The sequence below is a fragment of the Christiangramia fulva genome, assembly GCF_003024155.1.
Classification (GTDB): domain Bacteria; phylum Bacteroidota; class Bacteroidia; order Flavobacteriales; family Flavobacteriaceae; genus Christiangramia; species Christiangramia fulva.
In genome coordinates this window covers 1,844,138-1,901,808 of sequence record NZ_CP028136.1, presented here as the reverse complement: position 1 = coordinate 1,901,808, position 57,671 = coordinate 1,844,138, and the positions used below count along the sequence as shown (strand labels likewise).

Sequence of the window (57,671 nt, the reverse complement as noted above, 5' to 3'; positions counted from 1 at the left end):
CTATTTTCGCGCAGATCATGTATGGCTTAAAAATGGCCGTAATAATAACCTCTTCAACGAGGGAACAAACTGGGATTTTGCTATCCCGATGGTAATGGGTTACAAAGAAGCCTTCACCGAGAATATTATTGGAGCTCTGGAAATTGGAGCACGCTATACTTTCACCGATAACCTTGACGGAAGCTGGCCTGAAGAATATCTTGGAAGAAGGGAGCCGGCCCTGGAATTTGGAAACAGAAACACCAATGACTGGTACGTTTTTACCGGTATTACTTTAACCTTTACCTTTGGCCGTAAACCCTGTTATTGCTTTTAGATGGATTACAAAGAAAAAATTGATCTCAAAAAATTACCTGCACACATAGCGATTATTATGGATGGTAATGGCAGATGGGCAAAGCAGAAAGGGTTTCTAAGAGTTTCCGGGCATGAGGAAGGAACAAAAGCTGTTCGGGATGTTGTGGAAGGAGCCGCTGAAATTGGCATTCAAAATCTAACACTTTATGCTTTTTCCACTGAAAACTGGAACCGCCCAAAATTTGAAGTGGATACCCTTATGAGACTTCTGGTTAATTCCCTTAAAAAAGAGATCAAAACCTTACAGGAAAATGATATCAGGCTTAGCTCCATAGGCAATATCTCCAGCCTTCCTTCAAAAGCAGAAAAAGAACTTCTGGATGTAATTAAAAAAACTTCCGAAAATAAACGAATGGTGCTAACCCTGGCGTTAAGCTATGGGAGCCGCGAAGAAATCACCAATTGTTTTAGAGAATTAGCAGGAAAAATTAAAAGTGGAGAATTATCTGAAGATGGGGTTGATGAATCACTTATAAATGAGCATCTTTACACCCGAAATTTGCCAGACGTGGATCTTTTGATCAGAACCAGTGGCGAACAGCGTATTAGCAACTTCCTTCTATGGCAGATTGCTTATGCCGAATTGTATTTTACTAAAATATTATGGCCAGATTTTAGAAGAAATGACCTATTTGAAGCCATTTACAACTATCAAAACAGAGAAAGAAGATTTGGAAAAACAAGTGAGCAACTCAGTTAGTGCATCCATGACAAAAAAGATATTTACCCTCTTTGCAATTTTGTTCATTTTCAGTTTCACTGCCAAAGCCCAGGGCTTACCGCTGGGAGATGCAAAAAAATATGTAATTGGAGATATAAAGGTTACCGGCACAACCACCTATAATGACCAGACTGTTATTGCCTTTACCGGATTAAAAAAAGGAGAGGAACTTTACATCCCGGGAGACAAATTAAGTTCGATCATCAAAAAGTTATGGAAACTTAATCTTTTTAGTGATATCAATGTGTATATCACCGATGTTCACGATGGAAATGTCGCCGATCTTGAGCTGGAAATAAAGGAAGTTCCCGTACTAAACCTTGTTAAGATCAACGGGGTTAAGAAATCGGAAAAAGAAAAGCTTATTAAAGAAAACGACCTTAAAAAAGGAGCCAAGGTCACCGAAAACCTTATTACCACCACCAAAAATTATATAGAAAACAAATACCGAAAAGAAGGTTTTTTCAATAGTGATGTCACTATTCAAACCAATGCGGTTCCCGATACTTCTGCTCAAAAGACCAATCAGGTGAACATGATCATTGATGTCAACAAGGGGGACCGGGTGAAAATTGCAGATATTGATATTATTGGCAACAAAAAGCTTTCAGACGCCAAACTTCGCAGAAGTTTAAAAAATACAAAGCAGAAAAACTTTTTCCGTTTCTGGAAACGCTCCAAATACGTGCCCAGCGATTATGAAGAAGATAAACAGGCTTTAATCAACAAATACAAAGAATATGGTTATCGGGATGCCCGAATTATTTCAGATACTCTTATAAAAAAAGATGAGAAAACTGTAGATCTGAACATAAAGGTTGAAGAAGGAGATCAATATTATATCGGAGATATAGATTTTCTGGGGAATGCTGCCTATTCAGATGAAATGCTGAACCGTGTGCTGGGAATTGATAAAGGTGATGTCTATAACGGGGTTTTACTCGATGAACGCATTACAGGAAGGGAACCTAACAAAAATTCCATCGCCAATCTTTATCAGAATAACGGATATCTTTTCTCGAATATCGACCTTGTTGAAACCAATGTTAAGAATGACACCATAGATTTCGAGGTTCGTATCGTTGAAGGAAAAGAAGCCTTTATAGACCAGGTTCGGGTTACGGGTAACGATAAAACCAAAGATCGCGTGATCTATAGGGAAATGCGTACCAAACCAGGACAAAAATACAGCCAGGAGGCGGTAGTGGCTACTGTTCGGGAACTTGGCCAGCTTGGCTTCTTCGATGCTGAACAATTGAAACCTGAATTTGTTGACCCTAATCCTAATGAAGGAACTTTAAGCCTCGAATACCAGGTAGTGGAAGCCGGTGCCAGCCAGATAGAATTGCAGGGTGGTTACGGTGGCGGAGGCTTTATAGGAACCCTGGGTCTTTCATTCAACAACTTTTCACTGCAGGGACTTTTTGACAAGGATGCTTATAAGCCAATCCCGATGGGAGACGGCCAAACACTTTCTTTGCGTGCACAGGCGAGCACCTTCTATCAAACCTATAGCCTTTCATTCAGAGAGCCCTGGTTAGGAGGAAAAAGACCTGTAAGTTTGTCGACTTCATTCAGCTATACGAGGCAGTTCCTATATGACTATATTAATAGAAAAGCCGATAAAAGCCGAAGTTTTGATATACTTGGTGTGAGCATAGGTCTGGCAAAACGACTTACCTCTCCAGACCAATATGTAACCATTTCTAATGTGATAGGTTTCCAGCGTTATGAATTGAACAATTATAACACAGGCCTGTTTACCTTTGGTAACGGCTTCTCTAACAACCTTTACTATCAGTTAGGAATTACGCGCGATAATACGGCCATTAACCCTATTTTCCCGACTTCGGGTTCTAAATTTTCTATTACCGCGAAACTTACTCCTCCATATTCTTTATGGAACGGGATTGATTACGGAGATCTGAAAAACCAGCCTGAATACCAGCTGCGGGATGATAATGGCAATCTAATAGATGAAAGAGGAAATCGCGTAACTGAAGATAATTCTGTGCCCGATACTGAAAAAGTAGATCAAAAGAAATATAACTGGCTGGAATTCTATAAGATAAAATTTGAAGGTACCTGGTATACCAACCTGGCTAGTTTTGGACCAAGCAGCAACCTGGTACTTCGTACTCATGCTGAATATGGCTTCCTGGGAGCGTACAACAGCGCCCGTGGTGTACCCCCTTTTGAACGTTTCTATCTTGGAGGTGACGGTCTTGGCGCCTACAGCCTGGATGGACGTGAAACAATTCAGTTGAGAGGTTACCCAAACCAATCGGTAGTACCAATTGACAGGCCTTCGACTGCCCGTGATGATGGAGCGACCATTTACAATAAATATTCGCTGGAACTCAGATATCCAATTACTTTGAAACCAGCCGCTTCTATTTATGCTTTGACCTTTTTGGAAGCAGGGGCTTCATATGATAATTTCAGGGATTACAACCCCTTCCAGTTGAATCGTTCGGCAGGTGTAGGTCTTAGGGTATTTATGCCTACTTTCGGATTATTGGGGATCGATTTTGGCTACGGATTTGATCCGGTTTTGGGAAAACCAGGGCCAAATGGCTGGGAAACTCATTTTATCATAGGTCAACAGTTTTAAATTGGCATGATATTTTCTATCTTCGGATAAATGAAAAGAAAACTATTTTCCATATTAAGCATCTTCATTTGCGTGATGGGTGTTACAGCACAAAAGACAATTCGTCTTGGGTATATCGATATGGAATATATTCTTGAAAATGTTCCGGAGTATCAGGAAGCTAAACAGCAGCTCGAAAATCGCGTGCAGGAATGGAAGAATGAAGCCGAAACAAAAATGCGTGCCGTACAGGAAATGAAAGATAAACTGGCCAATGAACGTCCTCTTCTTACCAAAGAACTAATTGAGGAAAGAGAAGATGAAATTAAATATTTAGAGCGCCAGGCTTTGGACTTTCAGCAAAAAAAATTCGGACCCGGTGGCGATTATTTAATGCAGAAGAAACAACTGGTGCGACCGGTTCAGGATCAGGTATTTACAGCAGTTCAGGAAATAGCTAAAAATCGTAATTTCGATTTTATTTTTGACAGGACCTCAGATATTGGAATGGTTTATGCAGATCAACAATATGATGTGAGTGATCTTGTTCTAAGAACGATAAAAAGAACAGCTAATCGCGAGCAACTGGAAGGAAAAAAAGAAATTTCTGAAATGGAACGTGCCGAGGAGAGAACGCCGGAGCAGGATAAAGCCATAGACGAAAGAGAACAGCTGGTTGAACAGCGAAAAAATGAAAGGGAAGCTCTTTTGGAACAACGCAGAAAAGAAAGAGATTCTATTAAAGAAGCGAGACAAAAAGAATTTGAAGAGCGCAGGGCAAAGATCCTTGCAGAACGTCAAAAACGTATTGACTCTATTCAAAACATAAGAGAAAAAAAGAAAGATACCATAAATTAAAATTAGAATTTTTTAAACCTTAATTAAACTTAACGAAGAACAATGAAACAATTCAGAACACTTTTTATAGCTTTAGCTTTAATGATTGGCGCTACTGCTTTTACCAATGCACAGTCGAAGATAGCGCATATCGCGACTCAGGAGCTTGTACAATCATTGCCTGAATATAAAAGTGCGCAGGACCAGCTTGATAAACTTGAAAAGACCTACGACGCTGAAATTAAAGATATGCTAAGTGAAGCTCAAACTACTATGCAGCGTTATGAGGCTGAGGCCAATACCAAGACCGACGAGGAAAATCAAAAAAGGGCTCAGGAACTTCAGGCAGCACAAAGAAGAATCCAGGAGCATAGCCAACAGGCAAGACAGGATCTTCAGAAAAAAGAACAGGATCTATTAAAGCCTATTCTTGAAAAAGTTCGCAACGCCATCCAGAAAGTAGCAAGACAAAAAGGTTTTGACTATGTTTTGGATTCAACTACCGGAACAGGCGTTCTGCTGGCTGATGGATATGATCTTATGCCAGATGTAAAAAAAGAACTGGGAGTAAAATAGTTTCCGCTAAAAAACTTTAATACAAACTGCGTGCGCTTCCCGTACGCAGTTTTTTTATTTTTGCGTGCATGACACATTCAAACGGCCCGATTGGTATATTTGATTCCGGTGTAGGAGGAACTTCTATATGGAAAGAGATCCACCATCTTCTGCCTTTGGAAAAAACTATCTATTTGTCGGATAGCCGAAACGCGCCTTATGGTGAAAAGACCCAGGATGAGATTATCAGGTTATCGATCAAAAATACGCAGAAACTACTTGCCCTGGATTGCAAAATTATTGTGGTTGCCTGCAATACCGCCACTACCAATGCGATTAAGGTTCTGAGGGAAAGCTTTGAGGTGCCATTCATTGGCATTGAGCCCGCGATTAAACCTGCGGCGCTGCAAAGCAAACATAAGGCCGTGGGCATTCTTGCAACACGCGGAACCCTTGCAAGTCAGCTTTTCAGTAAAACCTCTGAACTATATGCGGGTGATATTGATGTAATTGAAGTGGAAGGCCGGGGCCTGGTAGAACTCATCGAAAAAGGCCTGTATTTTTCAGAAGAAATTAGAGAACTTTTAAGGGAATTACTAGAACCCATGTTGAAGGCCAGGATCGATTACCTGGTTTTGGGTTGCAGTCATTATCCGTATCTCATTCCTGTTTTAAAAGAACTTCTTCCCGAAAATGTTACGATCATAGATTCCGGGGAAGCTGTTGCCCGGCAGACCAAAGCGGTACTTGAAAAAAATTCTTTGTTAAGGGAGGAAAATCCCAATCCCGAGCTGCCCGTTTTTTATTCAAATTCTGATCCCAGCGTATTATCTGAATTAATTGAAGCCGAAAAGTGGGGATACCAGGTCTCCTACCTGGATTTTTAGGCTTAGTTATTTACGGCAGGACAATGACAATCGTAATGCTGCCTGTTCTCCCCAAAATTATATCCGAGGGTAATCTGATGAAAGCCATTATTACTCAAAACTACTGAATTAAGCTGGTAACTGAAGGTATAACCAAAAATAAATCGTTTATAAGTGTATCCCACAAAAGGTGTCATATACCTAAGTTGCTGTTGTTTTACAGTCTCACCGTTGGTTGTATATTCAGCTCCTTCAAAACTATTCCGATAGGAAATACCTCCCCATAATTTGCCATTTTCCAGGTCATAATATGCTTTCAGATTTACATCTATAGCCATTTCATTGGTGGCGTCACGCATTTGGTAAAGAATTGAAGGCTCAAAGCTCCACGGATCATTGTAATTTAAATCAAAAACATACCCGGCAGATACCAGGTATTTACGCATATTGCTTGGAACAGCATCTGAATAGAACAGTTCCCTGCTTACTGAAAGTATATTCTTTGCGGCTAAGTGCAGGTAGAAATCCCTGTAAAAATAGGAAATTCCCACATCCACATTTGCAAAAATATCAGCCGGATTTTCACGATCAAGAAGCGGATCATAGTCCGTAAAACCCCGGGTGTCGAGACGATGCTGGATCACTCCCGCACTTATTCCGAAGGATAACTGATTTAGATCGGCATTACTTCTCGAGAACATAAGATGATAGGCAAAAGTTCCATAGGCTCCCAGTTTCGAAAAATTTCCATTTTCATCCCTGAAAAGAATACCTCCCACCCCTATTCGATCGGTCACCCTGGAATTCACCGCCAGCGTCTGTAAGTTAGGAGCATCCTTCACGTCAAACCACTGGGACCGGGCAGTGAGCCTGATCTGGTCATAATTTGAAGCACCAGCCATAGAAGGGTGTATCAGATACAAATTATCAGTAAGATAATCAGAATAAGTAGGTATAATTTCCTGAGCTGAGAGTCCTGTATTTTTAAAAAAGATTAAAAGTAGTAGAAAAACAAAGAGCTGAATTTTAGAAAAAAAATACCGTCTCCCCCCCGGGATCGTATTTAAAGAAAACTTACAGTTCATAAAGCCTATAAATATAGGTAATAGCTTGTTTTTCTTTAGTATTTTTGCCAAAAATTTCGAGATGAAAGAATATACCATAAATATAATTCCTACCAATAAACCTCAAATCGTAAAATTTGAGGCCAATAAATTTCTTACAAGACACGAAAACCATCAGTTTAATAACATTGATGAAGCTAAAAATTCTCCTTTAGCCCAGCAGCTTTTCTATCTCCCATTTGTGAAAACGGTGTATATAGCGCAAAATTTTATCGCCATAGAAAAGTATGATATCGTGGAATGGCCTGAAGTTGAAAATGAGGTTGCTGAACAGATCGAAAATTATCTGAACAAAGGAGGAGAAGTAGTAACAGAAGAAACAGCGCGTAAAGGAAATATTCCTGTCACTGTTTATGCTGAAATGACGCCGAATCCCGCTGTAATGAAATTCGTTTCCAACAAAAAGCTCGTGTTGCAGGCCTGCGAATTCAAGAATATTGATGAGGCTAAAAATTCGCCTCTGGCTCAAAGCCTTTTCCATTTTCCCTTTGTAAAAGAAATATTTATGGACGAAAATTACGTTTCTGTTCAAAAATATGATATTGCTGAATGGGACGATGTTACCATGGAATTAAGAGAATTCATAAAAAATCATCTGGAACAGGGCAAAGAGGTAGTTTCAGGTGAAACTGCCACGCCAAAAAAACAGTCGGCTGAAACTGATGCTTCTGCTCCTTCAAAGCCTAGCCAGGAAATTCATAAAATGGATGACATTTCCCAGGAAATTGTAGGAATTCTGGATGAATATATTAAGCCCGCGGTTGCCAGTGACGGTGGTAATATTCTTTTCGAAAGCTATGATTCTGCAAGCAAAACCGTAAAAGTGGTTTTACAGGGAGCCTGCAGCGGCTGTCCGTCTTCAACCATGACCCTTAAAAACGGTATTGAAACCATGCTTCGGGATATGATGAGAGACAAAGTGGAGTTTGTGGAAGCGATCAACGGTTAAAAATAAAAAAATCCCGAATCGGGATTTTTTTATTTAATAGGTGGTGGATCGTGCCTCATTATAGAATTCCTGGAATAACTGCAACAAGCTCATCGTAGAACTTATAAGGTCTTTTGTTTCAAGAAGAACCCCGAAATAGAGCTTTGTATTTTTGGGGCTTGTTTCTGAAGTTCGTATCCTGGTAATCTGTTTTTGTATAAGTTCACTTACATAATCCAACAGCTGTTGTTTCTCGCTGAGAATACCATCGATATTTCCGAACTCATTATTGTCAAAGGTATCTTCAATTTCATCAAAAAGGATCTGCATTTTTTCATCTACTTTTTTCAGATCTCTTATTTGATTAAATTTTAAATTTTTGTGGTTATTATGTACATGGTTATAGCTGTTTCGGGTAATGAAACTTATTGACTGCACCATATCCTGAAGATAATCTATGGTGAGTATGTAAAATTTACTGGCCTCAACCGAGTCCTCCTCCAGCGATTTGATGAAATAGAAAATATTTCCCTTTAACTCATCAACATCGGCTTCAAGTTTTTCAATTTTTTTATAGCTTTTCTTCAGTTTACTCAGATCATAATAGCCCAGATGATCAACCGTTTTGGTGTACATTTTATTGATGCCCCTTATCACGTTCGAGATATTTTCAGAAGTTTCTGAAGTTATTTCATTAATGGTGATAATATCACTTCGGTTAAATTTTTTCCTGTTTCGTTCTTCTTTGGCTCTCCTGGAATGCATAATTCCGCTTCTTACCACCACTACAAGGGCGAGAATTATTAGAACTGCCAGGGCAATACTGCCACCAAAATAGATGATCAATCCAAAGATGGCTGCAGCACTGAAAGCCACAATCGCAGTTACAAACCAGCCGCCGATGACATTTAAAACCCCTGCCACGCGATATACGGCACTTTCACGATCCCAGGCTCTGTCAGCCAGCGAAGATCCCATCGCGACCATAAAAGTCACATAGGTGGTTGAAAGAGGAAGTTTTAAGCTTGTTCCAAAGGAAATTAAAACACTGGCTACCACGAGGTTTACCGAAGCCCGGACCATGTCAAAAGCAGGTGCATCTATACGTTTACTTCTTAAATGATGAACCGGCTTATCAAATTTGGTCTCAATACGGTTCTTCATAGCTTCCGGTAAAACAGCGGTCACCGCGTTTCCAAAAAGAACAGAATATCTTACAATACCTCTGGAAAGAAAATTCGGGTCAAAGCGTTCCACACCTTCCCCCTGCCGGGCCAGGTTAATGCCCGTATCGACTACCGAGCGTGCTTTACTCGAGAACCACAAGGTTGCGACCATCACACCTCCGGCAAGGACCAGCAGTAATTCTGGGGTGGGCACTTTTCCAGAAAGTCCTTCCATAAGAAAATTGGAAGGTAAAGCTCCTGAAGTTTCATAAGCTGCTTGCCATAAGTTAAAAGACTGCCAGGCGGCAATGGGCACACCAATAAAATTAACCAGGTCATTTCCCGCAAATGCAAGGGCAAGAGCAAAGGTTCCTATCACTATGATGATTCGAAGGATATTAGCTTTAAAAACACTCATCAAAAGCTGGGAAATCGCCGTAAATAAAACAAATCCCAGGACAACTATTAAGAGCGTATGGGTATTTACATAATCATTAAAAGAATCAGAAATGAAAGGAATACTTTTCAGGCCTTTAATAAGGATGAAATAAAAGATCGCGGTAAGGGAAAAACCTCCGAAAAGAGAACCGACATACTTCATCTTTTTTTCATACTGAAATGAAAAAATAAGCCTTGAAACATATTGAACAAGGGTACCAATAACAAATGCAACAACAACAGCCAGCAGTATTCCTGCAATTATTTCAGTCGCTTTCGCGGTATTAATATAACCTCCAAGAAGGCCGAGATCTCCATTGGTTTGTGTGTAGATCTTTATTACAGCCATACTTACAGCGGCTCCCAATAGCTCAAAAACTATCGAAACGGTGGTAGACGTGGGCAAACCCAGTGAGTTAAAAAAATCCAGCAGTAATACGTCGGTGATCATCACGGCCATGAAAATGATCATGATCTCGTCAAAATAAAATTCGCCGGGCATGAATATGCCTTTCCGGGCAACTTCCATCAAACCACTGGAAAAAATAGCGCCCACAGCCACCCCCAAACTCGCAACGATCATTATGGTACGCATGGAAACCGCTTTGGAACCAATAGCAGAATTAAGAAAATTAACCGCATCATTACTTACTCCTACTACCAGGTCTGTAACCGCAAGAGCGAAAAGTGCGACCAGCATTATTACGTAAACATCTTCCATGGTCAGATTAATTATCCACGAGCAAAAATTAAATTTTTTTTGCACAAATGGTGGCCACTAAAGTTATTAAAAGATTAATTAATAAACAGATAATAAAAAAGGCTATAGAGATTCATTATCTTTAGAGGTCAGTTGAAAAACAGGGTTTCAAAAATCTCTCCTCGCTAAATACCAAAAACTGATCTATGAGCGAAAATCACGCCTACACGAATGACCTTATCACTGAAAGCAGCCCTTACCTCCTGCAGCATGCTCATAATCCGGTTAACTGGAAGGCCTGGAAAGATGAAATTCTTGAAAAGGCCAAAAAAGAAAATAAATTATTGCTGATAAGCATTGGTTATTCTTCCTGCCACTGGTGCCATGTGATGGAAAAAGAAAGTTTTGAAGATCAGGAAGTTGCCGATATCATGAACTCTAACTATATCTGCATCAAAGTTGATCGGGAGGAGAGGCCAGATGTTGACCAGGTTTATATGAATGCGGTGCAGATAATGACCGGTAGCGGCGGCTGGCCAATGAATGTGGTCGCCTTACCCGACGGGAGGCCGGTATGGGGAGGCACTTATTTCCAAAAGAAGCAGTGGATGGCTGCCCTTCAACAAATCGCCGCCCTCTATAAAAAAGAACCTCAGCAGCTAAACGACTACGCCTCCCGACTGGAAAAAGGCTTAAAGCAACTGGACCTGATTGAAACTCCGGGATCTCAGATGAAATTTCACCGGGAATATTTTATTCCCATTATTGAAAAATGGCAACGCAAGCTGGACACTACCTATGGCGGAAGAAAAGGCGCTCCAAAATTCATGATGCCTTCGAACCTCCACTTCCTATTAAGATATTCTCATCATACTTCCAATGATTTTCTGAAGAATTACTGCCTGCTCAGTCTGGAAAAAATGGCCTGGGGCGGATTATTTGACCATGTAGACGGCGGATTCTCCCGCTACTCGGTAGATGAAAAATGGCATATTCCCCATTTCGAGAAAATGCTTTACGATAATGCCCAGCTTATAAGTCTTTATTCGGAAGCCTATAAATTGACGGGAGAAAAATTATTCCGTGAGGTCATTGAAAAATCCCTGAATTTCATCAGCCGGGAAATGACCGGTGAAAATGCTGCTTTTTACTCTTCTTTTGATGCCGATAGTAAAAATGAGCACGGCGAGGCCGAGGAAGGCGCCTTTTATGCCTGGCAGAAAGAAGAGCTGCAAAAACTTTTAGGAGATGATTTCGAAATCTTCAGTGAATACTTTAATATTAATTCCTTCGGAAAATGGGAAGGAAATAAATACGTGCTTATCAGAAGTCAAAGCGATGCCGAAGCAGCAAAAAAAGCAGAAATTTCAGAAGATAAATTTTCAGAAAAGAAAGAAAAATGGCTGAAAACTCTCTTCGCTGAAAGGGAGAAAAGATCAAAACCCGGTCTCGACGATAAAATCATAACTTCCTGGAACGCGATGATGAGCAGTGGTTTTCTAGCAGCATCACAGGCTCTGGGCGATCCTAAATATTTGAAAATAGCGCAGAGAAACATCGATTTTATCCTAAGAGAACTGCAAAAACCTGATGGCCGTCTTTTCCACAGCTATCGAATTTCCAAAAGTAGCATCAACGGATACCTTGAAGACTATGCCTTCGTCATCAAAGCTCTCCTGGACCTTTACGAAACCTGTTTTGACGAAAAATACCTTTCCCATGCAAGTGAGTTTCTGAAAATCGTACAAAAAGATTTTTCGGTTCAAAATACTGAACTTTTCAGATTTAATTCTGCTGCTGACAGACCTTTGGTCTCCAATCCCATAGAAACCAATGACAATGTGATCCCGGCTTCAAATTCTGTGATGGCCAAAAATATTTTTAGAATGGGCAAAATCTTGGGAAAACCTGAACTTATAGAGAAAGCTCAAAAAATGTTGCACAGCCTTCAGGAAAGGATCCCCGATTATCCCGATTCTTATTCCAATTGGCTGGACCTAATGCTCTCGATCACTTATCCTTTCTATGAAGTGGCAATAACAGGACCCCGGGCTTTTTCCAAAGCTTCTTTTTTTCACAAAAAATACCTACCGCACATAATTTTGGCGGCTACGGAAAAAGAATCGGAGATTTCAATTTTTACAGGGCGATTTAAGAAAGAAGAAGATCTTATTTACGTGTGTGAAAACGGAAGCTGCAAACTGCCCGTTAAATCAGAATCGGCTGCAATCGCGCAATTAGAGGAAGTTTAACAAAAAATAAACATTAATTATATGCTATTTTTTTACAATTAAGGCTAAGTTAAAAATCAATAAAAAAATTCTATGGAAAAATTAAACGATGTTGGCGTGATCGCTACGGAATACGCCAGAAAATTTATTGATTACCTCCCCACACTTATAGGAGCAATTGTTCTTCTAATCGTTGGCCTTTGGATAATCAAACTCATTGTAAAATACCTTAAAAAATTCTTTGACAAAAAGGAGTATGACAAGACTCTGGAGATCTTTACGCTTAATGCAATTAGATGGGGACTTAAAATTTTGCTTTTTGTCCTGGTTATTACTCAACTTGGCATACAAAGCGCGTCACTGGTGGCCGCAATTGGTGCTGCAGGTCTTGCCATTGGCCTGGCATTGCAGGGTTCACTCTCCAACCTTGCCGGTGGAGTGCTGATCATCGTCCTTAAACCATTTAAAATTGGCGACTGGATAGAAGCTCAGGGAACTTCGGGGAGTGTGGTTGAAATTTCCCTTTTTTACACTAAACTCAATACTTTCGGAAACCAGCGTGTGGTAATTCCAAACGGCGAACTTAGCAACAACAATATTACCAATTACAGCTTCAATGAAACGCGCCGTGAAAATCTTTCTTTCGGAATATCTTATGATGACGACCTTAAGAAAGCTAAAGAAGTTCTTACCAATCTTGTAAAAGAACAAAAAGACATCGTGGAAGATCCGGCTCCGCAAGTTATAGTTTCAGAACTTGGCGACAATTCTGTTAACTTCCTTGTGAGGTATTTTGCGCCAAACAGCGTCTTCTGGGACCTTCACTGGTATATGATCGAAGAAGGAAAAATAAGATTGGAAGAAGCCGGAATGACCATTCCTTATCCACAAAGGGATGTATATCTTTACGATCAGACCAAAATGAACGGGACGAAGTTAAAAGCTAAATCAGAATAAAACTGATTGGTTTAACCTGCAATAAAATTCTTTAAATAATAGGGTTCAAAGTAAGCGACATCTTCGGTGTCGCTTTTTTGATATTTTTCCTCGGCCATTTTGCCCATTTCCGTTACGGAAGGAAACTGTGACTTATGGAAAATAGCATTTGGGTGCTTACTGATCTCTTCGAATTTAAGAACACCATTTCCTATAAAATGGACTTCTTTTTCTGAAAGATATTGCTCAAAAGAAGCTTCCTCTAAAATTTGTGCTTTGGTTTCTCTTAACTGCTGATAATTTTTATCAAAAACTGCCGAATAAACTTCCATTCGCCGTGCGTCAATCATGGGAATAATAAAGCCTTTTGCATCTTTTATCTTATGGGCAAGAAGATCGAGGGTGGGAATGGAAATAAGCGGAATTCCAAGAGCAAAACAGAGGCCTTTGGCTGCAGAGACCCCAATTCTCAAACCGGTATAGGAGCCCGGGCCTTTACTTACGGCAACGGCTTCAAGATCTTCAGGTTTTAAACCCGCTTCCTTTAAAGCTTCATCAATAAAGACGTGCAGTTTCTCAGCGTGTGAATAATTTTTGTTATTATCTTCCCGAACTGCTATTAATTCACCATTCTCAGCAATACCCACAGAGCAGTTAGTGGTTGCAGTCTCCAAACACAGAATTATCGCCAAACCTGTTTATTTTTAATCGGCATTTCCTTTAGCCTTATCTTTTACTTCTATTTCGTCCCCGGCTTCAAGATCTTTAGTAACAGTAGTATAAGGGCCGGTGATCACTTTATCACCTTCCTCTAAACCGCTGGTAATTTCAATATTAGAGTCATCCTGTATGCCAGTTTTCACAACGCGAAGTTTGGCTTTATTTCCGTCTTTTACAAATACACATTCAAATTTTTCTTCATCAGGAGAACTGGATGGCGTGATCAATGGTTTCTTCCCGCTGGTAGTGTCGGTTTTGATAACGATTGAGCTGATGGGAACTCCAAGAACATTTTTCTTTTTATTGGTGATAATATCAACGGTGGCTGTCATTCCCGGCCGAAATGGAGAATAATTATCGGGTTTTCCTTCAAGAAGATCCTGGTAAGAATCTTTAAGAATGCGTACTTTAACCTTGAAATTTGTAACCTGATCAGCGGTAAGTTCATTGGCCGCAGTATTTGAAATTTCGGTTACCACCCCTTTGAATTCTTTTTTCAGATAAGCATCTACCTGGACAATGGCTGTATCTCCCACCGAAACTTTTACGATATCATTTTCATTAACATCTACCTCAACCTCCATATTGTCCAGGTTGGCGACGCGCAGAATTTCGGTTCCTGCCATTTGCTGAGTTCCCACTACTCTTTCACCCAGTTCGGCATCGAGCTTGGAGATCGTTCCGGTCATAGGTGCGTAAATATTGGTTCTCCCAAGGTTATCCTGAGCTTCGTTTACCGATGCGGCTGCACTTTGCATGCTGTAGTAGGCCGATTCTTTATTAGCCTGGGCGACCTCATAATTAGAAACGATCTGATCCCATTCAGCTTTTGAAATAACTCCTTTTTCAAAAAGTTTTTTGTTTCTGTTATAATTAGCTTCGGCTTGTTTTAGATTCGCCAGTGTCTGGGCATAATTTGCCTTTGTATTTTGATAACTCGCGCGTACTCTTTCCAGGTTAGATTGATAAATATCGGGGTTGATACGTACCAGAAGATCTCCTTTTTCCACGCTTTGTCCTTCTACAATAGGTAATTCTATAATTTCACCCGATACTTCTGAAGAAAGCTTCACTTCTATCTCTGGCTGAATTTTTCCGGTTGCCGCAACGGTTTCAGTAATATCTATGGGCTTAATAGAAGTTACTTCCACAACTTCCACTTCACCAGAATTACCAAACCAGCCGGCTTTTTTTCCTATGATCAATAAAATGATCAATACTACAACCGCGGCCAGAATGATGTAAAGTGTCTTTCTTTTCATTTTTTTAAAATTTTAAATCCCTCACCGGAATTCCAAAATATAACTCAACTACTTTTAACTTAAAAATGTAATCGTATTTCGCTCTCAGCACCTCGCGCTGAGAATTTTCATACCGTAATTTCGCCTGACTAAAATCGAATGAATTGGTTAGTCCCACATCGTATCGCTCATTGGCATATTCAAAAGCTTTCTCCTGGGCATTTGCTGCAACGATAGCAGCTTCATAGGCCTGGAAGGCTCCCTGGGCATCGGTATAAGCCTGGTAAACATTGGCTTCGAGATCAAGCTCTGCCTGTTCCAAATTGAATTGAGCGCGTTTCGCTGCAACCTGGCTTCTTCTTACCTGATTTCGGGAGGCAAAGCCATTCAGAAAAGGAATGTTCAGTTGAAATCCATAGGTCATACCATCGTTATAAGAAAGCTGATCAAAGAAAGGAAGTGGCGATCCAAGGGTAGGGATCATATTGGGTGCTACCACAATCTGCTCGGTTTCCTGAACCAATCCTATTTGTCTTGTGGGGTTTTCAGGATCTATTTCACTGCCTATGATGCGACCCTGCCCGGATTCCCTGGTATTATAATTGAAAAATGCTCCGAGTGTGGGTAAATAAGCTCCTTTTGAAATTTCCACATCTTTTTCGGCAAGCTCTTTATTTGCTTCTGCAATCTTGATCTCGGACCTTTCTTTCTTAGCTTTTTCAATAACATCATAGACTGAATTGGCTAAGATCTCGTTTCCAAAGATGTCATAATCTCTTTCTACAATATTGAAATTTTCATAATCTTTAATTCCGAGAGTTTGCGCAAGGCTGATCAGGGAAATTTTAATTAGATTTTGGGCCAGGATGATACGCTGCTTTTCATCGGCATCGGTAGCCTTTATTTCCAGCAAATCTCCTTCAGGAAGCACTCCTGCATCTACAAGATCTCGTGTTCTTTCAAGCTGTTGTTGGGTTAATTCATTCTGTGCCTTTATTACCTGTAAGTCCTGTTTATTAAAAAGCACCTGTAAATACGCGTCGGCTACAAAAAGCGCGATATCATCTTTCATTTTATCAAGAGAATATTCCGCAGCCAGTTGAGAGATACGTGCCCTTTGAAGAGCTTTAAAATTTCTCAATCCGTCAAAGAGCGTAAGGCTCGCAGTCACTCCAGCAGAGAAGTTGCGAACAGTTTGATTCTGAAGGATCCCGGTGGTTACGTTTTGAGTTAAACCTGTATTCCAGGCATTGGTAGCCTGGCCGTTAATATTGGGAATAAAATTTCCCAGCGCATCCCGTTTTTCTATACTCGAAAGTTCGGTATCGAGTTGGGCCTGTTTTACTGAAAGGTTATTTTCAAGCGCATAATTCACGCACTCTTCCAGGGTCCACTCCTTTTGTTGTGCCTGAAGTACGCTTCCAAAAAGCAAAAGAAAAGCTAGTATGGTAAGATTTTTCATAATACTTATTCTGTAAGATATGTATGTTAATTGGTAAGTATGTTACACCTGTAGGTGAAATTTCTAATTTTGGGTTACTACCGGTGCAGGTTTCAGCTGATTCCAGACCTTAATTTTGGCATTTTTATCGATACCGTCCCTGACCTCCACATTAATTCCGTCACTTACACCAAGTTTGATATCCTGTCTCTTAAACTGCTGGTCGCCGGTCATCACCTCTACATAAGGTTCTTTCGTTTGTTCGTCGAATTGCAGAAGGGCTTCCTTAATAGCGAGCACATTTTCAGCTTTATCAAGAATAATGGAAGCATTCGCACTCAAGCCGGCCCTGATAAAAGTAGTATCTGCCTTATCAAGAGTTCCTTTTATTTCAAATTGTATCGCGCCGTTTTCCTCCACTCCTTTTGGGGCGATGTAATCAAGAACAGCGTCAAAACTTTTATTTTCAATAGCTCCTACTGTGATCTCCAGCGGAAGTCCTTCTTTGATCTTTCCTACCTCACTTTCATCAACCTTACCTTCAAAGATCATTTTATTGACATCGGCAAGAGTGGCAATGGTGGTACCGTCATTGAAATTATTGCTCTCAATCACCTGATTCCCTGTCTTTACCGGAACATCAAGCACCATCCCGGTTACCGTAGACCGGATTAAAGTATTGGCGGCAGCACCAATGCCGCTGGTAGTTCCGGTTTTTACGATTTCATAATTCTGCTGAGCCGAACGATAGTTTTGTTCTGCTCTTTTATAGGTGGTCTCTGCATTATCAAAATCGTTAGCAGAGATCACTCCTTTATTAAAAAGTTCCTTCTGGCGATTATAGATCTTCTTTTCGTTATCAAGATTTATCTTTGCCGTTGCAACCGCATCTTTAGCGCTTTGTAAGGAGGAAACATTTGGAATTACCCTGATTTTTGCAATTAGATCACCCTCCTTTACGCGATCACCGGCCTCAATAAAAATTTCATCGATAATACCTGAAATATTTGGTTTTATAAGCACTTCTTCTTTAGGTACTATCTTTCCTGTTGCCACTGTTTTCTTTACAATGGTCTCTTCAGTGGGCTGTTCGGTTTTATATACCACAGGATCCTGTTGATTTTTCTGATACAGATAATACAGAGCACCCACGAAGGTTACGGCAATCAATACCAGAATGATGATGGTAACAAATTTTTTCATTTTTTGATTTTATTTACTTTTTACTCAGTTCTCAATGCATCCACCGGCTTCACTTTTATCGCGTGTTGCGCGGGGATAAGGCCGGCTAAAAGGCCGGAAATTATTAATATTGCGAGGGCAACCATGATGACTCCAAGGTTGACCGACGGATTTAAAAACATCATATCTGAAGTATCCATTTTACCCAGCTGAAAATTCACCAGCCAGATCACAGCTGTTGAAAGAATTATTCCGGCCATACCCGAAATAATAGTAAGAAAAATGGATTCCAAAAGTATTTGGCCGCGAATGGCCCAGGGCGTGGCTCCCAGGGCACGCCGTACGCCAATTTCATTGGTTCTTTCTTTTACCACGATCAACATGATATTACTGATGCCTATGATCCCGGAAACAAGAACCAGAATTCCCACAAAATAGGCCACCGCTTTTAAAGCGATAAAAAGACCGTTCACTTTGCTGAATTCCTGGAAAAGATCAAAATTTCCCACTGCACGGTCATCGTCAGGATGAATAGTGTGTCTTTTCTTGATCACGTTGATAATATCTTCTTTAATATTGGTAATGGGGTGACCATCTTCGGCAGTAATTGCCATCCAGCCAACTTTATTTCCGCGGTTAAATGCTTGCGAAAAGGAGGTAAAGGGAACGTAGATCTGCTTCTGCATCTCTTCTGGATCGCCATTATTTCCTTTCCTTTTGTAAGTACCCACCACCATAAAATTCACTCCGTTTATTTTGATATAGCTGCCAATTACTTCCTCCTCGCGATCATACAGGCCAACCCGCACTCCTTCACCGATAACAGCTACTTTGCGTTTTTCATTAATATCGGTATAGTTTATAAAGCGCCCGCTGCTAACATCCATAGGTTCCTGTTCTATGATCTCGGGATAATCTCCATAAACATTATAAGCTCCAGTCTTGAGTCCTCTAATCACATTATTAGTTCCCTGGAACCCTCCTAACTGATTCCGTGGAGAAACAATCCTTACATAAGGTACATTTTGCTTTATGGCTTTAACATCTTCAATTTCGAAGCTGTAGTTCCTCCCTTTGGGCATACCTTTATATGGTTTCGAGGCCACCTGCGTCCACATGAACATCGAATTTGTTGCTATTCCCCCGAAGCCCTGCTTTACGCCGTTTTCCAAACCTTTTCCCGCGGCAAGAAGAATCACAAGAATGAATATGCCCCAAAGCACACCAAATGCGGTTAAAACAGTCCTGAACCAATTTGCGGTCAGGGCTTCAATAATTTCGCTCCAACGGTCCCTGTTAAACATATTATTCGTCTCTTAAAGCAATGATAGGTTTTATACTCGCTGCACGCCAGGCAGGAAAAAATCCCGCTATGGCACCGGCAATAATGAGAATAAAAACGGTATTTATTGCGACAGTGAAATTCACTGTAGGGTTATAGATATATTGAGTTTCAATGGCCGGTCCTGCAAATTCCAGCAAAATGAGCCCCATTATTAATCCGGCAAAACCGGCTATGGCGGTCACAAAAATAGATTCGTGAAGAATCATTCCAATTATGGACAATGGCTGCGCGCCGAGTGCTTTTCTAATACCAATCTCACGAGTTCTTTCTTTAACAATTATCAGCATGATATTACTCACTCCTACCACTCCGGCAATTATAGTGCAGATCCCTACTCCCCAGAAGAAAAGCCTTATCATATCCATTAGAGTATAAAAGCGTTTCGCATTGTCTAAATAGTTATTTACACGAATAGCGCTGTCATCGTCAGGTGCAACAACATGCCTGCTTTTAAGGAGGTCTTTAAGCGCCTGGGTGAATCCTGCTGATGCAGCAACAGCTTCGTCAAAATTATCTTCAGGGGTAAGGGTAAGATATAGACGCTGGATATTATTGGCTCCTCCGAAAGCCTTTTGTGCAGTGGTAATAGGAATTATCAATCTGGCTTCATCACGTTCTCCCCCGGGATCGGAATATACACCAACCACCTTAAAATTTATACCTGAAATTTCTATTAGTTTGCCCACCGCTTCCTGATCTTTAAATAAATCAAGCTTTACACGGTGGCCCAAAACCACGTTTTTTTCATTATTATCAAGGTCATTGATATTTAAAAACCTCCCCGAGGTAAGAGAAACATTCTCGAGTTCCTGATACGCGGGAAAAGTTCCTTCAATACTATAAGAACCGGATTCCTTTCCGTAGGTTACCACTCCATTCCGCACATTGTAAACCGAAGCCGAATGATCCAGCTTATCCCCATATTTTAAAAGGATCTGGTTATAATCCCCATTTTTTAACTGAATTCTTCTTCCCGGATTGAGGCCTTTATATTCTTTAGTAGTCATTCCGGGATATACAAGGATAAGATTGGCAGCATCCTGCTCAAATTCCCTTGCAATTCCATTACGCATACCCTCTCCCACTCCTAATAAAATCACGAGAATGAATATTCCTGATGCTACGGAAAGACCTGTTAGGAAAGTTCGAAGTTTATTTTTACGGATGGTATCAAAAATCTCATCCCAGCGATCCAGACTAAACATTTTGCAGAGCTCTTACCTGTGAAACCACGCGGTCTTCAATGATAATACCGTCCTTCAGGTTCACGATACGCTTGGTCATCTCGGCAATATCATGTTCGTGTGTTACAATAAGAATTGTTCGTCCTTCATCATTAATTTCCTGGATTAGTTCCATCACCTCGTAGGAAGTTTTGGTATCCAGCGCACCGGTAGGTTCATCGGCAAGAAGCACTTTGGGATCACTGGCAAGAGCTCGGGCAATTGCCACACGCTGTTTTTGACCACCAGAAAGTTCATTGGGAAGATGGTCTGCCCAATCAGCAAGTCCAACTTTCTCAAGATAACTCATGGCCCGTTCCACTCTTTCCGATCTCGATTGCCCCTGGTAATATAGCGGAAGTGCCACATTATCTAAGGCAGTTTTATAACCAATGAGGTTAAAAGACTGGAAAATGAAGCCAAGGAATTTATTACGATATTTTGCTGCCAGTTTTTCACTAAGGTTCTTGATGGGTACCCCATCCAGAATGTATGAGCCTTCATCGGCTTCATCAAGTATTCCCAGAATATTCAGCAGGGTTGATTTACCCGAACCTGATGAACCCATAATGGAAACAAGCTCACCCTCGGCTACGCTAAAATTGATTCCCTTAAGAACGTGAAGGGAGTTGCTCCCGGTTCTGTAAGATTTGTGAAGGTTTTTTATTTCAATCATGATTGATGGTTATTTTGCAGGAGAAATGACCTCCTACCACATAAGACTCCCTGAAATTTAAAATGTTACACTAAAAAGGGGATTTTTTATAAAATTCCTCGGAATACCTGGAGTAATAATCAGTTGAAGAAGACCGATTTTAAAAGGAATTTTTCTTTTTTCTCCTGGAACGATAGACAAAATAACCAACACCGCCTACCAGTATATATGGAAAGATCATTAAATAAAGAATCCCGTCGTTGATCCCTTTTGCCGCACTTTGGTTGGCTTCATTCTGAAGCACCGCCCGACACATCGCACATTGGGCATCAGCCAATGACGGCATAAGAAAGAAAAGAGTAATTAAAAGGAAAAGCAGAACAGATTTCTTCATCTTCAAAAACATTTATCGTTCACAAAATTAATGCTTTTACCACAGAATTAATAATATGGCAGCATGAATAAAAATACCAGCACACCGGTTACCGCGACGTAAAGCCATATAGGAAAAGTCCATCGCGCCACCTTCGCATGTTTTTTATACTGCCCGCTAAGTCCGCGATACATGGTAAAAAGTACGAGTGGCACAATAATGGCCGAAAGAACAATATGAGTTATCAGAATAAAGAAATAAGTATAGCGCATAAAACCAGTGCCTCCATAAGGTACAGGCGCATGGCTTATCTTTGAAAGGACATAGCTTATTAGGAAAATAACCGACAGACAAAAAGCTGCAATCATGGTATTGCGGTGTAGGTTATATTTCTGGATCCTCATAAAAAAGTACCCTACTATCAATAAAATGGCCGTTGCAAAGTTCAGAGTGGCGTGGAACAACGGGAAAGTAAGAGCGTTCGCATTAAAAAGGTTGTAGCGTTCGGGCAACAACATTAAAACCAGAACGATTACGGGAACGGCCACCGATAAACCGATGATCACAGGTACAGCTACCTTTTCTGAATTTCTTAAAATCGTTTTCACAGCAGTGATTTTATATCCTGAATTAAAATATCGATTTGTGGCGTTTCTTCTCCTTCTACCACACTTTTGTTTTGCGGAATGGAACCGCGGTAATAAATAATAGGATTTCCGAATTCATCTTTTCTGGACCGGATATATCCTTCTTTATCTATCAATACAAATAATCCCTGGTGAGCAAAACCTCCCGGAATCTGATCATTTTCACCGGCATAAAGGCCGAATTTTTTATTGGCCAGATCGTAAATCTTTTCTTTATCACCGGTCATCAGGTTCCAGTTTGGATGCGTTATCCCATATTCTTCGGCATATTCTGAAAGCACTTCAGGAGTGTCATGAGTAGGATCTATAGAAAATGAGGCGATCCCAAAATCATCTTCATCTTTAAATTCATTCTGAACCTCCACCAGGTTTTTGCTCATTATCGGGCAAATTGAAGGACAGGTAGTAAAGAAGAACTCGACCACATAAACTTTCCCTTTATAATCTTCATTAGAGATGGTGTCTCCATTCTGGTTGATAAACTCAAAATCCGGAGCTTTTTTCTTCTTTCCGTCAATTTCAATATAACCCACTTCAGCTTCTGAAGAATTCGCTTTATCTGAAGTCATTGTGTTGGAATTAAGCCGATCTGCGGTAACCACTTCATCATTACTCACGCGATCAATAATCTTCGGAATAAAGATGATACCAAAAATTAAAATTATAAGGCTTATTCCGATGTATGAATAGTTTTTCATTTCTTTTCAATTTTATTCTGCCGATTGTATTTTTTAAGAGCAAGGCGGTATTCGGCTAAAATAACCTTCACATCATCATCCATTTTATTACTTAATTCCGCAATATTCCGCGAATCATAGCCATATAACCTGCCTGTATCCTCATCTTCATCACGACCTCTCAAATTGGCATTTTTATCAACAATAAAAACATAAGGCGAAAAGCTATTTTCATCGAGATGATGCGGAGTTTTAAAACTTTGGAAAACCTCTTTTATTTGTTCCGGACTACCGAAAACAATTTTCCATTTTTTGGTATCGCTGATGTCTTTAAATTTTTCTACATACTCTTCCACCTCCGGACGCGCAGCTTCAGGAAGTACTATAACGAATTGAAAATCATTAAATCCGTAATATTTCGTTAGAATTTTTTGATCCAGATTGAAAGTATTGCCTTTTATATCTTCTAGATCTGAACCGAAGAAGGCAACGACACTAATTTTATCTTTAAAACTTACAACTGAATCTGTACTGGAATCAAAAGCGGAAACATCTTTCACGTTTTCGGTCAAAACCGGAAGCCGTGCGAAATTGTTCTTGGCCGAAGCGAAAAACAAGTAGGCTGTAATTGGAAGCACAAAGAGAACTCCAAGTACAATAAACTTTTTCATCTGTTTAAATTGAACTGTTATTCATATCAGATGGAATTCACCGATTTGCAGATTTAAGCTGTGCTGTTTCGGATAAATTTCAACTAAAAAATCCTGTTTTACAAGGGGCTACAAAAATAAAAAGACGGTTTAAGAAAACCGCCTTTTGAATGCTTTTTAACTTTTTTAGAAGTCCCAGGCAATTTGGCCTGTTTTGTAGACTTCATAGATATAATCACCTTCTGTTAAAAGAATAAAGACCAGGTAGGTAATTAGGAACAGAGCGGTCCAGACAACAGCCCTTCTGAGGCCTTTTGTTTCATGCTCCATATGCATGAAAGCCCAGGCAATATAATATGCTTTATACAAGGTAAGTATAATGAAGATCCAGTTAAGGAGTTTCATAGCAAGGAATGAGGTATGCTCCAAAAATTCAGGTCTTATAATACCAAGGGCAACCTCTACAGTGGTAACTATAGAAAGAATCCCGAATACTGTCCAGATTCGTTTAGCGTTTGATGAAGCCGCTGCTGTTGTATCGTGAGCCATAATCTTTAAATACTAATTTAAACAAGATAAAAGAAGGTGAAAACAAATACCCAAACAAGGTCTACAAAGTGCCAGTAAAGACCCACTTTTTCTACCATTTCATAAGTACCTCTTCTTTCATAGGTACCTATAATGACATTAAAGAAAATAATAATGTTAATTATTACCCCTGAGAATACGTGGAAACCATGAAAACCAGTAATAAAAAAGAAGAAGTCAGCAAAAAGCGGAGCTCCGTATTCATTATGCTCCAGGTTAGCACCTTCCACAATTCCCACAGCATCATTTTGCAAGACTTCAATAGACTGTTGCCTGGTCAGGATCTCTTTAGTTCCATCTTCCATGGTTCTTTGAGTCTTTATAAAAAGATCTTCATTTTGCATGAAACCTGCTTTCACTTCTGCAAGAGTATAGGTAGGCAAGCCCGCACCGGATTCAAACCAAAGGCCGTTGTTTTCCTGATGTTCAATTCGGCCACCGGAGATAGGAACACCAATAGCATCTATGGCCACTCGCTCACCTTCACCATTCACAAACTGGAGAATATTATCACCTTTGGTCACCACTGCCCCATATTCTCCCTGGATAAAGTTAGTCCACTCCCAGGCTTGTGAGCCTACAAAGATAAGACCACCAATTATGGTAAGAAAAAGGTACAGGATCACTTTTGACTGCTTCATGCGATGACCGGCATCTACGGCCAAAACCATTGTTACTGATGAAAAAATCAGAATAAAGGTCATGAATGCCACATAATACATGGGCGCATCTACGCCATGTAAAAATGGAAAGTGAGTAAATACGTTATCGGCTATTGGCCAGGAATCAATAAATTTAAATCTTGAAAAACCATAAGCGGCAAGGAATCCCGAGAAAGTCAACGCATCGGAAAGGATGAAGAACCACATCATCATTTTTCCGTAACTGGCCTTCAGCGGTTCATTTCCACCGCCCCAGGTCTTTCCTTCTGTGCCTGTTCTCACAACAGTAGCCTCCATAGAAGTGTTTTAAAATTAAAAGATGCGCAAAAATACGCAATTTTATTATCTAAAGAAATATAAAAACAAAATCAGGTATACCCATAGAAAATCGACAAAATGCCAAAAAATCGCACCAAGCTCAAATCCAAGCATTTGACCTGCTTTGTAGCGTTGTTTAAAATGGTTATAAATTACCACTGAAAGAACTATCATTCCCGCTGCCAGGTGCACTAAATGCACCAATACCAGTATATAAATGAATGAGGTGGTTACTGTACTTTCACTTCCGGTAAAGTAGTATCCCTGGGCAATAATTTCAGAAAAACTATAAAACTGGAAGACCACAAAAGTAATCGCCAGGAGGAAAGTTCCTATAAGCAGTGCCGAAGCGTTACGGCGATTTCCTTTTAAAATGCTTTTCTTGCTAAGGTATAAAGTAAGACTACTTAATACAATTGCTATTGTACTCCATAAAAAAGAAATGGGAAGTTGAAAATCTGTAAGCCAGTCAGGGCGATTTTTACTTACCACATAAGCACTGGTCAAGCCCGCAAAGGTCATTGCCATACTTACGATACCGAACCAAAGCATCATCTTTTTGGCACGGCCGTGTTTTTTTTTGTCTGATCCTTCTGTTAAATCCATTCTCTAATAAATTTATCCAATACGTATACTATTTGGAGCAGCGTTAGATATGAAACGCTGGCGAACATGAGTTTCCTGGCAGCAGCAGCAGTCTTTTCCCTGAACAATCTAAAAGCATAATAAAGCATTCCCAAACCTAAAAACAGGATGATCATACCTGAAAAAGGAGTGATGTATAATTTTCCTGTAACCCCGAAAACCGGTATGAGTGAAGCCATTATGGTCCATAAAGTGTAGAGAACAATCTGGATGGCCGTTCCCCTATCCCTTTTTCCAGTTGGCAACATGAAAAATCCGCCTTTCTTATAGTCATCATACAACCACCAACCTAAAGCCCAGAAATGTGGAAACTGCCAGAAAAACTGTATCATAAATAAAGTTCCGGGTTCAATACCAAAATGGCCACTCGCGGCCACCCATCCCAACATAAATGGGATAGCTCCAGGAAATGCTCCTACAAATACTGAAAGCGGAGTTTTGGTTTTTAAGGGAGTGTAAACGCTCACATACAAAAAGATGCTAATCGCACCAAACATCGCCGTTTTAGGATTTATAATATATAGAACTATAATTCCCAAAACAGTAAAAACAACTGCAATAATAAAAGCGGTGGTAACCGACATGCGACCTGCCGGCAGTGGACGATTTTTTGTGCGGTCCATCAGCGCATCCAGTCGTCGCTCAATAATCTGGTTATAGGCATTTGAAGCTCCCACCATCAGATATCCTCCAACCGCAAGCAAAAATACCACGACAAAATCGATGTTATCGGCGCCGAGAAAATAACCTGCAACCGAAGAAAAGACAACGCTAATAGCGAGTCTCATCTTGGTAATTTCCTTAAAATCAGTCAGAATTGATGCGGTGGAAGTATGTACGCGCGTGCTGCCCAAAAAGCTATTTTTTAACTGGCGCAAAGATACTCCTTAATTGGGTTTTGGCAAGGAAGGCTTCACGTTAATTTTTTAGAAAGAAAAATCCTTAATAATCCAAATACCAGTTAAAAATATCTGTTCTTAACCCAAAGTTGATCCAAACTGTAGAATTATCAAATTGGGTCATGGTATCGACCTGAGGATTGAAATTGCGATAAATGAAATTTGCGTAAAGCTTCAGGTTTGTAGTGGGATTTACCAGATAACCTGCTTCGAGTTCGCTGTAAAATGACCTTGTGGTATTTCCCTGGCCAATCTCCACGCCATATTCATATACCCGGTCATCTTCGGTTCTGTAAATATCCTGGCCATAATTAGTTTTTTCACCGGCATTGACAAAATCAAAACCACGCTTTCCATAGATCATTTTGGCGCTTCCGTACCAGCGATCAATTTTATACCTCGCTATTCCAATGAATTCCCTGAAATTTGCTCCCCATAAATGCGCCATAGATTGATTGTTATGGCCGTAATTAAGAATAATGGAGTTATGGGAATAGGTATAAGGCCGCACCTGATTATATTCTGCCTGGAGATAAAGATCAGGCACATTGAAAGCGTCAAAATATTTGGCTCCTAACTGGAATCCATGTTTGTTCTTCCAGCTTTTTTCCCCACCAACCACATCAACTGAGGAAAATTCATCGATAAGCCACTGTCCGTATGCATAAAAATGATCAGAAAATTTATATTTTCCAGTTAAGCCAATTATAGCATTTCCCCCATCAGCACCGGTGGCAAATTCGATGGCGCGGTAAAATATCACAGGGTTCAGATAATTCAGATCGAAACCGCGGCCATTATCATTTTCCCACATCACTGACTCAAAAAAGCCCAGGTTGAGCCTTCTGGTAGTATTCCAGCTTAGATAATGATTCGCGATGTATTTTGTTCGATAAGAACCACTATTGACTACATCAGGCCGTACATCGCGCAAAGACATCCAGGTATTGGTGTACTTTATTTTCCAAAAAGTCGTGTTGATTTTCAAATAAGGATAAGGCGACGCATTGTCACTGAGTATGAGAGACCGATAACCATCTCCAATAAAATTCTTTCCATGACCAAACTGAATATTGATAAATTTGGAAGGTGAAAAAGACAAATATCCTTCCGCGACAGGATAATCATAGCCATCGTTCATAAAGGTCTTTGCGATGCCACGGCCCGGAATAATGGCCGGATCGCCACCAGCCGGACGAATCGACTCAGCGAAACGATTATAATAAGCAGCAAAACGCCCCTGATTTTCGTAAATAACTGAATAAAAATTAAAGTGCTCGCCTAAACCACCCTGAATGATCGCAGCGCGGGTATTGTTATAGGTAAAATCGTGTTCACTGTCATTAAAATCTTTTCCAATCTGAAGATCTACGGCAGGATCTAAAGTAAACCAGTAATCATCGGTTTGAAAACGCACCAGGTGTTCGTTCCATAGTTTTCGTCCACCCCAGGAAGATTTCTGCTTAAGCAAATCCCGGCGATGCTCCTTAAAATCATAGTAATTATTGACATCTCCAAAAAGTAAAGGCTTGGAAGCTGAATGAAAATTGGCTCCTACACGGTTAATCTCTGCGTCGAACCTGCTATAGAATTCATGGGAAAACGGAATATTTATCTGACTTTCATACCTCGGATTTGTAAATTCTTCAGATCGTATATCAGCATATTCTTCAAGAGAATTCCTGTTTTCAGAATATACTTTTTTAGAGTTTTCTTCTGAAATTATAGAAATTTCCTGCTTCTCAAGATTCACTTCCTTTGCCTCGAGTGTGTTTCTTTCCAAAGGAATTTGAATTCGGGTTTTGAACTGCATATGGATGGGCCTGCCGTTGTAAGTAGCTGGTTTCACTACAGCCATTTTTTCAAAAACCCTTTTCATTTCATCTTTCAGCTCTTCATAAGCAGCATCCTGGTAAATAAGCTCGAACTTACCTTCTTCACTCACTTCAAAGATCACTGTTATTTCCCCGCGATACTGGTCTTTTTTAACAATTTCAGGTAAATTAAAATTAGAAAGGATTTCAGAAATAAGGGTCCTGCGAAAACAAAACTCCCTACCGGAGTAATTCACGTCCTTACATTGTTCAAATTCAGGATAGAGTTCGGAAGGTAAAGCATTTTCCTGTGCTACGAACCGAAGACTTTGAAAAAGGCATAAGAGAAGTAGTAGATACTTCATGTTTGTATTGGGACATTTTACGGCTAAATATACATTTTTTCTCCTAAGGCGTAGCTTAGGTAAAATAAAAAATCCCGGCAAAACCGGGATTTGATATTTATATATGCTTTTCTTTTAGTCCTGAACCTTAAAGACAATTGGCAATGAGTACATTACACCAACAGGCTTTCCTCGTTGTTTACCAGGCTTCATCTTAGGTAAATTATTGATCACTCGAACGGCTTCCTGTTCCAGTCTTGGGTGTGGAGCCCGTGCTCTCACCTGACCTATATTCCCTTTTTCATCAATCCTGAACTGGACGATTACACGGTTAATCCCGCTAAGACCAAGTTCAGCTCCAAGATCAGTATCAAAATTCTTGTTTACAAAGTTGCTGATCTTTTCACTCATACATTTTTTTCGCTGATCGTTGTTCTTTAGATTCTCACAACCAGGGTAAATTGGTACATCTTCAATAACCGCAAATGGAACATCTTCTACCTCTTCTTCAACTGGTGCTTCAACCACTTCCTGTACTTCCACGATCTCATCAAGATTGGTTTCTGTAGACTGGATCTCATCTTCCTCTACTTCTTCCTCATCTTCTACCACTTCGATCACCTCTGGTGCCGGTGGTGGCGGTGGCGGTGGCGGCGGAGTATTCTGCATCTCAGTAATTGGCACGTCTTCTTCTTCAAGGGCATCCATGTTTACTTGCCCTATATCGATCTTTTGGGCATCGTAATTTTTATATTCGATGGCTCTCCACGTGATCAAAAGAACAAGAATAAGGCCCAGCTGCAGAAAAAGCACTCTGTTTCTGTTTAAATCAGCTTTAGGATTTTTCTTAGGTTCCATAATGCGTTATATTGTTAAGGGTTGCTAAAATAAAGATTTTTTCTAAAAAACTAAACTTATCTGAAATAATAAGCTTTTAAAAATAACGATTATTTTTAAATCGTTCATTATCAGTTCTGCACTTTTAAGCGAATCGGCATCTAATACGAAAAGCGAACTGGTTTTCTTCCTTGTTTTTCCACTATGCCGGAATTTTTAAATTTTCGCTTTCTTTCTCAACAATGGCAGAGTAGACCTAAATATTTTTATCTATTCTATCGCCCCACCCCATTTATTCACTAATAATTATAACAAAATTTGTACCAGTAAAGCCTCAAATTACACGGTAGTCTGGTTTTGCTCTATGTGTTTCTTTAATGGTTGAGCGTAAGTGTCTCTTCTACTATAGGTTCCTCACCAGATCTGGTAGTGCTCTGGCGTTTGTCGCGTTTGGACTCCCATTGAATGGCCTGAAGGGTTAGAAAAAGTACGATAATGAATCCTATTTGTAAAAAAAGGATCCACTTCCGACTCAGGTGTGTTTCAGGATTTTTCCCGGGCTCCATAATTGAATTAATTACAAAAGATTTTACTAAAAAACGATTAACCCAGCTTTTGTTTCAAATTTTTCAAAAGGGATGCAAATCCCAAAAAAATCAAAACAGCAAGACCAATACCAGTAGAATTAGCCAAAATATCGAACCAGTCTGGCGTTCTATAACTGGTGAGCGTTCCCTGTAAAACCTCAATTAACATACCAAAAATGAAACAGGCCAGCGCCACCCATAAAACATTGGCGCGATATTGTTTAAAATCCTTTCTTTTTAAGAGGATATAAAACTCCCATAAAAGTGCTAAAAACAAATATGCTCCGGCATGGAGCATTTTGTCTGTTGGGTTAAAGCCCGCAATACTTATCTTACCCAGGTGCGTCAATGACAACCAAAGTATCAGGCAGGTGTAGGCGGACGAAAGAAAAAGAAAAATTCTAGCTGGCAATTACTTCTTTATATTCTTCTGCAGTTAAAAGTTCTTCTATTTCTGAAGGCTCAGAAAGTTTCACTTTGATCATCCAGCCTTTTCCATAGGGATCGTTATTTACCTTTTCAGGCTCATCTTCGAGGCTGTCGTTGAATTCGATGATCTCTCCGGAAACTGGCATAAACAAATCTGAAACCGTTTTTACAGCTTCAACGGTACCAAAAACTTCTTCTTTATGAAGGGTTTCATCAAGGGTTTCTACCTCTACATAAACGATGTCTCCCAATTCGCCCTGAGCAAAATCGGTCACTCCAATGGTAGCGGTATCCCCTTCTATTTTAACCCATTCGTGGTCTTTTGTGTACTTTAATTCTTGAGGAATATTCATAATCTCATTTTATAGGATGGGCAAAGTTAGCTTTTTACTGGAATTGTTCAAATATGCGGGCACTAATTTCCGAAATTATATATAAGCGTAAACCCCGAACGTATTGTTGTTTGGGGATAAGCTGTAGAAACAGCATATTTTGAGAAATTATGGTCGTAATAAAAACGTGCGGTCAGGTTTCGGGAGAGACCATAATCTGCGGTGAAATTAATAGCCCAGATATCCTGCCCTGAGATCGTCTGCGCATTTGCCAGATCCAGATAACGAACAATTGTTCTGTTTTTCCGGTAAGAAACATCGGCCTTGAAATTAAGGTCGCTGCTAAGAATTCGGCTTTTACCGCCCAGGCTGGTTGCTATTTTGAGATCTTTTATGCGATATCCCAGGCCAACAGTGTATTTATTTCCGCTGTATTCGGTGAGCAGATTATTGTCGAAACTGAACGCCAGCGAACGATCTTTATCTAATTGGGCAAGTATTTGAATATTGTCTTTGGTTTCAAAATCGATTCGGGCCAGGGGTGTAAACAATTCGGTAAGCACCACCCCGGAATAAAGGATAGGATTTTTAAAATCTCCTGCCTGATTCACCTCTTCGGGATTTTCCAGATCATAATCTAAATTTGTCTGGAACTGGTTCAGGGTGTAATCTGATCGATAACCATGAGACACAGAAAATCTTCTGAATTTGTCCCTGAACCATTTTATGCGCATCAAACCGGTATATTTTAAGGTCCAGTTAGGAAGTGGCGTGTCGCGGAATGGTCCCAATCTTACACTACCGGGATCCTTTCCGGAATAAGCCGAAATAAAAGCGGGCAGCAAGACTGCCTGGTTGCTTTTACCAATTCCTACAGGAAATCCATCTTCATCAATATTGTTAGGATCCAGACCTCTTTCCACAGCAAGTCTTCTGGCAATTTCAAGCCTATTTTCACGGAAGGTTTCAAAATTGACCGAAGAAGTTTCAGCAGATTGATTAAAGGCCGTTTTTATGAGTATAGTTGAAATATTGAAATTTCCGTAGGTATAGGGCGTCAATGGCTGATATTCCATGGTTACCGGATCTACCTTATAATTTTCAGAATAATTTTCAGCGTAATTTTTTCGTCCGGTTAATTCAACAGTGAGGTCTGGCAGCAAATCAATTCCAGCCTGGAAATCCAGTTGCTCATTTTTTACAGAAGAATACTGCTGGTTGAAGTCCTGAAAAAGGGTCAGCCATCCACGCTCGGCAGCCATATATCGAATTTCATCCTGAAAACCGAGGGTGAAACCAAAGGTCGGTTTTACGGTACCCATAAAACCTACGCTCTCGGTATATCCCGGAAGATAAATTCCCTGGCTATTTCGGTAATTTACCTGGAGCGTTTTTATTCCTGTTACGATATTTACAAAAGTATTATAGGTTTTATGGCTCTTGTCCACAGGTTGGGGTTGTGGTTTCTGTTCCTGTTTCCGGTCGGGTGGCCCAAGGGTTGGAACCCCGCGACTTCTTTCTTTTATACTCGTTCCTACCTGTTTGTTCTTCTTCTCTACAAGTCCCACATAATCATAAAGATCCTGCAAATTTAAACTGGCACTGATCTGGTGGGTATTAGAATTCTGAACGCTGTTACCTATATTGGGAATTCCTTCCAGGGTTTGATATATTCTGGAACCTCGCTGCCACTGGAAATCTCCCGTATAAGAATAGGTTGTTTTGATGAACTTAAGCACCGGGATCTTATTAAAGGGCACTTCATAATTTACCTGTAAAGTTTGATAATGCCTGTCAGGTTCTCCAATATTAAAAAAGTCGTTCCACAAGCCGATGCTGTCATTTGCAAATCCGTTCTCATTTATGTAATTCCTTATAATACGATTATTACTGGCATTAAAGGCAAAACTTAAGGACTGAGTAATATTGTAATTTATTCCATATTGCCAGTCAAAAAGATAATTTCGCTGATAAAGAGTGGGAATACCAATATCCTGGTTAGTGAGATCCAGAGAGCGAAATTTCTGTTCGTTATACTGCCTGAAAATATTAGTGCTGGCATTAATATTAGTGGGCAGGTAATTAAAATTGAAATCGCGAAGAACGGCCAAATAGTCGCTGCTATCGAGAACTGCAACTTTTTTAAGAGGTTCCAGCGTGGCTTTCGGAAAATTATATTCATAGGTTCCGCCAACCCGTACACTTTGATTTAGGCTTTCTTCCACCTCGAAATCACGATGTTCTATCTGGTTATATGAAGTGGTGAAAACAAAATTTTCCACATCATAGGGCATGGGTTTTCCTTCGCCGGTTCGTTCTTTTCTTAAACCTATCACATTTATGCTCTGACGCTTTGTATAAGATTGTGATTGCTTTTTAACCTGCTCCCTTTCAACAGGGTCTACAATACCAGCCAATCTTGTCTCTAATTCCAGATCCAGATATTCCTGATCATATTTAGGAGTGATAAGCTCTTCACCTCTACTATAATTCACCGGAATCTTAACACCCCATTTTGGTGGGAGCAGCTGTCCCATATTTACATTCGTCACCATATCATACTGCTGCAAATCTTCGCGGCTTCTCTGGTTTGGCCCCTGTTCAATACTTCCAAAGCCAACGGTACTCCTCCTCCCTGTTGCCGAAATATTTGCAAAATCGGCAAGGTTACTATCCATACTTACCACTCCGGCCCAACCTCCCTGGTTTTTAAGGTCGGAAAGTCGAAGTTCATTAAACCATACTTCGCCGCATAGATCGGTGACCCCTTCAATATTGGTTCCGTTTTTCACCCCAAGCATTAGTAGCCTCACATTTCCAAAACTCGGATTTCCTTTTACTCCCAGTCGCAGGCGTCCCATTTCATAAGGGTCCTGGGCATCGATCTGCTCCAGGTCTTCGGTAAAGAAATTCAGTTCCAGGGAATTAAGTGAAGGATCTCCCAGAACGGCTGTTTTTACCTGCTGAAGAAGATCCAGGTTCAAATTCAATCGGTTTACCTCCGGCCAGATTTCTTCAGCTGTGGAAGCTCCGAATTGTGTAGCCGAAAGCGGAATTTCTATCTGGTAGAAATTATCAGTGAAATCAGTTCCTATTCTTACGAAAGCAACCAGCTGGCCATCCTTCAAAGCCCGCTGATTGACAAGGGATTCAGCATGAAGGAACATCTCCAAATTCTGATATTGACGCATATCGATCTGGAAATTTTTATACACTGCCCGCGCATCCTGTGGCTCAAGGCCGCAGACCTTTATCGATAATGACTGTTCATTTTGCCTGATACTCGTATTGCTTTCGTACAATTGTTCTCTTTGAACTCCCGGAGGCAGCACATACGGAATAGGCTGACGGTTCTCATTTTCTTCAATATTAACGGCATTTACTTCAAATAAAGTATTCGGGTTATCCTGTTGCGCCTCGTCTTCATAAAGGCTTCGTGTATAGCGGCGGTAATCGCCCCGAACCAGATCCATGGTACCAAATCTCAAAATGATGGGATTTCGAAAATTTGATAAAAACATACGCATAAAGCGGATGGATCGAAAATCGGAAATTCCCCCTTTTGAATCGGTAGGTTCAAAAATAGGCACCTTGAACTGAAGCCATCTTACCGGCATTTGCTGCCCATTGCGCAGGGTGGTGGTAAGCTCTTTTACATCGGTAATATATTCGTTGTTATCGATATTCATTCCTGGGAAGAACGGCACCTTATACTCAAAATAGCTGTTAATGGTATTCATGGTGTTATCCCGGTTCATATCTTCAGCCGTTGGAAGGGTTGTATTCCCACGGTTGGTATCTGATACCTGCGTGGGAGAGTTGCCCTCTGTTCCATTATAATCACGATACCTTTCCACGATATTTCCATCGCGGTTAAGAAAATACTCATAGTTATCGGCAGCAGGATCGGGGAAATTGGCAAAATCTGGGAACATGGTAGCTTCTTCTTCATCCAGAATTCCATCAAAACCAGCATCCTGCATCTTTCGCGCAGCTCCTTCGCTATCGAAAGCATAAACCAGCGACTGGTCTGCAGGAACTTTTCCAAAGGAAGTATTGATCACATTGGCCTCCCCCTCTCCTTCCGGAAGTCCGTTTTCATACTGCTTTCTTCCGTCTTTCAAGACATCTTCAGAAATATTTCCGAGATTGAAATTAATAGTACCGCCATTGCTGCTGGAATTCTCGGGATAAATATAAGGGTCCATCACCCAAAACTGAATGTATTCTACATTCGACTGTTCAAAATTAGTGGTATTGATGGCACGCATGATCCCTCCAAAATTCTTCTCCGGATTTGGCAAATTTCCATTTCCCGCAGCTGCAGGATTGAAATTATAAGGCCCTCGTTCATTTGGATAATAAGCCACATCCATTGTATAAACCACCTGTGGCTGACCCTGCACCACATCGGTATTAGGAAAGATCTCACTCATTGCCACGCGTCGCCCTGCATAGGTAGAAATATCAGAATCGGTAATTCCAGCGGGACGATTGTTGGTATAAAACACAGGATCTATGGTGTACCAGGACATTTTCGCTCTCTGGAATCCAGATTTCACATCTCCGTTGGCGAGTTCTCCCCCAAAACCAAGCGGTACGCTGGAAAGTTCCCAGCTCAACGGATTATTGATATCAATTGAAGTTTGAGCTGCTTCAAAATCATCGATATAAGTGGTCGCCTTGCCGTCAAAATCACTTACTGCAGGCGCACCCGGCAGCAAATAAGCAAATTCACCCCTTACAGAAACATTCGACTTCACATCGGTATCTATATTGGGGAGTTTATTTACCAGTCGGGTAAGAAAAGGGACCTCTGTGCTGTAATTAAAGTTTAGGCCAAAAATGGTGTTATTGATGGGCTCGTAGCTGTAATTTGCCTTTTGGGTAAGCGGTCTTTCCTTCAAATTTATAAAAGTACCGCCAATGAGGAAATTCTCATTAAACTGATGTTCTACATTAATACCTGTGAACCTTTTTGTTTGCTGCCCGAAAAGCGCATTATTTTCGGTGTTTACCTGTATGGGAATATCTGACGCCAATAAGGCTTCATCTAAAATCTGAACGCGTCCCAGCTCGTAATTCACTACATAATCTACACCTTCCTGAAGCACACGCCCCCCTGCTGTTACGGTGACTGATCCCGGCGGCAGGTTAAAACCTATCGGAATTCCCTCGACCTCAGCAGATTTATAACGGCCTTTCATTTCGAATTTATTCTTATCGGCTTCCTCCAGCTCGGCTTGTGTTTTAGTCGTCGTGTACATGGCACGGAAGACATATTTTTTCTGATTTTCGTTCCAGGTGGCAGGAAGTTCATATTCTTCACCCCCAGAATTCGGCGTGGGATCAAGTTTTTCGAAAAGATGTTTTCCGAAAGGCTCTACTGTGGTGAAAATAATATTCCCATTCTGCGGATCGATAGTTATCTGCGGCACATAATCAAAAAATCCATCCCCTTCTTTAATTGGGTCGTTATTGCTGTTCAATTGATCCAGATGGAAAACACGAAGCAGGGGCGTTTCACTTACATCTGCAGGCAGGGTGGTTCCTTCAACCGGTTTGATATAATTAAGTGGCTGAGGATCGGTATACAGGATATTCATTCTGAAATCTTCCCTTTCCAGCTGGTAGCCTCCAAGGCTGTAAATATTCTTCATCATCAAATCCCAAACCGGCTCATTAACATTGGTGATGGTACTTTTAAGCATTTTCACCACCAGGTTCTGATTTGCCCGAGGATTGGTGCCGGGCTGCGGATTTTGCTGCTGCTGTGTATTTGTAGAATTCACTCCGTCATTGGCGAATTCACCTACCTGGTAAACTTTTCCGTTAATGGTATACTGAAAGGCTACTGCGAGCACCTCATCATTGCTGAGTCGCTGGTTCAGGGAGATATATCCCAACTGGGTATTTAGTTTGTATTCATTTGGCTTTAACTGGCGTGCGGCCTCCAGTTTCACGTAATCGGTACCTTCGGTCACCAGTAAGCCGCTAAAACCATTATCTACCGTTGCTATGTCACGAATAGCCGGCGTGAGAACACTTTCACCGGGACCTGTGATCCCGAATGGATTAAAATCGTTATTGGTATTATCGGGGTATGCTCCGGCAGGAACGTTAAAAAATCCAACGGGGGGATTTGGCAATCCTATATTCCCCGGTACAGGAGATTCACCCAAATCCTGAATCGCCACAATATTACGCGTATCGGTAATATTCTGAATATTATTTGTGCGGTTGGTGATCCAAACCTGGATTCGTTTGATCTGTATGTTCGAGTTTATGAAAGGATAATTTTTTAAAGCCTCATCATAATGATCCCGGAAATATTGGGAAAGGAAGAAGTGTCTGTCGGCATCATAATCCAGTGCGAATTTTTCAAATTCTTCCACGGTGGCGCCTCCTTCCACATTTACCGTTCGTCTTTCGGATTTCTGTTCAGAAAATACCCCTGTAATCCTGGTTTTCCCAAACTGTAATTCTGTTTTAAACCCGAAAAGGCTTTGCGCACCCTGAATAAGAGCATTGTTGAGAGGCATATTTACATTTCCTACCTCGATCTTCTGTACAATATCGTCTTCATTGGGAGTGTATTCCAGTTTCAGCTGGTTCTCAAAATCAAAGGTCGATTCAGTATCGTAATTAGCCGTTATCTGAAGTCTCTTCCCTACCTGACCCAGCAGGCTTAAACTTATCCGCTGGTCAAAATCAAAGGTAAGGTTGCGACGGTTGCGTGGAGAAAACGCAGGGTTATCTTGTTTTGTAAACAGAAGCCCAAGATCCATTTCTACCGAACCCTGCGGAACAATATTAATTTCAGAACCTCCAAAGACACTTTCAAAAAAGTTACTATTCACATAGAAATCTGGTAAAAGATCTTTCCTGATTTCCTCGGCACCTTCCTTTCTTCCGCTTAGGGCATCATTCTTCAGTTTAAAATAATTCTGAATTTCCTCCTGCATTACCAGATCTTCAAATTCTTCAGGTGTAAGCATTAAAGGCAGGCCCAGTTCAAGATCACCAAGTTCCTGCTTATAAAAATAACGGTTAAGAATAGGGTCGTATTCGTATTTGGAAACAATACTTTCAGGATCGGGAAGGCTTATCTGCCCCAGAACGTAGCCGGTACGGGTGGAATCCTGAGGCGTTTGCTGTGCAGCGGCCCTGAAGGATATTACCAGTAGTATCAGGAAGCTGAGTTGAGCTGGTACCGACAGTTTCGAGTAGTTGTTCCTCAAAGTTTTTACAGCTTTTTAAGAGCCAGTTTTATAATTGATTCTACGGAAGAGCCGGGTTCCTCCTTCAAAATCTTCTCCACAACTTTACCGGCCTGGCGCCGGTTGTAACCCAGGATCTCTAAAGCAGATAACGCTTCTTCCCCGCCAGTATTGTTCGGAGAGGCCAAAACTTCAGTATCTCCCATCACTTTTAGCACCTTATCTTTTAGATCAAGAATAACACGTTGGGCAGTCTTTGAACCAATTCCTTTTACACTTTGAATAACCGCAACATTTTCACTGGCGATAGCTTCAGAAACTTCAGAAGGCGTAAGGGAAGAAAGCATCGTCCTGGCGGTACTGCTCCCCACTCCGGAAACCGAAATGAGCAATTTGAAGATCTCCCTTTCCGACTTGTCCATGAATCCGTAGAGCGTATGTGAATCTTCCTTCACCTGTAAATAGGTAAAAAGACTAATTGCTTCCGAATCGGGAATCAGTGAGAATGTATGAAGTGAAATATTTACCGTATAACCTACCCCGTTACAATCTATAACGACATGGGTAGGATTTTTTTCAATTAATTGCCCCTTTAAATGATGAATCATGAAAAAAACTTAGCTTCTGCATCAAATGTAGTAAAATAAACCAAAGTCAAAAATACCCTGCTGCTTTACTAACCCCCCTGGTAATTTTATTTTTTAGCTTTCTTTTCCTTTTCCTGGGCATCCACTACTGCGACTGCCGACATATTGACCATTTCCTCAACACTGGCACCAAGTTGCAGGATATGCACCGGTTTTTTCATTCCCATCATAATTGGCCCTATAGAATCTACATTATTAAGCTCTTTGATAAGCTTATAGGTACTGTTAGCCGAGTCAAGGTCGGGATAAATAAGGGTATTAACCTTTTTCCCCGCCAGTTTTGAGAATGGAAATTTGTTCTGCAGCATTTCCCTGTTCAGGGCAAAATCTGTTTGAAGCTCACCGTCTACTTTCAATTCGGGATGAAAACGGTGTAAATACGCCACGGCATCTTTCACTTTTCTGGCGCGCGGATCTTTAGAAGAACCAAAATTGGCATAAGAGATCATCGCAATCACAGGATCCATTCCGAAAAGCTGTACCGTTCTTGCGGTCATTTGGGCAATTTTAGCCAGGTCTTTTGCAGGAGGATCTATATTTATTGAAGTATCACTGATGAAAATGGGCCCTCTGGAAGTATTCATAACATTGGTTGCCGCCACACGGGAAACGCCTTTTGCCATTCCTATTAATTCCAGCATGGGTTTAACCACAGTTGGATAAGCCCTCGAATATCCTGAAAGCAGCGCATCTGCGTCACCTTCATTAACCATCATCGCCGCGTAATAATTGCGTTCCCGCATCAATTTTTGAGCGTCATATTTTGTAACACCATTGCGATGGCGGGATTCCCAGTAGGTTTGAGCATATTTTTCAAGCTGGTCTTTAGCTTCATCTGATTTTGGATCGATAATTTTAACATCGGCCTCAAAATCTATTTCGTTCATCAGTTCCTGAATCACATCTTTCCTTCCCAGTAAAATAGGAATTCCAATCCCTTCATCATTTACGATTTGAGCAGCTTTTAGAACATCCAGATGATCGGCTTCAGCGAAAACTATTCTTTTCGGATTTGTTTTTGCCCTGTTGAGAAGGAGACGTGTAATTTTATTCTCATTACCCATTCTTTCCAACAATTCCTCCTCGTATTTCTGCCAGTCCTGGATATCCTGTCTTGCCACACCGCTATCCATCGCGGCTTTAGCTACTGCCGGCGGCACTTTGGCGATCAATCTTGGATCAAAAGGCTTCGGTATAATATATTCAGGCCCAAAATTGAGACGGGTTTCTCCATAGGCGATATTGACCTGTTCGGGAACCGCTTCTTTAGCAAGCTCGGCAAGGGCTTTCACCGCGGCCTTCTTCATTTCCTCGTTGATCTTGGTGGCTCTAACATCAAGTGCTCCGCGGAAGATAAACGGAAATCCGAGTACATTATTTACCTGGTTAGGGTGATCACTGCGGCCTGTTGCCATGATCACGTCTTTTCGCGTTTTCATCGCCAGTTCATAATCGATCTCCGGGTTCGGATTTGCCATAGCAAACACGATGGGTCTTTTAGCCATGCTCTTCAGCATTTCAGGAGAAACGATATCGGCAATGGAAAGTCCGATGAAGACATCAGCATCTTTCATCGCCTGGTCAAGAGTATCTATTTTTCTTGAAGTCGCAAATTCCTCTTTTTCTTCAGAAAGATTATCGCGATCTTTCCGTATCACTCCTTTGCTGTCAAGCATCACGATATTTTCGGCTTTTGCTCCAAATGATTTATAGAGCTTTGTACAGGAAACGGCCGCCGCTCCGGCACCACTTACCACAATCTTCACTTTTTCGATCTTCTTCTTGGCAAGTTCCAGCGCGTTTAACAATGCAGCTGCTGAAATAATAGCGGTACCGTGCTGGTCGTCATGCATCACCGGAATATCCAGCTCGGCCTTCAGGCGACGTTCTATTTCAAAAGCCTCGGGAGCCTTGATATCTTCCAGGTTAATACCTCCAAAAGTAGGAGCGATATTTTTAACCGTTTCTACGAATTTATCGATGTCTTTAGTATCGACTTCGATATCAAAAACGTCTATATCGGCAAAAATTTTAAATAGCAAACCTTTACCTTCCATCACGGGTTTGGAAGCCTCGGGACCAATATCTCCCAAACCAAGCACCGCAGTTCCGTTAGAAATTACCGCCACCAGGTTTCCTTTGGTAGTATATTTATAGGCGTTTTCTTTATCTTTTTCTATTTCCAGACAGGGCTCGGCAACGCCAGGAGAATATGCCAGTGATAAATCGCGCTGGGTCGCGTATTTTTTGGTGGGTACAACTTCTATTTTTCCAGGTTTTGGTTTGGCGTGATATACCAAAGCCTCTCTTCTCTTACGCGAATTATTGCTCATAATTTCCATTTTTGGCGGATAAACAAAGGTAGTAAGGCTGAAGCTAATTAGAAATCTAATCTTTTAAAAAGCGTATATTTCTTTTCAAGCCTTCATATTTGGTCCTTTTCACAGCAGATTTCCTAAAAATCTCATTGAAAGTCTCCCGTGTGATCTCTTCCCAGTCTTTTTTATCATTCTCAAGCAGCTTAGGATGTGGATCAAAAAGCGGCTCATTATGAGATTTGGAAAAGCGATTCCAGGGGCATACGTCCTGGCAGATATCACAGCCGAACATCCAGTCTTCAAATTTGTCGCGATAGGAACCAGGCAGCTCATCTTTTAATTCAATAGTAAAATAAGAGATACATTTGCTGCCATCTACCCGGTAAGGCTCGTAGATCGCATTGGTAGGGCAGGCATCAATACAGGCAGTACAGCTGCCGCAATGATCGGTCACCGGAGTGTCGTATTCCAGTTCAAGATCAACGATCAGTTCAGCAATAAAATAGAAACTTCCTACCTGCTTTGTAAGAAGATTGGAATTTTTGCCAATCCAGCCGAGTCCGCTTTTTGCCGCCCAGGCTTTATCAAGAACAGGCGCGGAATCTACAAAAGCCCGGCCATGTATTTCCCCAATTTCATCCTGAAGAAAACTCAGCAGGCTCTTTAATTTATCTTTTATAATGAAATGATAATCCCTTCCATAGGCATATTTGCTGATCTTATAAGAATCTTCACGCTGAAATTTTTCCGGATAGTAATTCAGCAAAAGGGAGATCACCGATTTGGAGTCAGGAACAAGTTTGGTTGGATCCAGACGCTTATCGAAATGATTTTCCATATAGCGCATTTCACCATGCCTTTCTTCAGAAAGCCATTTTTCCAGTCTCGGCGCTTCTTCTTCCAGAAATTCGGCCTTTGAGATACCACAAGACATAAAGCCGAGGCGTTTTGCTTCGGCTTTGATTAGCCGGGTATGTTTTTGTTTCGTATTCAAAATCTCGTGACAAAGCTATTCATAATACTACAATTATCTATTTCAGGAGAAAAATAAACCCTTCAAAATTTTGAAGGGTTTTGAAATATAAAAATTCCATCAAAATAACTCTTAAGGAAGGTCAAAGTTTAAATGAGCAAAAACACCGTCTTTGTTTGCCATTCCAATCCACGCATGAAGTGTCCATGCCTCAACATCAGCATTATACTCCCACTCATCAGCATCACCAATAAAACCTTCTGGTGGCAGACCAGGATTATCCGGATCGGGGACGAAAACGAGATATTCCACAGCTACGAACTTCATGCCTCCCTCTCCATCTGGGGCATACAACAACATTTCTGGCTTATCAAACTCAAAAATGCCATCGGCATAATCCATATTGAGATAATGATACCCCATATGAGCCCAATAATCGGTAGCCTGAATACTCCATCCTTGAGCCATTCCAGCCTTAATGTTGTGAAAAGATCGCGACTTTTGAGTGAGCCAGTCTATCTGATCCTGCCAGGTATCAAAATGAACTGGAGCTTTAAGATCCAATTGCAGTAGTTCTTCGTCATTAGCTGGCTCCGTGCTACAGGAATAAAAAAATAATAAAGTCAACATTGCTAAATTGCCAATTACTCTGTTCCAGAGCCATCGGCCAAAAAAGATTTTGTCTTTCATAATTGTGAATTTTTGGTTAGAACATTTCTGAATGCATTGCGTGTTTCACACCATCCAGTATGCTAATACAATGTAGCTTTAACCTGTTTTAAAGCATGTAACAAAAAATTCAATTACTTGTACAAAAAGTTCATAATACCAAACTTTTAATTTAGATATTCGGAAGGATGAATATTAAAATGTTTCTGAAAGCATTTTGTAAAATATGAAGGGCTGTTAAATCCGCTGGCGAAGGCTGTTTCCGCGACATTTTTTTCAGTTTTCATAAGCTTTTCCAGGGCCTGATGCAATCTATATTCCCGAAGTACGCGGTTAAAAGAATGGCCGGTGGTCTCTATACAGCGGCGGTAAAATTGGGATTTGCTCATAGACATGGTGTTTAGATAATCCTTCATTTCAAAAAGAGGATTCTGCCAGTTATTGTAAATTACTTCAATCAGGCTTTTAAGGAAATTTTCATCGGCTTTTGAAATACATCGAACCGAAGGAGAGTTTAAAAGTGTACTATTTTGAGCACTTTCCATCAAATTAGTTACAGTATGAGATACTATAATATTACTACTGTTTTCAAAACAACAGATAAAACGGATAAACCGCAGGGTATTCTCAAATAATCCAGGATTTTTTTCTACAGGCTGCCCTGCATGAATACCAATCTTCAAATCAATTTTTTCAAGATCATTGTGGAGAAAATTCTGAATATCGATGGCGCAAATTACCGCCTGAATGGCTGAAGTAAAAGTGGCCACGGTTACGCCCTTTCCACTCTCGGCAGCCATTCCGTTGTTTTTTAAGATCTGATGTTGCGAAACTTTTTCAAAGGCATTTAAATATTCCCCGGCCTTCTTTTCCCCCAGTTCATGCACCAGCCGCTGCCGATCTCTAATTCTAAGCATCAGAAGAACTCTGAATGCAGGATCATTAAAAACCTTTATTTTTTGATCTATCATGTAGTCTACTACCTCGGGATCATGTATTCTTCCCAAAAATGCCTTGATCACCCTGCGATCTACTTCAATAATTTCATCTGGCAGCTGTTTATGACTGTTTCTGTGCAATTCATAAACCGCTTCCTTACTGGGAGCATCTACTAAACAATAAGCGTTTCCTCTTTCCTTATCAAACCAGTAGGTTAGGCACTTACAATCGAAATCTCCCTGAATTTTCAGGTCCATCTGGTGGGCCATGGCAATATCTTCGGCAGTTAAGCCCTGGCCGATATGAAGATCCATAAAGACTGGCATGATATAAAGAAGTTAGTTAGATCAAATACCAATATACTGAAAATCAGTATTTAAATTTATTTTCAATCGGAAATAACATAAGGGATAAACAGTAAATCGGGTGATGGTGATTTTTGATGATGATGACCCTTATCTAATATAACCTCTTAAAGTTAACGCGTTGGTATTGCTGAAAATGCCACAAATTCTCCAAATTATTGAAATTTTAGACCAGACTTGTTTGTGTACTATCAAGTTCATTTTCAGGTCAAGCCTCTCCACCTAACAGAAATTCAGCTATTGAAATTCCATGGCTAAAAAACTTAGATATTTTACTTCGTTCTTGGTCAACCTGACATGTTTTTGGTTAATCAAAAGAAAGTTCCTCAATAGTCTTCTTAAACACCCGGTTTTTAAAGAATTAAAAAAAGAAATAATTAGTAGAATTTTTCAGAATTCTAATTTCCACTACTATACAATTTAAAAAACCGTCTAAAATTAGTGAGACGGTTTTTTCTGATTGGTTAATTGAATTCCACTTTAAGAATTTGCCCCACCGGAGGACCAAAACCAGCATTTGAAATATAAAGAGCTCCCTCTGGACCAAACGTCATCCCAGTGGGAAAGGTTAGATTGTCAATAATTACATCCCTGGAATGATCATTATTTAACCTAACCACTCTTCCTGTACCAGGAGCCGGACCATTATCTACCGCTGAAGTTTCCAGCACATACATTCTGTTTTGAGCATCAAAAGCTACTCCTAAAATCCCTGTAAAATCTTCTGCCCAGATCTTTACCTCTCCATCGGGAGTTACTTTGAAAATTTTTGAACTACCTTTAACCAGCGGAAAAGTTCTTAAATTGCCCACATAAAAATTGCCGTGGAAAGCAATTGAAGTAGGAACATTATGTCCATACTGAGCCGAAAAATCAAGTACGCGTGTGATTGTTCCATCGGTGGTAATCTTAATTAAATCGCCACGGTTTGGCTCAACGGAATATAAATTTCCTCTAACATTAATGAGATCATAGAGAGTTCCATCCGGTTCAAAATCATCTTCCTCTGGAGCAGCAACAGGATTGTTGGCTAAGTAATCGCTAATATTCGCCACCACAGACCAGCTTCCGTCGTTATTAACCTTTATCACCGAAGTTGGATAATCAGGATTGCCATGAGAACATCCTGCGTCGAGCAAAGCGTAAAGTTGATTTTCAACAAATTCAATATCTGCAACTCCCATGGTAAAACCAAGAGCATTCACATCAGAAGGCAATTGACTTACAAGATTAGTAATTACACCGGCAGGAGAAATTTTCAGAATAGAAGAAGTATTTCCTCCAAGATAGGGCCCAACCGGAGGAATCACCTGTTCGCATGAAGTTAAAAGAGTAGTTCCTCCCGTTCCGGCACTTGCTACATACAGGTATCCGTCAGGTCCAAACTTAAGACCGCGTGGTGACGGAATGTTAGATGCAAACTCGGTAACCGTGACGTTTACATTTCCTTTTTTATCAGTTGGTACATTTCCATGTAAAGAAACTGCTTGAAGTTCAGGAATGTCAGCAACACTTTCCTCTTTAGAACACGAAACCAGGAAAGTCAGGAAAAAGACGAGACTCACAAGGCAGACTTCGTTTGTGATTTGAATGTTAAATTTTTTCATTTTAACCTCTATTTTAAATTAATAAATACATTTAATGTGAGGGCAGTCATTGTTAGGAGCAGTTAGGATTTGTATTTGTTATCACACAATCTTTTTACACTTTTAAGGTCTAATAAATTTATTATAACCTTTTACTCACCGATAGAAAATAGGTTATTTCACTTTCAATTTATTAAAATGCGGAAATAGGATTACTGTAAAAATCAGACAATTAAAGAATGCTTTCCGGAGCGTCGAGATATTTTTCCGTAATGGGAATTATATCCTCCCGAAAACTAGAAGGGGAAAGAGAAACTTTTTTCTTAAAGTCATGTGCCAAATGAGCCACATCATAATATCCGGTTTTAAAAGCAATTTCAGATAAGCTTAATAATGGATTTCGATGAATAAAATTAATTACACTTACAATTTGCCATATTTTACAATATGCCTGGGCAGATAGCCCCACTTTTAGCAAAAACTTTCGGTTAAAATTTCTTTCACTCATACAAAACTTAGCTGACAGTTGTTTTATGGTTAGCTGTCCACCCATTTTCCGAATAAAATTTACAGCATGATAAATTGGATCTTGAAGATACAGGCGTCGGGGAGGTAAAATTTTTGCAAGTTCCTCTTTCAAGTAAGAATTATCGAAAGAATGGAACATTTCATTTTTTTCAAGGTATCGCAGGGTTCTTCCATTGTTCTCCAAAACATTTGAGATTTGTATTTGCCTATCCACAATTTCACACATAGGAATTTTTAGAAAATAATATCCTACCACAGGATGTACTTTCACCGCATATCCTTTTCCCATACCATGTTGTTCAAAATGAAGAGAATTTTCTGATAATAATCCGGTTATATAAAGAACATTCGTATAGCCTGAAGTTTTGTGGTAATTTAAAAATCGGCATTTAAAATCTTGACCTGTATATAAATTGAAAACGAGATACCCAATTCTTGGAAAAAAGGTACGGTACCAACCTTTTATAGAAGTTTCAATGATGGAATACGGAATTTTATATTCTCCAATGGAATTAATCCCGGCTCCAAATTTGAGATGAATGCCGGATGTTTCATATATACCCGTTTGCTGCAATTTCTCCACAGAGAATAAGTCTTAAGTGACTATTTTACAAATAGATAACCATAAATATACCTAAAGAATTCTAGAAAATAATCTTTATTTCTCAAGTTCTATTCATAAACTTCAGAAGTGCATTCTTCGGCTTCAGAGTAATTAAAGGTTTGATCTCAATCTCATCTTTGACAGGTAGAATGGTATATTTTGAAATAATTTCCTGAACCGCAATGATCATTTCGAACATGGCGAAATTATTGCCTATACATTTTCTGGGGCCCGCGCCGAATGGAAAATATTGTGAAGAATATTGTTTCGGATTTTCAGAAAATCGCTGCGGGAGGAATTCATCAGGTCGCTGCCAAAGATCAGGATGCCGATGAATTTCATAAATGGAAAACAATAAATTTGATCCCGCCGGAAAAAATTTCCCGTTAAACTCATCATCCTCGATATTTACCCGGTCAATAAAATAAGCTGGCGGAAACAGGCGCATTCCTTCTTCTATTACCTGCTGGGTAACAGGTGAATTTGTAACAACAGCCATAAGATCTTCTGAAGCCTGATTTTGAGTTTCCTCAAAAATCTTATCCTGCCATTCCGGATTTAGCGCCAGTAGCTGGGAAATAAAACTCAGGGCATTAGAAGTGGTTTCATGGCCGGCGATAAACAACACAAGAATTTCATCTATTAATTGCTCATCATCCATAGAATTACCATCATCGTACCTCGCTTCCAGGAGCATATCCAGCAAATCATCATATTTTTCATCAGACCTGCGCCTTTCATCAACAATTTTTTGCAGAATTTGCCTTGATTCCCGCGTAAGCTTCAGATAATGTTCAATTTTTCCGCTTATTTTAAACCACCAACCCAGATAAGGCTGGCGAAGTTCCCGAACGAGCATCTTTTGAGCCGATTCGGTAATGAACTGAAGCCGATTGATCTCTTCCTGCGTCGCGGCACTGCTAAAAAGAGATTTTACTACTGTTTGAAATGCGAGATCATTAAAAAACGGAAAAACATCAAAAGTTTCATCAGTTTTTAACTTTGGAATCTCTTCTAAAATTGCCTGCTTGATGGCTCCGAGCAATTTGGCGAGTTGTTTTTTATGAAAGGCCGGCTGAATGAGCTTGCGCTGTTTTCGCCAGTGTTCACCATCTGACGTTAGCAATCCCCTGCCGATATATTTCGCAAGATCTTTAGTCTGAATTGTTGATTTTATATAGTTCTTTTGGTTCTTCTGAAGCACATATTCAGCGAAAGCAGCATCCCTCGAAAAGATCACCGATTTACCGATGCCAATATTCAGCCGGAAAGTATCACCTTTTTCTTCAAAATTCTCATGGTGAAAGGGAAGTGGATTTTTAAGAATATTAGCTGAATGCTTAAGAAATTTGGAAAGTGGAACTTCGGGGATATTATTTTCTTTTTTCATGGATAATTCATTCTGCTTTATTAAAAGCTGATACTTCAATTGTCACATTGAGCGGAGTCGAAATGTGATAACCAAACCCGGCTTCGACTCCGATCAGCCTGACAGAAATAGCAAACTTCTTCGTTTCTAGAATTACTTCGAAATATTTTATTTCCACATTGCTGTCACATTGAGCGGAGTCGAAATGTGATAACCAACCCGGCTTCGACTCCGCTCAGCCTGACAGAAATAACAAACTTCTTCATTTCTAGAATTACTTCGAAAAATTTTTATATCCACTTTGCTGTCACATTGAGCGGAATCGAAATGTGATAGCCGAACCCGGCTTCGACTCCGCTCAGCCTGACAGAAAAAGCCAACTTGATCTTTTCTAGAATTACTTGGAAATATTTTTATGGTGAGTTTCATTTTTGCATTCCGATAAAATTTTTATTCTATCAAAATCACCTTTTACCAAAGCTTCTTTTTTAGCTCTAGTCCATCCTTTTAATTTCTTTTCAAAGTATATAGCTTCTAGAACATCATTGAACTCCTGTTGAAATTCAAGTTTCAGAGGTCTTCGCTTAAAAGTATAACAATTACGATTAAAACCGGTGCTATGCTCTATTATTCGTCTGTCCAAATCATTGGTGATTCCGATATAATAAGAATTGTCCGCACATTTCAATATATAAACATAATAACTCAACATTTATAGAATAGTTTAGGCCTCAACTGATTAAAATTTAAATGCACTTTGCAGTCACATTGAGCGGAGTCGAAATGTGATAATCTAAACCGGCTTCGACTCCGCTCAGCCTGACAGAAAAAGCGAATTTCATTTTTTCTAGAATTACTTCGAAATATTTTTAAATGCACTTTGCTGTCACATTGAGCGCAGTCGAAATGTGATAATCCAAACCAGGCTTCGACTCCGCTCAGCCTGACAGAAAAAGTAAAAATCAGCCTAAGCTTTTTGATTTACTGATCGAACAATCCTCCCTGGGAACTTCCTTTTATTCGACCTAAATGTTTATAGGCATGTTCGGTTACTTCACGGCCTCTTGGAGTTCGATAAATAAATCCCTGCTGAATAAGAAAAGGTTCGTATACCTCTTCGATGGTTTCGGCACTTTCACTAACAGCCGTCGCAAGAGTTGTAATTCCCACCGGACCGCCTTTGAACTTATCTATGATGGTAGAAAGAATTTTATTATCCATTTCATCCAAACCATGCGTATCAACGTTTAAAGCCTTGAGTCCAAATTGGGCAATTTCGAGGTCTATTCTTCCGTTGCCTTTGATCTGGGCAAAATCGCGAACCCGGCGCAGCAAAGCATTTGCAATTCGGGGTGTTCCGCGGCTTCTTCCGGCGATCTCTATGGCGGCATTTTGATCTATTGGAACTTTAAGGATCTCGGCGCTTCTTTCAACAATCCCTGAAAGCAGTTCGGTAGAATAATACTGCAGCCTGCTGGAAATACCAAAACGAGCTCTCATGGGTGCGGTAAGCAGTCCTGAACGAGTGGTAGCACCGATAAGGGTAAACGGATTAAGATTAATTTGAACCGTACGCGCATTAGGCCCTGTTTCGATCATGATATCTATGCGATAGTCTTCCATAGCAGAATACAGATATTCCTCCACAATGGGGCTCAATCTATGAATTTCATCGATGAAAAGGATATCCCTTTCTTCAAGATTGGTAAGTAAACCGGCAAGATCCCCGGGTTTATCCAGGACAGGCCCTGAAGTTACTTTGATACCTACCTTCAATTCATTGGCGAGAATGTGGGCGAGAGTGGTTTTTCCTAATCCCGGAGGACCATGAAACAGCGTATGATCTAAAGCTTCACCCCTCAAGTTTGCGGCCTGCACAAAGACCTGCAGGTTCTCCAATACCTGTTCCTGGCCCGCAAAATCATCAAAACTTAAGGGACGCAGGGCACGCTCTATATCAAATTCTTCAGGAGAATAATTTTCTCCCGTGGGATCCAGGTTCTCGTTCATTAGTATCAATTCTTAACCAGGGTGAATATAAGAAATAAAAATTCAATTTTTTTCAGGAAAGCGGCTGATAAATTAATCAAAAAAGCCCTTTCCGTGTGGAAAAGGCTTTCAGTTTATCCTATAATAAAGCTTTTAGTGATTAAGCTCCTCTTCGTTTTCCTGTAAAGGAACGGTCTGCGGAATAAAGTCCTGACCTTTGATCACATATTCGCCATCTTCATTTTGTTTTGAATAGTCGTAAGGCCAACGATATACTGCAGGAATTTCTCCCGGCCAGTTCCCGTGAAGGTGCTCAACAGGGGTGGTCCATTCAAGCGTATTAGATTTCCATGGATTCTGAACCGCTTTTTTACCATAAAACATTGAATGGATGAAATTGTATAGAAATACAAGTTGTACCAGTGCGGTAATTAGTGCAGCTACAGTGATAATCACATTTACATTAGCAAAGTCGTCAAAATATGGGAAATAAGTGTTGGTATAGTAACGTCTTGGAAGACCGGCAATACCAATAAAGTGCATTGGGAAGAACACTCCGTAAGATCCTACGATGGTAACCCAGAAGTGAACATACCCCATGTTCTTATTCATCATTTTTCCGAACATCTTAGGGAACCAGTGGTATACACCAGCGAAAAGACCGTAAAGTGCAGAGATTCCCATTACCAGGTGGAAGTGAGCCACTACGAAATAGGTGTCATGAACGTTGATGTCAAGGGTCGAATCCCCGAGGATGATACCGGTAAGACCTCCGGTGATGAAGGTAGAAACAAATCCGATAGAAAATAACATTCCGGGATTCATTTGCAGATTACCTTTCCATAAAGTAGTAATCCAGTTAAAGGCTTTTACCGCAGAAGGAATAGCGATCAATAAGGTTGTAAAAGTAAAGACCGATCCCAGGAATGGGTTCATTCCCGAAACGAACATATGGTGGCCCCAAACAATAGTTGATAGAAACGCAATCGCTAATATTGATGCTACCATCGCCCTGTACCCGAAAATAGGTTTACGGGAGTTGGTAGACATAATTTCAGATACAATACCCATTGCAGGAAGTATAACAATATAAACCTCCGGATGTCCAAGGAACCAGAATAGGTGTTCGAATAAAACCGGTGAACCGCCATGGTGATTTAATACTTCTCCCTGTATAAATATATCACTTAAGAAGAATGAAGTTCCAAAACTACGGTCCATGATAAGAAGTAACGCAGCTGAAAGTAATACCGGGAATGATACCACCCCGATAATAGCTGTAACAAAGAACGCCCATACGGTAAGCGGAAGCCTCGTCATAGACATTCCTTTAGTTCTAAGGTTGATCACCGTTACAATATAATTCAAAGATCCCATCAGAGAAGAAGCGATGAAAATAGCCATGGAAACCAGCCAAAGCGTCATACCTGTTCCCGAACCGCTAATCGCCTGCGGAAGGGCACTAAGTGGCGGATAGATCGTCCAACCGGCCATCGCAGGACCTGACTCAACAAATAAAGAGCTGAGCATGATCACACTTGAAAGGAAGAACAACCAGTAAGAAATCATATTCAGAAAACCGGAGGCCATATCCCTCGCTCCAATTTGCAGCGGAATAAGAAGGTTACTAAAGGTACCACTCAAACCTGCTGTAAGCACAAAGAATACCATGATGGTACCGTGAATGGTTACCAGTGCAAGGTAGATACTGGGAGACATTACTCCATCTGGAGCCCATTTTCCCAATAGCACTTCAAAAAGCCAGAAAGAATGCTCAGGCCATGCCAACTGGATACGGAAAAGAACAGACATCGCTATCCCGATGATCCCCATGATAAGGCCGGTAATAAGATACTGTTTGGAGATCATCTTATGATCCTGGCTAAATATATATTTAGTTATAAAAGTCTGTTTATGATGATGTCCGTGATCCTCGTGATGATCGTGTGCCGGTGCGTTTGCGATTGCTGCTGACATATCTTTAATTCTTTTTCTTAAAAGTTATTCTTGTTCTTCTTCTACGTTAATATCCTCTTTCATCGACTCCTGACTGTCCACTCCCTTTGTGGCAGGAGTTTCCCCTCCTTCAGCGGTATCTTCAGGACGGTCAACATTTTCACTGCTTTTTTCCATCGTACTTTCAAAAGTAGGCTGTTCGGCAAGCCATGCCTTGAAATCTTCTTCAGATTCCACGATGACTTTCATCTGCATATTAAAGTGACCCTGACCGCAAATTTTATTACAAAGTAAGAAATAATCAAAACCATAATCATCCAGCGGAGCTTCTCCATTGGCAGCAAGTTCTTTACTTCTTTCTTTACGAATTTCATTAACGATTTCAACCTTTTCTTTCATATAATCGCTTTGGCGCATTTCTTCGGTCGTGATGGTTGGGGTAAAGCCAAATTGGGTAACCATCCCCGGTACCACGTTCATCTGGGCCCTGAAGAAAGGAAAATATGCCGAATGCAAAACATCCTGAGAACGCATTTTGAACAACACAGGTTTATTAACCGGAAGGTGAAGCTCAGTTACCACTTTATCATCCATGGCATAGGCATCAGATTCATCAACCCCAAGCTGGTTCACGCCTTCAATAAAACGAACATTAGCCTTACCAAGGGTATTATCCTCGCCGGCATAACGTGCTCTCCAGGCAAACTGATATGCATAAAGCTCCACAACCATAGGGTCATCATCTTCATTTAAATTCATGATATCACTCCAGGTGAAGAGACCGTAAATAATGAGTCCGGCCAGGACAATTACCGGAATGATCGTCCAAATGAATTCAAGTTTATCATTATCAGCATAAAATATAGCTTTTTTTCCTTTTTCTCCCTTATATCTATAGGCGAAAATATGAAGTAATCCCTGTGTAATTACCTGAACGAACATAATGATGGCTATCGAAACGAACATCAGGGTATCGTATTGCGAGCCATGTTCAGAAGCCGCATCAGGCAAATAGAATCTTCCGTAATTCCAGAAACAATAAATCATTAGAGCATAAAAGAAGATCACAAATCCAAGCATAAGTAAGGCCTGTGTATGATTATCCTTGTCATTTGCCACCTGCGAAGTATCTTCATCAGATCTTCTGGATAATTCAAATATCTTGGAGATCTGCCATCCTGTAACTCCCAGAAGTGCTAATACTATGATTATTAAAAATACGGTCATTTTATAAGTTCTTCTTTAAACAATCAATCTTTATTATTAATAATGGTAATGCTCGCTTTCCTTAAGGAATGGATTATTCTTAGGAAGCAGCTTCAATTTTCCAAGACCGCTTCCAACCACGATGATGAAAAGGCCAAGGAAGAAAAGCAGTCCGCCAAATTCAGGAAGGCCAAAATACCAGTTTGGACCTACCGTTGACGGCATTACCAAAAGGAAAATATCTATATAGTGACCTATAAGAATAATGGTTCCCGCGATTAAAACAAATAAAGGAACACGCTTATAATCACTGTTCATCAACAGCAAAATTGGGAATACAAAATTAAGAATTAACATTCCGAAGAATAGTAAATTATAATTTTCAATTCTCATGGTAAAATAAGTGACCTCTTCAGGAATGTTCGCATACCAGATGAGCATAAACTGTCCAAACCAAAGATAAGTCCAGAAAATGCTAAATGCGAACATGAATTTTGCAAGATCATGAAGATGGCTGTCATTTACAAAAGGAATATATCCGCCTTTTTTAAGATAAACAGTAACCATTGCTATCACGGTAATTGCAGAGACAAAAAGGCTGGCAAAAATGTACCATGCAAAAAGTGTACTGTACCAGTGTGGAGTCATACTCATAAACCAGTCCCAGGACATCAAAGATTCTGTAATGATAAAGAATACCAGGAATCCTACAGATGCTTTAAAAAGTTTTCGGTAAGGACGGTAATCGTTAGCCGCAACTTCTTCCTGGCGATCAGAATATTTTCTTGCGAAAAACCGGTAAAGGTTCCATCCCAGAACATAAATAATCGCCCTTATCAAAAAGAATGGGAAATTTAGATACCCCGATTTTAACTGAAGGATCTTATCTTCAGCAACAAGTTCTTCATTCTGCCATGGGAAGAAATGAGTTCCTGCAAAAATTACGATCAAAAATACAATTATCGATCCGGGAAGAAGGTAAGCGGTAATTCCCTCGATAACTCTAAAAAGTACGGGGGACCAACCTGCCTGTGCAGCATATTGAATCGCATAGAATACCAAAGCTCCAAGTGCGATCATGAAAAAGAAGAATGCAGATACAAATAGCGCAGACCATGGTTTGGTTTGTAACTGGTGAAGCAGATGTTCGTAGTGTGCTTCACTATCGGCTTCATGCGCTCCTTCGCCAGCCACGGGATGGTCTACTTCCTGGGTGGCATCGCTTCCTTTAATTCCGCGTCCGGCAGTTTCGATGTATCCTTCTTCGTTCATGTTGGCGGTGGCTTCATCATGTTCAGCCTCCTCACCATGATGCGATTGTGCCGCCATCATTTCCTTTACCTCTTCTACATTATCTGGAGCATCGAGAAATCCGATCACCAGACCAATGAGACCCACAACCATTAGAATGATTGCAGTTATTTTTAATTTACTAGGTAACGTATACATACTAATAGATCGATATTAAAGCTTTATTCTTGGTTAGCTGGTTCGTTATTCAACATCAGGGAATCCTGGGCTTCTTTTTTTACCGGCGCCCTTGACGGAATAAGGTTTTCCTTGTTGCTTTTGGCGCTTTTTTCAAATGCTCTTGCAGGTTCTCCGTTTAATTTATTCTTAAGGCTCATCACGTAATGATCAATTTGCCAACGTTCTTCAATGGAAGTCTGTGAGGCATATGATCCCATATTATTCAGCCCATAATACATAGCGTGGTAGACACTGCCTTCGGTAATATTTCTTCCTGCATCATTATATGCAGGTACACCTAATATTTTTTCGCGTTCTACCAGGATGCCTTTTCCATTTCCCTGATCCCCGTGACAAACTGCACAATAAATGGTATATAATTGCTTGCCTTCATTCAGGTTTTCCTCGGTATATGGAAGCGGATTCTTAAGGTTTTCGGCGGCTGCGGTACGACCTTCCATATCATCCTGATATTGATAAGGCATCCAGCCACGGGGAATACTTCCCTCTACAGGTAATTTCGCTTCCTGTTCATTTTTAAAAACAGGATAAGCCCCATAGGTTTCATACCCAACCCCTACATACATATCGGGGAAATACTGGTAATTTCTTTCATCTTTATCTGCACAGGAAACAACCAGTCCCGCAAAGAAAAGAAGAATTAAAGATTTATGAAATGAACTTGTCATCAGATCTAGTTATTTTCAATTAGTTTAATTTCAGCGGCTCCGGTATCGTAAAGGAACTTTGTCATTTTATCCACATTATGATTGCTCGCATCGATCTCCACCATAAAATGATCATCTGTGGTCCTAATATCTGGATTCTCTGGTTTCTTGAACGGCCACAATTTACTTCTCATATAAAAGGTAATTACCATAAGGTGAGCGGCAAAGAATACGGTTAATTCGAACATGATCGGGATGAAAGCCGGCATGTTTTCATAAAAATGGAAACTGGGTTTCCCACCAATATTCTGAGGCCAGTCCTGGATCATCATAAAATCCATCATGAGCACCGCTACGGTAAGTCCAACAAGTCCATATAAGAAAGAAGTAATCGCGATTCTTGTAGGAGCAAGACCAACCGCCTTATCCAACCCGTGAACCGGAAAGGGGGTGTATACCTCTGCGATATGATAATGCGCTCCCTTGATTTGCTTAACAGCCTGCATCAGCAAATCATCATCTGAATAAATAGCGTGTATTAACTTTGAAGCCATCTTAATTACTTGTTTTTAAGTTTTGTTGCCTGAGCCACCCAATCTTCACGTTTTTCAGCATTTGGAAAACGATCGATCAGCTCATTTAGCAATTCGAAATCCCTTTCTTCCAGTTTGCTTACCTGGTCAAAAGTATAAAGACCAACCTGGTGAAGACGTTGCTGTAATAAAGGACCAACAGCCTTTAATTTGGTAAGGTCACCGGCTTCCTGAGTTTTGGGATCATAAACCCCTACTCTGGAAAGCATTTCGTCAAGACGCTCTTTCTGAACCTCGGAAAGAGTGATCGCATCTGCATTTACAGTGTCTTCATGTTCCGGATTTTCCTCATCAAACTGTTCGGTAAGGTCTTCCCTAATATTTGAAGCTGGTTCTTTGGCAGTTGGATCAGAATCTACATGACTTACCTCATCACCATGTTCAGCTCTTAACTTCTTATATTTTTCTCCTGAAGATTTCAGGATGGTTTTTACTTCAGCCTGTGCAATTACCGGGAAGGTACGTGCGTATAACAGGAACAATACAAAGAAAAATCCTATGGTCCCTATAAATACTCCAATATCCACAAAGGTTGGTGAGAACATGGCCCATGAAGAAGGAGTCCTTCCGTGGCTAAGATCTACTACGATAATATTGAAACGCTCAAACCACATTCCCGTATTAATGATCAATGCAACTACAAAGGTCCACATAATATTTCTTCTGAGTTTCTTAACCCAAAGACTAAGCGGCACAATAAAGTTACAGGTGATCAGCGCCCAGAATGCCCACCAGTAAGGCCCTGTTGCCGCACCCCATGACAGGTACGTATAATTTTCATACGGACTTCCTGAATACCAGCCAATAAAGAATTCGGTGATATAAGCAACACTTACTATACCCCCCGTAAGTATAATTACCTTGTTCATATATTCAATATGAAGCACGGTGATATAGTCTTCCAGGTTCACCACTTTTCTCATGATTAGCAATAGCGTTTGCACCATGGCAAATCCCGAGAAGATCGCCCCCGCAACGAAGTATGGAGGGAAGATCGTGGAGTGCCAGCCCGGCACTACAGAAGTGGCAAAGTCAAAAGATACAATGGTATGTACAGAAAGTACCAGCGGTGTGGCAAGACCTGCAAGTACCAAAGATACTTCCTCGAATCGCTGCCAGTCTTTTACACGGCCACTCCAGCCAAAACTAAGCAGGGTGTATATTTTTTTCTGAAAAGGTTTGGTAGCACGGTCCCTGATCATCGCGAAATCCGGAAGCAAACCTGTCCACCAGAAAACAAGGGATACCGATAAATAAGTTGAAATAGCGAATACGTCCCAAAGCAGCGGTGAGTTAAAGTTTACCCACAATGAGCCGAACTGGTTCGGGATTGGTAGCACCCAATAAGCCAGCCAAGGACGCCCCATGTGAATAATAGGAAACAGACCAGCCTGAACTACCGCGAAGATTGTCATTGCCTCTGCTGAACGGTTTACAGCCATTCTCCATTTTTGACGGAACAACAGAAGTACTGCCGAGATCAGCGTTCCCGCGTGACCAATACCTACCC

Annotated in this window: 48 protein-coding genes (2 of these 48 running past the window's edge); 9 read left to right on the top strand and 39 right to left on the bottom strand. The window is 40.5% G+C overall.

Annotated features, from left to right (window positions below; genetic code table 11):
• From porG to murI, 6 genes are all read left to right on the top strand, one after another.
• Positions 1-316, top strand: the end of a protein-coding gene (gene porG, locus C7S20_RS08730; protein WP_107012122.1) for a type IX secretion system protein PorG. The gene continues 383 nt to the left of window position 1, outside the view; the window shows 316 of its 699 coding nt (coding positions 384-699); its start codon lies off the left edge, out of view; its stop codon occupies positions 314-316.
• Entirely contained in the window at positions 317-1,057 is a 741-nt protein-coding gene (locus tag C7S20_RS08725; RefSeq protein WP_107012121.1) for an isoprenyl transferase, read from the top strand.
• 7 nt (positions 1,058-1,064) lie between these two features.
• On the top strand, positions 1,065-3,692 hold the full coding sequence (gene bamA, locus C7S20_RS08720) for an outer membrane protein assembly factor BamA (RefSeq protein WP_227009137.1): 2,628 nt from the start codon (positions 1,065-1,067) through the stop codon (positions 3,690-3,692).
• Between the two features lie 30 nt (positions 3,693-3,722).
• On the top strand, positions 3,723-4,529 hold the full coding sequence (locus C7S20_RS08715; protein ID WP_107012120.1) for an OmpH family outer membrane protein: 807 nt from the start codon (positions 3,723-3,725) through the stop codon (positions 4,527-4,529).
• A 42-nt stretch (positions 4,530-4,571) separates the two neighbouring features.
• Positions 4,572-5,084 carry an OmpH/Skp family outer membrane protein gene (locus tag C7S20_RS08710; RefSeq protein WP_107012119.1) on the top strand — a complete coding sequence of 171 codons (513 nt, stop codon included), beginning with the start codon at positions 4,572-4,574 and terminating at the stop codon, positions 5,082-5,084.
• A 68-nt stretch (positions 5,085-5,152) separates the two neighbouring features.
• Positions 5,153-5,950 carry a glutamate racemase gene (murI, locus tag C7S20_RS08705; protein ID WP_107012118.1) on the top strand — a complete coding sequence of 266 codons (798 nt, stop codon included), beginning with the start codon at positions 5,153-5,155 and terminating at the stop codon, positions 5,948-5,950.
• 2 nt (positions 5,951-5,952) lie between these two features.
• Here murI and C7S20_RS08700 read toward each other — a convergent pair whose 3' ends face one another.
• On the bottom strand, positions 5,953-7,014 hold the full coding sequence (locus C7S20_RS08700) for a PorP/SprF family type IX secretion system membrane protein (protein ID WP_107012117.1): 1,062 nt from the start codon (positions 7,012-7,014) through the stop codon (positions 5,953-5,955).
• A gap of 61 nt (positions 7,015-7,075) precedes the next feature.
• Between C7S20_RS08700 and C7S20_RS08695 the strand changes: the two genes are divergently transcribed.
• The gene (locus C7S20_RS08695) at positions 7,076-8,002 is read left to right on the top strand and encodes a NifU family protein (RefSeq protein ID WP_107012116.1); all 927 of its coding nucleotides are present in this window, start codon (positions 7,076-7,078) and stop codon (positions 8,000-8,002) included.
• Between the two features lie 33 nt (positions 8,003-8,035).
• Here C7S20_RS08695 and C7S20_RS08690 read toward each other — a convergent pair whose 3' ends face one another.
• Positions 8,036-10,306 carry an inorganic phosphate transporter gene (locus C7S20_RS08690; protein WP_107012115.1) on the bottom strand — a complete coding sequence of 757 codons (2,271 nt, stop codon included), beginning with the start codon at positions 10,304-10,306 and terminating at the stop codon, positions 8,036-8,038.
• Positions 10,307-10,491: 185 nt separating this feature from the next.
• Here C7S20_RS08690 and C7S20_RS08685 point away from each other — a divergent pair, with 185 nt between their 5' ends.
• Both C7S20_RS08685 and C7S20_RS08680 read left to right on the top strand, forming a co-directional pair.
• Positions 10,492-12,537, top strand: a complete 2,046-nt coding sequence (locus tag C7S20_RS08685; RefSeq protein ID WP_107012114.1) for a thioredoxin domain-containing protein — start codon at positions 10,492-10,494, stop codon at positions 12,535-12,537.
• Between the two features lie 72 nt (positions 12,538-12,609).
• Positions 12,610-13,473 (top strand): mechanosensitive ion channel family protein, encoded by an 864-nt coding sequence (locus C7S20_RS08680; RefSeq protein ID WP_107012113.1) that lies wholly within the window; start codon positions 12,610-12,612, stop codon positions 13,471-13,473.
• Between the two features lie 11 nt (positions 13,474-13,484).
• Here the strand turns inward: C7S20_RS08680 and tsaB are convergent, their stop codons facing one another.
• From tsaB to nrfD, 37 genes are all read right to left on the bottom strand, one after another.
• The gene (gene tsaB / locus C7S20_RS08675) at positions 13,485-14,144 is read right to left on the bottom strand and encodes a tRNA (adenosine(37)-N6)-threonylcarbamoyltransferase complex dimerization subunit type 1 TsaB (protein WP_107012112.1); all 660 of its coding nucleotides are present in this window, start codon (positions 14,142-14,144) and stop codon (positions 13,485-13,487) included.
• 12 nt (positions 14,145-14,156) lie between these two features.
• Positions 14,157-15,434: an efflux RND transporter periplasmic adaptor subunit gene (locus tag C7S20_RS08670; RefSeq protein ID WP_107012111.1), complete on the bottom strand. Its 1,278-nt coding sequence runs from the start codon at positions 15,432-15,434 to the stop codon at positions 14,157-14,159.
• Between the two features lie 4 nt (positions 15,435-15,438).
• Complete coding sequence (locus C7S20_RS08665) at positions 15,439-16,875, bottom strand: TolC family protein (protein WP_107012110.1); 1,437 nt, start codon at positions 16,873-16,875, stop codon at positions 15,439-15,441.
• A 63-nt stretch (positions 16,876-16,938) separates the two neighbouring features.
• Positions 16,939-18,057 (bottom strand): efflux RND transporter periplasmic adaptor subunit, encoded by a 1,119-nt coding sequence (locus C7S20_RS08660; protein WP_107012109.1) that lies wholly within the window; start codon positions 18,055-18,057, stop codon positions 16,939-16,941.
• Between the two features lie 20 nt (positions 18,058-18,077).
• Complete coding sequence (locus C7S20_RS08655; protein ID WP_107012108.1) at positions 18,078-19,340, bottom strand: ABC transporter permease; 1,263 nt, start codon at positions 19,338-19,340, stop codon at positions 18,078-18,080.
• Between the two features lies 1 nt (position 19,341).
• Positions 19,342-20,586, bottom strand: a complete 1,245-nt coding sequence (locus C7S20_RS08650) for an ABC transporter permease (RefSeq protein ID WP_107012107.1) — start codon at positions 20,584-20,586, stop codon at positions 19,342-19,344.
• On the bottom strand, positions 20,579-21,280 hold the full coding sequence (locus C7S20_RS08645) for an ABC transporter ATP-binding protein (protein ID WP_107012106.1): 702 nt from the start codon (positions 21,278-21,280) through the stop codon (positions 20,579-20,581). Before C7S20_RS08645 ends, C7S20_RS08650 begins: the two co-directional genes overlap by 8 nt.
• Positions 21,281-21,419: 139 nt before the next feature.
• The gene (locus C7S20_RS08640; protein WP_107014158.1) at positions 21,420-21,653 is read right to left on the bottom strand and encodes a hypothetical protein; all 234 of its coding nucleotides are present in this window, start codon (positions 21,651-21,653) and stop codon (positions 21,420-21,422) included.
• 47 nt (positions 21,654-21,700) lie between these two features.
• Positions 21,701-22,240, bottom strand: coding sequence for a DUF420 domain-containing protein (locus tag C7S20_RS08635; RefSeq protein WP_107012105.1), 540 nt, complete (start codon positions 22,238-22,240; stop codon positions 21,701-21,703).
• A complete protein-coding gene (locus C7S20_RS08630; RefSeq protein WP_107012104.1) occupies positions 22,237-22,977 on the bottom strand; it encodes an SCO family protein in 741 nt (246 codons plus the stop codon). The genes C7S20_RS08635 and C7S20_RS08630 overlap by 4 nt, the downstream gene beginning before the upstream one ends.
• A complete protein-coding gene (locus tag C7S20_RS08625; RefSeq protein ID WP_107012103.1) occupies positions 22,974-23,627 on the bottom strand; it encodes a hypothetical protein in 654 nt (217 codons plus the stop codon). The genes C7S20_RS08630 and C7S20_RS08625 overlap by 4 nt, the downstream gene beginning before the upstream one ends.
• Before the next feature lie 165 nt (positions 23,628-23,792).
• Positions 23,793-24,155 carry a cytochrome C oxidase subunit IV family protein gene (locus C7S20_RS08620; protein ID WP_107012102.1) on the bottom strand — a complete coding sequence of 121 codons (363 nt, stop codon included), beginning with the start codon at positions 24,153-24,155 and terminating at the stop codon, positions 23,793-23,795.
• A 17-nt stretch (positions 24,156-24,172) separates the two neighbouring features.
• Positions 24,173-25,153, bottom strand: a complete 981-nt coding sequence (locus C7S20_RS08615) for a cytochrome c oxidase subunit 3 (RefSeq protein WP_107012101.1) — start codon at positions 25,151-25,153, stop codon at positions 24,173-24,175.
• 45 nt (positions 25,154-25,198) lie between these two features.
• Positions 25,199-25,780, bottom strand: coding sequence for a cytochrome c oxidase subunit 3 (locus C7S20_RS08610; protein ID WP_107012100.1), 582 nt, complete (start codon positions 25,778-25,780; stop codon positions 25,199-25,201).
• Complete coding sequence (gene cyoE / locus C7S20_RS08605; protein ID WP_107012099.1) at positions 25,771-26,673, bottom strand: heme o synthase; 903 nt, start codon at positions 26,671-26,673, stop codon at positions 25,771-25,773. The genes C7S20_RS08610 and cyoE overlap by 10 nt, the downstream gene beginning before the upstream one ends.
• A gap of 88 nt (positions 26,674-26,761) precedes the next feature.
• Positions 26,762-28,897: a gliding motility protein RemB gene (locus C7S20_RS08600; protein WP_107012098.1), complete on the bottom strand. Its 2,136-nt coding sequence runs from the start codon at positions 28,895-28,897 to the stop codon at positions 26,762-26,764.
• A gap of 114 nt (positions 28,898-29,011) precedes the next feature.
• Complete coding sequence (locus C7S20_RS08595; RefSeq protein ID WP_107012097.1) at positions 29,012-29,734, bottom strand: energy transducer TonB; 723 nt, start codon at positions 29,732-29,734, stop codon at positions 29,012-29,014.
• Between the two features lie 353 nt (positions 29,735-30,087).
• On the bottom strand, positions 30,088-30,279 hold the full coding sequence (locus C7S20_RS08590; protein WP_107012096.1) for a hypothetical protein: 192 nt from the start codon (positions 30,277-30,279) through the stop codon (positions 30,088-30,090).
• 37 nt (positions 30,280-30,316) lie between these two features.
• Positions 30,317-30,712, bottom strand: coding sequence for a VanZ family protein (locus tag C7S20_RS08585; RefSeq protein WP_227009136.1), 396 nt, complete (start codon positions 30,710-30,712; stop codon positions 30,317-30,319).
• Positions 30,702-31,082, bottom strand: a complete 381-nt coding sequence (gene gcvH, locus C7S20_RS08580; protein WP_107012094.1) for a glycine cleavage system protein GcvH — start codon at positions 31,080-31,082, stop codon at positions 30,702-30,704. Before gcvH ends, C7S20_RS08585 begins: the two co-directional genes overlap by 11 nt.
• Positions 31,083-31,144: 62 nt before the next feature.
• The gene (gene sov / locus C7S20_RS08575) at positions 31,145-38,302 is read right to left on the bottom strand and encodes a T9SS outer membrane translocon Sov/SprA (RefSeq protein ID WP_107012093.1); all 7,158 of its coding nucleotides are present in this window, start codon (positions 38,300-38,302) and stop codon (positions 31,145-31,147) included.
• 5 nt (positions 38,303-38,307) lie between these two features.
• Positions 38,308-38,889, bottom strand: coding sequence for a Holliday junction branch migration protein RuvA (gene ruvA / locus C7S20_RS08570; RefSeq protein ID WP_107012092.1), 582 nt, complete (start codon positions 38,887-38,889; stop codon positions 38,308-38,310).
• Between the two features lie 86 nt (positions 38,890-38,975).
• Positions 38,976-41,261: an NADP-dependent malic enzyme gene (locus C7S20_RS08565; RefSeq protein WP_107014157.1), complete on the bottom strand. Its 2,286-nt coding sequence runs from the start codon at positions 41,259-41,261 to the stop codon at positions 38,976-38,978.
• 55 nt (positions 41,262-41,316) lie between these two features.
• Entirely contained in the window at positions 41,317-42,240 is a 924-nt protein-coding gene (queG, locus tag C7S20_RS08560; protein WP_107012091.1) for a tRNA epoxyqueuosine(34) reductase QueG, read from the bottom strand.
• Between the two features lie 111 nt (positions 42,241-42,351).
• Positions 42,352-42,909, bottom strand: coding sequence for a hypothetical protein (locus C7S20_RS08555; protein ID WP_107012090.1), 558 nt, complete (start codon positions 42,907-42,909; stop codon positions 42,352-42,354).
• Between the two features lie 146 nt (positions 42,910-43,055).
• On the bottom strand, positions 43,056-44,153 hold the full coding sequence (locus C7S20_RS08550; protein ID WP_107012089.1) for a nickel-binding protein: 1,098 nt from the start codon (positions 44,151-44,153) through the stop codon (positions 43,056-43,058).
• A gap of 503 nt (positions 44,154-44,656) precedes the next feature.
• Positions 44,657-45,799, bottom strand: coding sequence for a ScyD/ScyE family protein (locus C7S20_RS08545; protein ID WP_107012088.1), 1,143 nt, complete (start codon positions 45,797-45,799; stop codon positions 44,657-44,659).
• Between the two features lie 211 nt (positions 45,800-46,010).
• Complete coding sequence (locus tag C7S20_RS08540) at positions 46,011-46,889, bottom strand: helix-turn-helix domain-containing protein (protein WP_107012087.1); 879 nt, start codon at positions 46,887-46,889, stop codon at positions 46,011-46,013.
• Between the two features lie 82 nt (positions 46,890-46,971).
• Positions 46,972-48,300 carry a cytochrome P450 gene (locus C7S20_RS08535; protein WP_193510803.1) on the bottom strand — a complete coding sequence of 443 codons (1,329 nt, stop codon included), beginning with the start codon at positions 48,298-48,300 and terminating at the stop codon, positions 46,972-46,974.
• Between the two features lie 376 nt (positions 48,301-48,676).
• Positions 48,677-48,991, bottom strand: coding sequence for a GIY-YIG nuclease family protein (locus C7S20_RS08530; RefSeq protein WP_107012086.1), 315 nt, complete (start codon positions 48,989-48,991; stop codon positions 48,677-48,679).
• Between the two features lie 269 nt (positions 48,992-49,260).
• Positions 49,261-50,289 carry a Holliday junction branch migration DNA helicase RuvB gene (gene ruvB / locus C7S20_RS08525; RefSeq protein ID WP_107012085.1) on the bottom strand — a complete coding sequence of 343 codons (1,029 nt, stop codon included), beginning with the start codon at positions 50,287-50,289 and terminating at the stop codon, positions 49,261-49,263.
• A 132-nt stretch (positions 50,290-50,421) separates the two neighbouring features.
• Positions 50,422-52,245, bottom strand: coding sequence for a cytochrome c oxidase subunit I (locus C7S20_RS08520; RefSeq protein ID WP_107012084.1), 1,824 nt, complete (start codon positions 52,243-52,245; stop codon positions 50,422-50,424).
• A 24-nt stretch (positions 52,246-52,269) separates the two neighbouring features.
• Entirely contained in the window at positions 52,270-53,451 is a 1,182-nt protein-coding gene (locus tag C7S20_RS08515; RefSeq protein ID WP_107012083.1) for a cytochrome c oxidase subunit II, read from the bottom strand.
• 36 nt (positions 53,452-53,487) lie between these two features.
• The gene (locus tag C7S20_RS08510; RefSeq protein WP_107012082.1) at positions 53,488-54,879 is read right to left on the bottom strand and encodes a quinol:cytochrome C oxidoreductase; all 1,392 of its coding nucleotides are present in this window, start codon (positions 54,877-54,879) and stop codon (positions 53,488-53,490) included.
• A gap of 23 nt (positions 54,880-54,902) precedes the next feature.
• Positions 54,903-55,589, bottom strand: a complete 687-nt coding sequence (locus tag C7S20_RS08505; RefSeq protein WP_107012081.1) for a c-type cytochrome — start codon at positions 55,587-55,589, stop codon at positions 54,903-54,905.
• Positions 55,590-55,594: 5 nt separating this feature from the next.
• On the bottom strand, positions 55,595-56,122 hold the full coding sequence (locus tag C7S20_RS08500) for a DUF3341 domain-containing protein (protein ID WP_107012080.1): 528 nt from the start codon (positions 56,120-56,122) through the stop codon (positions 55,595-55,597).
• Between the two features lie 5 nt (positions 56,123-56,127).
• Positions 56,128-57,671 carry the 3' portion of an NrfD/PsrC family molybdoenzyme membrane anchor subunit gene (gene nrfD / locus C7S20_RS08495; protein ID WP_107012079.1) on the bottom strand. It continues 256 nt past the right edge of the window, so only the last 1,544 of its 1,800 coding nucleotides appear in the window; the start codon falls outside the window, past its right edge; the stop codon is at positions 56,128-56,130.

Coding starts and splice junctions, on each gene's coding strand:
- C7S20_RS08725 (WP_107012121.1), top strand. CDS start 317: ATGGATTACAAAGAAAAAATTGATCTCAAAAAATTACCTGCACACATA.
- bamA (WP_227009137.1), top strand. CDS start 1,065: ATGACAAAAAAGATATTTACCCTCTTTGCAATTTTGTTCATTTTCAGT.
- C7S20_RS08715 (WP_107012120.1), top strand. CDS start 3,723: ATGAAAAGAAAACTATTTTCCATATTAAGCATCTTCATTTGCGTGATG.
- C7S20_RS08710 (WP_107012119.1), top strand. CDS start 4,572: ATGAAACAATTCAGAACACTTTTTATAGCTTTAGCTTTAATGATTGGC.
- murI (WP_107012118.1), top strand. CDS start 5,153: ATGACACATTCAAACGGCCCGATTGGTATATTTGATTCCGGTGTAGGA.
- C7S20_RS08700 (WP_107012117.1), bottom strand. CDS start 7,014: ATGAACTGTAAGTTTTCTTTAAATACGATCCCGGGGGGGAGACGGTAT.
- C7S20_RS08695 (WP_107012116.1), top strand. CDS start 7,076: ATGAAAGAATATACCATAAATATAATTCCTACCAATAAACCTCAAATC.
- C7S20_RS08690 (WP_107012115.1), bottom strand. CDS start 10,306: ATGGAAGATGTTTACGTAATAATGCTGGTCGCACTTTTCGCTCTTGCG.
- C7S20_RS08685 (WP_107012114.1), top strand. CDS start 10,492: ATGAGCGAAAATCACGCCTACACGAATGACCTTATCACTGAAAGCAGC.
- C7S20_RS08680 (WP_107012113.1), top strand. CDS start 12,610: ATGGAAAAATTAAACGATGTTGGCGTGATCGCTACGGAATACGCCAGA.
- C7S20_RS08670 (WP_107012111.1), bottom strand. CDS start 15,434: ATGAAAAGAAAGACACTTTACATCATTCTGGCCGCGGTTGTAGTATTG.
- C7S20_RS08665 (WP_107012110.1), bottom strand. CDS start 16,875: ATGAAAAATCTTACCATACTAGCTTTTCTTTTGCTTTTTGGAAGCGTA.
- C7S20_RS08660 (WP_107012109.1), bottom strand. CDS start 18,057: ATGAAAAAATTTGTTACCATCATCATTCTGGTATTGATTGCCGTAACC.
- C7S20_RS08655 (WP_107012108.1), bottom strand. CDS start 19,340: ATGTTTAACAGGGACCGTTGGAGCGAAATTATTGAAGCCCTGACCGCA.
- C7S20_RS08650 (WP_107012107.1), bottom strand. CDS start 20,586: ATGTTTAGTCTGGATCGCTGGGATGAGATTTTTGATACCATCCGTAAA.
- C7S20_RS08645 (WP_107012106.1), bottom strand. CDS start 21,280: ATGATTGAAATAAAAAACCTTCACAAATCTTACAGAACCGGGAGCAAC.
- C7S20_RS08640 (WP_107014158.1), bottom strand. CDS start 21,653: ATGAAGAAATCTGTTCTGCTTTTCCTTTTAATTACTCTTTTCTTTCTT.
- C7S20_RS08630 (WP_107012104.1), bottom strand. CDS start 22,977: ATGAAAAACTATTCATACATCGGAATAAGCCTTATAATTTTAATTTTT.
- C7S20_RS08625 (WP_107012103.1), bottom strand. CDS start 23,627: ATGAAAAAGTTTATTGTACTTGGAGTTCTCTTTGTGCTTCCAATTACA.
- C7S20_RS08620 (WP_107012102.1), bottom strand. CDS start 24,155: ATGGCTCACGATACAACAGCAGCGGCTTCATCAAACGCTAAACGAATC.
- C7S20_RS08615 (WP_107012101.1), bottom strand. CDS start 25,153: ATGGAGGCTACTGTTGTGAGAACAGGCACAGAAGGAAAGACCTGGGGC.
- C7S20_RS08610 (WP_107012100.1), bottom strand. CDS start 25,780: ATGGATTTAACAGAAGGATCAGACAAAAAAAAACACGGCCGTGCCAAA.
- C7S20_RS08600 (WP_107012098.1), bottom strand. CDS start 28,897: ATGAAGTATCTACTACTTCTCTTATGCCTTTTTCAAAGTCTTCGGTTC.
- C7S20_RS08595 (WP_107012097.1), bottom strand. CDS start 29,734: ATGGAACCTAAGAAAAATCCTAAAGCTGATTTAAACAGAAACAGAGTG.
- C7S20_RS08590 (WP_107012096.1), bottom strand. CDS start 30,279: ATGGAGCCCGGGAAAAATCCTGAAACACACCTGAGTCGGAAGTGGATC.
- gcvH (WP_107012094.1), bottom strand. CDS start 31,082: ATGAATATTCCTCAAGAATTAAAGTACACAAAAGACCACGAATGGGTT.
- ruvA (WP_107012092.1), bottom strand. CDS start 38,889: ATGATTCATCATTTAAAGGGGCAATTAATTGAAAAAAATCCTACCCAT.
- C7S20_RS08565 (WP_107014157.1), bottom strand. CDS start 41,261: ATGAGCAATAATTCGCGTAAGAGAAGAGAGGCTTTGGTATATCACGCC.
- C7S20_RS08555 (WP_107012090.1), bottom strand. CDS start 42,909: ATGAAAGACAAAATCTTTTTTGGCCGATGGCTCTGGAACAGAGTAATT.
- C7S20_RS08550 (WP_107012089.1), bottom strand. CDS start 44,153: ATGCCAGTCTTTATGGATCTTCATATCGGCCAGGGCTTAACTGCCGAA.
- C7S20_RS08545 (WP_107012088.1), bottom strand. CDS start 45,799: ATGAAAAAATTTAACATTCAAATCACAAACGAAGTCTGCCTTGTGAGT.
- C7S20_RS08535 (WP_193510803.1), bottom strand. CDS start 48,300: ATGAAAAAAGAAAATAATATCCCCGAAGTTCCACTTTCCAAATTTCTT.
- C7S20_RS08530 (WP_107012086.1), bottom strand. CDS start 48,991: ATGTTGAGTTATTATGTTTATATATTGAAATGTGCGGACAATTCTTAT.
- ruvB (WP_107012085.1), bottom strand. CDS start 50,289: ATGAACGAGAACCTGGATCCCACGGGAGAAAATTATTCTCCTGAAGAA.
- C7S20_RS08520 (WP_107012084.1), bottom strand. CDS start 52,245: ATGTCAGCAGCAATCGCAAACGCACCGGCACACGATCATCACGAGGAT.
- C7S20_RS08515 (WP_107012083.1), bottom strand. CDS start 53,451: ATGACCGTATTTTTAATAATCATAGTATTAGCACTTCTGGGAGTTACA.
- C7S20_RS08510 (WP_107012082.1), bottom strand. CDS start 54,879: ATGTATACGTTACCTAGTAAATTAAAAATAACTGCAATCATTCTAATG.
- C7S20_RS08505 (WP_107012081.1), bottom strand. CDS start 55,589: ATGACAAGTTCATTTCATAAATCTTTAATTCTTCTTTTCTTTGCGGGA.
- C7S20_RS08500 (WP_107012080.1), bottom strand. CDS start 56,122: ATGGCTTCAAAGTTAATACACGCTATTTATTCAGATGATGATTTGCTG.